General features: G+C 73.0%; 56 protein-coding genes (1 of these 56 only partly in view). 38 read left to right on the top strand and 18 right to left on the bottom strand.

Annotation, left to right across the window (positions count from 1 at the left end):
• The 3 genes from GA0070214_RS31120 to tkt all read right to left on the bottom strand — a co-directional run.
• Window positions 1–217 carry the 5' portion of a glucose-6-phosphate isomerase gene (locus GA0070214_RS31120; RefSeq protein WP_091270099.1) on the bottom strand. Its footprint begins 1424 nt before the window's first position, so only the first 217 of its 1641 coding nucleotides appear in the window; its start codon is at window positions 215–217; its stop codon lies off the left edge, out of view.
• 69 nt (window positions 218–286) lie between these two features.
• Window positions 287–1465 carry a transaldolase gene (tal, locus tag GA0070214_RS31115; protein ID WP_091270119.1) on the bottom strand — a complete coding sequence of 393 codons (1179 nt, stop codon included), beginning with the start codon at window positions 1463–1465 and terminating at the stop codon, window positions 287–289.
• A 16-nt stretch (window positions 1466–1481) separates the two neighbouring features.
• A complete protein-coding gene (gene tkt / locus GA0070214_RS31110) occupies window positions 1482–3620 on the bottom strand; it encodes a transketolase (protein WP_091270098.1) in 2139 nt (712 codons plus the stop codon).
• Between the two features lie 265 nt (window positions 3621–3885).
• Here tkt and GA0070214_RS31105 point away from each other — a divergent pair, with 265 nt between their 5' ends.
• The 3 genes from GA0070214_RS31105 (at window position 3886) to GA0070214_RS31095 (ending at window position 6353) form a co-directional block, all read left to right on the top strand.
• Window positions 3886–4842 carry a heme o synthase gene (locus GA0070214_RS31105; RefSeq protein WP_091270097.1) on the top strand — a complete coding sequence of 319 codons (957 nt, stop codon included), beginning with the start codon at window positions 3886–3888 and terminating at the stop codon, window positions 4840–4842.
• Window positions 4843–5093: 251 nt separating this feature from the next.
• Entirely contained in the window at window positions 5094–5426 is a 333-nt protein-coding gene (locus GA0070214_RS31100; RefSeq protein ID WP_091270096.1) for a hypothetical protein, read from the top strand.
• 6 nt (window positions 5427–5432) lie between these two features.
• Window positions 5433–6353, top strand: coding sequence for an ATP-grasp domain-containing protein (locus tag GA0070214_RS31095; RefSeq protein ID WP_091270095.1), 921 nt, complete (start codon window positions 5433–5435; stop codon window positions 6351–6353).
• Window positions 6354–6392: 39 nt separating this feature from the next.
• Here GA0070214_RS31095 and GA0070214_RS31090 read toward each other — a convergent pair whose 3' ends face one another.
• Window positions 6393–8060 (bottom strand): right-handed parallel beta-helix repeat-containing protein, encoded by a 1668-nt coding sequence (locus tag GA0070214_RS31090; RefSeq protein ID WP_091270094.1) that lies wholly within the window; start codon window positions 8058–8060, stop codon window positions 6393–6395.
• 151 nt (window positions 8061–8211) lie between these two features.
• Window positions 8212–9174, bottom strand: a complete 963-nt coding sequence (locus GA0070214_RS31085; protein ID WP_208602969.1) for a COX15/CtaA family protein — start codon at window positions 9172–9174, stop codon at window positions 8212–8214.
• A gap of 98 nt (window positions 9175–9272) precedes the next feature.
• Here GA0070214_RS31085 and GA0070214_RS31080 point away from each other — a divergent pair, with 98 nt between their 5' ends.
• The 12 genes from GA0070214_RS31080 (at window position 9273) to GA0070214_RS31025 (ending at window position 22859) form a co-directional block, all read left to right on the top strand.
• Window positions 9273–10025: a helix-turn-helix transcriptional regulator gene (locus tag GA0070214_RS31080; RefSeq protein WP_091270092.1), complete on the top strand. Its 753-nt coding sequence runs from the start codon at window positions 9273–9275 to the stop codon at window positions 10023–10025.
• A complete protein-coding gene (gene sufB, locus GA0070214_RS31075; protein WP_091270091.1) occupies window positions 10022–11452 on the top strand; it encodes a Fe-S cluster assembly protein SufB in 1431 nt (476 codons plus the stop codon). The genes GA0070214_RS31080 and sufB overlap by 4 nt, the downstream gene beginning before the upstream one ends.
• Window positions 11453–11537: 85 nt before the next feature.
• A complete protein-coding gene (gene sufD, locus GA0070214_RS31070) occupies window positions 11538–12680 on the top strand; it encodes a Fe-S cluster assembly protein SufD (protein ID WP_091270090.1) in 1143 nt (380 codons plus the stop codon).
• Entirely contained in the window at window positions 12680–13006 is a 327-nt protein-coding gene (locus GA0070214_RS31065; protein ID WP_091270089.1) for a non-heme iron oxygenase ferredoxin subunit, read from the top strand. The genes sufD and GA0070214_RS31065 overlap by 1 nt, the downstream gene beginning before the upstream one ends.
• On the top strand, window positions 13006–13779 hold the full coding sequence (gene sufC, locus GA0070214_RS31060) for a Fe-S cluster assembly ATPase SufC (RefSeq protein WP_091270088.1): 774 nt from the start codon (window positions 13006–13008) through the stop codon (window positions 13777–13779). Before GA0070214_RS31065 ends, sufC begins: the two co-directional genes overlap by 1 nt.
• A gap of 11 nt (window positions 13780–13790) precedes the next feature.
• Window positions 13791–15095: a cysteine desulfurase gene (locus GA0070214_RS31055; RefSeq protein WP_091270087.1), complete on the top strand. Its 1305-nt coding sequence runs from the start codon at window positions 13791–13793 to the stop codon at window positions 15093–15095.
• Complete coding sequence (gene sufU, locus GA0070214_RS31050) at window positions 15095–15568, top strand: Fe-S cluster assembly sulfur transfer protein SufU (RefSeq protein ID WP_091270086.1); 474 nt, start codon at window positions 15095–15097, stop codon at window positions 15566–15568. Before GA0070214_RS31055 ends, sufU begins: the two co-directional genes overlap by 1 nt.
• Window positions 15565–15963 carry a metal-sulfur cluster assembly factor gene (locus tag GA0070214_RS31045; protein ID WP_091270085.1) on the top strand — a complete coding sequence of 133 codons (399 nt, stop codon included), beginning with the start codon at window positions 15565–15567 and terminating at the stop codon, window positions 15961–15963. Before sufU ends, GA0070214_RS31045 begins: the two co-directional genes overlap by 4 nt.
• Before the next feature lie 278 nt (window positions 15964–16241).
• A complete protein-coding gene (locus GA0070214_RS31040; protein WP_091270084.1) occupies window positions 16242–16868 on the top strand; it encodes a LysE family transporter in 627 nt (208 codons plus the stop codon).
• Window positions 16869–17136: 268 nt separating this feature from the next.
• Complete coding sequence (locus GA0070214_RS31035; protein ID WP_244167930.1) at window positions 17137–20766, top strand: reprolysin-like metallopeptidase; 3630 nt, start codon at window positions 17137–17139, stop codon at window positions 20764–20766.
• Window positions 20767–20839: 73 nt separating this feature from the next.
• The gene (locus GA0070214_RS31030) at window positions 20840–21478 is read left to right on the top strand and encodes an acVLRF1 family peptidyl-tRNA hydrolase (protein WP_091270083.1); all 639 of its coding nucleotides are present in this window, start codon (window positions 20840–20842) and stop codon (window positions 21476–21478) included.
• Between the two features lie 166 nt (window positions 21479–21644).
• On the top strand, window positions 21645–22859 hold the full coding sequence (locus GA0070214_RS31025; RefSeq protein ID WP_091270082.1) for an RCC1 domain-containing protein: 1215 nt from the start codon (window positions 21645–21647) through the stop codon (window positions 22857–22859).
• A gap of 90 nt (window positions 22860–22949) precedes the next feature.
• On the opposite strand, the gene ypfJ is transcribed toward GA0070214_RS31025, so the two are convergent.
• The gene (gene ypfJ / locus GA0070214_RS31020; RefSeq protein WP_091270117.1) at window positions 22950–23861 is read right to left on the bottom strand and encodes a KPN_02809 family neutral zinc metallopeptidase; all 912 of its coding nucleotides are present in this window, start codon (window positions 23859–23861) and stop codon (window positions 22950–22952) included.
• Between the two features lie 249 nt (window positions 23862–24110).
• Here ypfJ and GA0070214_RS31015 point away from each other — a divergent pair, with 249 nt between their 5' ends.
• The 7 genes from GA0070214_RS31015 to GA0070214_RS30980 all read left to right on the top strand — a co-directional run bounded on the left by GA0070214_RS31015 (window position 24111) and on the right by GA0070214_RS30980 (window position 31863).
• Window positions 24111–25718: an ABC-F family ATP-binding cassette domain-containing protein gene (locus GA0070214_RS31015; RefSeq protein WP_091270081.1), complete on the top strand. Its 1608-nt coding sequence runs from the start codon at window positions 24111–24113 to the stop codon at window positions 25716–25718.
• A gap of 498 nt (window positions 25719–26216) precedes the next feature.
• On the top strand, window positions 26217–26444 hold the full coding sequence (locus GA0070214_RS31005; protein WP_007462679.1) for a helix-turn-helix domain-containing protein: 228 nt from the start codon (window positions 26217–26219) through the stop codon (window positions 26442–26444).
• A 46-nt stretch (window positions 26445–26490) separates the two neighbouring features.
• Entirely contained in the window at window positions 26491–27258 is a 768-nt protein-coding gene (locus GA0070214_RS31000; protein ID WP_091270080.1) for an enoyl-CoA hydratase/isomerase family protein, read from the top strand.
• 114 nt (window positions 27259–27372) lie between these two features.
• Window positions 27373–29364, top strand: a complete 1992-nt coding sequence (locus GA0070214_RS30995) for an ABC transporter ATP-binding protein (RefSeq protein WP_091270116.1) — start codon at window positions 27373–27375, stop codon at window positions 29362–29364.
• Between the two features lie 126 nt (window positions 29365–29490).
• On the top strand, window positions 29491–30288 hold the full coding sequence (locus GA0070214_RS30990; RefSeq protein ID WP_091270079.1) for an ABC transporter ATP-binding protein: 798 nt from the start codon (window positions 29491–29493) through the stop codon (window positions 30286–30288).
• Window positions 30285–31046, top strand: a complete 762-nt coding sequence (locus GA0070214_RS30985; RefSeq protein WP_091270078.1) for an ABC transporter permease — start codon at window positions 30285–30287, stop codon at window positions 31044–31046. The genes GA0070214_RS30990 and GA0070214_RS30985 overlap by 4 nt, the downstream gene beginning before the upstream one ends.
• A gap of 34 nt (window positions 31047–31080) precedes the next feature.
• Window positions 31081–31863, top strand: a complete 783-nt coding sequence (locus GA0070214_RS30980) for a MerR family transcriptional regulator (protein ID WP_091270077.1) — start codon at window positions 31081–31083, stop codon at window positions 31861–31863.
• A 50-nt stretch (window positions 31864–31913) separates the two neighbouring features.
• Here GA0070214_RS30980 and GA0070214_RS30975 read toward each other — a convergent pair whose 3' ends face one another.
• A complete protein-coding gene (locus GA0070214_RS30975) occupies window positions 31914–32216 on the bottom strand; it encodes a helix-turn-helix transcriptional regulator (protein WP_091270076.1) in 303 nt (100 codons plus the stop codon).
• Window positions 32217–32282: 66 nt separating this feature from the next.
• Between GA0070214_RS30975 and map the strand changes: the two genes are divergently transcribed.
• A complete protein-coding gene (map, locus tag GA0070214_RS30970) occupies window positions 32283–33065 on the top strand; it encodes a type I methionyl aminopeptidase (protein ID WP_091270075.1) in 783 nt (260 codons plus the stop codon).
• Window position 33066: 1 nt separating this feature from the next.
• Here the strand turns inward: map and mug are convergent, their stop codons facing one another.
• The 6 genes from mug to GA0070214_RS30940 form a co-directional block, all read right to left on the bottom strand.
• On the bottom strand, window positions 33067–33684 hold the full coding sequence (gene mug, locus GA0070214_RS30965; RefSeq protein WP_091270074.1) for a G/U mismatch-specific DNA glycosylase: 618 nt from the start codon (window positions 33682–33684) through the stop codon (window positions 33067–33069).
• Complete coding sequence (locus tag GA0070214_RS30960; protein ID WP_091270073.1) at window positions 33681–34442, bottom strand: SDR family oxidoreductase; 762 nt, start codon at window positions 34440–34442, stop codon at window positions 33681–33683. The genes mug and GA0070214_RS30960 overlap by 4 nt, the downstream gene beginning before the upstream one ends.
• A gap of 43 nt (window positions 34443–34485) precedes the next feature.
• The gene (locus GA0070214_RS30955) at window positions 34486–34935 is read right to left on the bottom strand and encodes an SCO6045 C-terminal-like domain-containing protein (protein WP_091270115.1); all 450 of its coding nucleotides are present in this window, start codon (window positions 34933–34935) and stop codon (window positions 34486–34488) included.
• A gap of 56 nt (window positions 34936–34991) precedes the next feature.
• Window positions 34992–35810, bottom strand: coding sequence for an MbnB/TglH/ChrH family RiPP precursor modification enzyme (locus GA0070214_RS30950; protein WP_091270114.1), 819 nt, complete (start codon window positions 35808–35810; stop codon window positions 34992–34994).
• A complete protein-coding gene (locus GA0070214_RS30945) occupies window positions 35807–36709 on the bottom strand; it encodes a TIGR04222 domain-containing membrane protein (protein ID WP_091270072.1) in 903 nt (300 codons plus the stop codon). Before GA0070214_RS30945 ends, GA0070214_RS30950 begins: the two co-directional genes overlap by 4 nt.
• Before the next feature lie 101 nt (window positions 36710–36810).
• Window positions 36811–37383, bottom strand: a complete 573-nt coding sequence (locus tag GA0070214_RS30940) for a TetR/AcrR family transcriptional regulator (protein ID WP_091270071.1) — start codon at window positions 37381–37383, stop codon at window positions 36811–36813.
• Between the two features lie 105 nt (window positions 37384–37488).
• Between GA0070214_RS30940 and GA0070214_RS30935 the strand changes: the two genes are divergently transcribed.
• From GA0070214_RS30935 to GA0070214_RS30925, 3 genes are all read left to right on the top strand, one after another.
• A complete protein-coding gene (locus GA0070214_RS30935) occupies window positions 37489–38343 on the top strand; it encodes a carbon-nitrogen hydrolase family protein (protein WP_244167929.1) in 855 nt (284 codons plus the stop codon).
• Window positions 38344–38398: 55 nt separating this feature from the next.
• Complete coding sequence (locus tag GA0070214_RS30930) at window positions 38399–39043, top strand: HAD family hydrolase (protein ID WP_091270070.1); 645 nt, start codon at window positions 38399–38401, stop codon at window positions 39041–39043.
• A gap of 161 nt (window positions 39044–39204) precedes the next feature.
• Entirely contained in the window at window positions 39205–40134 is a 930-nt protein-coding gene (locus GA0070214_RS30925) for an RIO1 family regulatory kinase/ATPase domain-containing protein (protein WP_091270069.1), read from the top strand.
• Between the two features lie 135 nt (window positions 40135–40269).
• Here the strand turns inward: GA0070214_RS30925 and GA0070214_RS30920 are convergent, their stop codons facing one another.
• On the bottom strand, window positions 40270–40518 hold the full coding sequence (locus tag GA0070214_RS30920; RefSeq protein WP_091270068.1) for a DUF2630 family protein: 249 nt from the start codon (window positions 40516–40518) through the stop codon (window positions 40270–40272).
• A gap of 315 nt (window positions 40519–40833) precedes the next feature.
• Between GA0070214_RS30920 and GA0070214_RS30915 the strand changes: the two genes are divergently transcribed.
• The 10 genes from GA0070214_RS30915 to GA0070214_RS30870 all read left to right on the top strand — a co-directional run bounded on the left by GA0070214_RS30915 (window position 40834) and on the right by GA0070214_RS30870 (window position 50571).
• Complete coding sequence (locus tag GA0070214_RS30915) at window positions 40834–42267, top strand: cytochrome P450 (RefSeq protein WP_377463661.1); 1434 nt, start codon at window positions 40834–40836, stop codon at window positions 42265–42267.
• Window positions 42264–43139, top strand: a complete 876-nt coding sequence (locus GA0070214_RS30910; protein WP_091270066.1) for a terpene synthase family protein — start codon at window positions 42264–42266, stop codon at window positions 43137–43139. The genes GA0070214_RS30915 and GA0070214_RS30910 overlap by 4 nt, the downstream gene beginning before the upstream one ends.
• Window positions 43136–44686 (top strand): prenyltransferase/squalene oxidase repeat-containing protein, encoded by a 1551-nt coding sequence (locus GA0070214_RS30905; RefSeq protein WP_244167928.1) that lies wholly within the window; start codon window positions 43136–43138, stop codon window positions 44684–44686. Before GA0070214_RS30910 ends, GA0070214_RS30905 begins: the two co-directional genes overlap by 4 nt.
• A gap of 94 nt (window positions 44687–44780) precedes the next feature.
• Window positions 44781–47264: a sensor histidine kinase gene (locus GA0070214_RS30900; protein WP_091270065.1), complete on the top strand. Its 2484-nt coding sequence runs from the start codon at window positions 44781–44783 to the stop codon at window positions 47262–47264.
• A 64-nt stretch (window positions 47265–47328) separates the two neighbouring features.
• Window positions 47329–47754, top strand: coding sequence for a roadblock/LC7 domain-containing protein (locus GA0070214_RS30895; RefSeq protein ID WP_091270064.1), 426 nt, complete (start codon window positions 47329–47331; stop codon window positions 47752–47754).
• Entirely contained in the window at window positions 47751–48140 is a 390-nt protein-coding gene (locus GA0070214_RS30890) for a DUF742 domain-containing protein (protein ID WP_091270063.1), read from the top strand. The genes GA0070214_RS30895 and GA0070214_RS30890 overlap by 4 nt, the downstream gene beginning before the upstream one ends.
• Window positions 48121–48729, top strand: a complete 609-nt coding sequence (locus GA0070214_RS30885) for a GTP-binding protein (RefSeq protein WP_091270062.1) — start codon at window positions 48121–48123, stop codon at window positions 48727–48729. Before GA0070214_RS30890 ends, GA0070214_RS30885 begins: the two co-directional genes overlap by 20 nt.
• Window positions 48730–48754: 25 nt before the next feature.
• Window positions 48755–49159, top strand: a complete 405-nt coding sequence (locus GA0070214_RS30880; protein WP_091270061.1) for an SRPBCC family protein — start codon at window positions 48755–48757, stop codon at window positions 49157–49159.
• 60 nt (window positions 49160–49219) lie between these two features.
• Window positions 49220–49642, top strand: coding sequence for a DUF6086 family protein (locus GA0070214_RS30875; RefSeq protein ID WP_091270060.1), 423 nt, complete (start codon window positions 49220–49222; stop codon window positions 49640–49642).
• A gap of 68 nt (window positions 49643–49710) precedes the next feature.
• Entirely contained in the window at window positions 49711–50571 is an 861-nt protein-coding gene (locus tag GA0070214_RS30870; protein WP_091270059.1) for a fructosamine kinase family protein, read from the top strand.
• 158 nt (window positions 50572–50729) lie between these two features.
• Here GA0070214_RS30870 and GA0070214_RS30865 read toward each other — a convergent pair whose 3' ends face one another.
• Window positions 50730–50918, bottom strand: a complete 189-nt coding sequence (locus GA0070214_RS30865) for a DUF397 domain-containing protein (protein WP_091270058.1) — start codon at window positions 50916–50918, stop codon at window positions 50730–50732.
• A complete protein-coding gene (locus tag GA0070214_RS30860; protein WP_091270057.1) occupies window positions 50909–51676 on the bottom strand; it encodes a DUF5753 domain-containing protein in 768 nt (255 codons plus the stop codon). The genes GA0070214_RS30865 and GA0070214_RS30860 overlap by 10 nt, the downstream gene beginning before the upstream one ends.
• Before the next feature lie 115 nt (window positions 51677–51791).
• On the opposite strand from GA0070214_RS30860, the gene GA0070214_RS30855 reads away from it, so the two are divergent.
• Window positions 51792–52223, top strand: coding sequence for a hypothetical protein (locus GA0070214_RS30855; RefSeq protein ID WP_244167927.1), 432 nt, complete (start codon window positions 51792–51794; stop codon window positions 52221–52223).
• A 159-nt stretch (window positions 52224–52382) separates the two neighbouring features.
• Here GA0070214_RS30855 and GA0070214_RS30850 read toward each other — a convergent pair whose 3' ends face one another.
• Window positions 52383–55238 carry an aconitate hydratase gene (locus GA0070214_RS30850; RefSeq protein ID WP_091270056.1) on the bottom strand — a complete coding sequence of 952 codons (2856 nt, stop codon included), beginning with the start codon at window positions 55236–55238 and terminating at the stop codon, window positions 52383–52385.
• 265 nt (window positions 55239–55503) lie between these two features.
• On the opposite strand from GA0070214_RS30850, the gene GA0070214_RS30845 reads away from it, so the two are divergent.
• Window positions 55504–56160, top strand: coding sequence for a DedA family protein (locus tag GA0070214_RS30845; protein ID WP_091270055.1), 657 nt, complete (start codon window positions 55504–55506; stop codon window positions 56158–56160).
• 66 nt (window positions 56161–56226) lie between these two features.
• Here the strand turns inward: GA0070214_RS30845 and GA0070214_RS30840 are convergent.
• A partial coding sequence (locus GA0070214_RS30840; RefSeq protein ID WP_208602958.1) for a C39 family peptidase occupies window positions 56227–56511 on the bottom strand: 285 nt, incomplete at its 5' end.

The following is a 56511-nucleotide window of genomic DNA, read 5'->3' as shown; positions in this document are numbered from 1 at the left end:
CGCGCACGTGGGTGTCCAGCCAGCCCAGCCGGGTGCGGGCCGTCGTCTCGGCGGCCGGCCCCCAGAGGGTCGGGTCCTTGGCGGCGAGGCGGGCGGGGAGGTCGGCGGCGACCAGCGCGGCCCGCACGGACGCGGGCGCGGACCCGTCGACCGCGTCCGCGCCGTGCACGGCCAGCCCGGCGGCGATGTCCGCCCGGCCGGCCAGCAGGTCGCTCACCTCACCACTCCGTCCTCGTGGCGTGGCGCGTCCCGAGGCGGTGCCCCGGGACGCGTCCGGCGCCGTCCGTCACTCGTCGCCCCCGGCCTTCTCGGCGGCGCGCGCGTTGCCCTTGGCGGCCCGGCCCGGCTGGCCGATGCCCTTGGCCGCCTCGGCGAGGGACTTCTTGACCCCGTCGAGCAGTTCCAGCCAGCTCGTCTCGAACTTCTCCACGCCCTCCCGCTCCAGGGTGGCGATCACGTCGGCCATGTCCACGCCGACCGCCTCGAGGTCGGTGAAGACCTTGCGGGCCGCGTCGTACGCGCCGGTGATGGTGTCGCTGCGGGTCTCGCCGTGGTCGGCGTACGCGTGGATGACAGCTTCCGGCATGGTGTTGACCGTGCCGGGGGCGATCAGCTCCTCGACGTAGATGACGTCCCGGTAGTCGGGGTTCTTGGTCGAGGTGGAGGCCCACAGCGGGCGCTGCGGGTGGGCGCCGGCGTCGGCCAGCTTCTTCCACCGGTCGGAGCCGAAGACCTCGCCGTAGCGCTCGTACGCCAGCTGGGCGTTGGCGATGGCGGCCTTGCCGCGCAGCGCCTTGGCCTCGTCGGAGCCGATCTTCTCCAGCCGCTTGTCCACCTCGGTGTCGACCCGGGAGACGAAGAACGAGGCGACGGACCCGATCTTCGACAGGTCGTGGCCGTTGGCCTTCGCCTGCTCCAGACCGGCCAGGAACGCCTCCATGACCTGCGAGTACCGGTCGAGGCCGAAGATCAGCGTGACGTTCACGCTGATCCCCTCGGCCAGGGTCGCGGTGATCGCCGGCAGGCCCGCCTCGGTGGCCGGGATCTTGATGAAGAGGTTCGGCCGGTCGACCAGCCACCAGAGCGCCTTGGCCTCGGCGACGGTCCGGTCGGACTCGTGGGCCAGCCGCGGGTCGACCTCGATCGACACCCGGCCGTCCACCCCGGCGCTCTTGTCGTAGGAGGGGCGCATCACGTCGCAGGCCCACCGCACGTCGTACGTGGTGAGCATGCGGACCGCCTCCTCGACCTCGATGCCGCGGGTGGCGAGGTCGCGCAACTGCCAGTTGTACTCGTCGGCGTCACTGAGCGCCTTGGCGAAGATCGTCGGGTTGGTGGTCACCCCGGCCACGTGCGACTCGCGGCGGAGCTTGTCCAGCCCGCCGGAGCTCAGTCGCACCCGGGAAAGATCGTCGAGCCAGATCGCCACACCGGCGGCCTGGAGCTCGCTCAGCCTGTCCGTCATGCTGTCCACGCTCCCCTCAGTTGCCGGTCGTGAAACCGGTGATGTCGCCCACCCGGGTCAGCGCCGCGTGCGCGGCGGCCACGATCCGGTCGGGGGTGAACCCGAACTGCTCGAAGAGCACGGTGTGCGGCGCGCTCGCCCCGTAGTGCTCGAGGCTCACGCACTCGCCGCTGTCCCCGACGATCGCCCGCCAGGACATGGCGATGCCCGCTTCCACGCTCACCCGTGCCTTTACCCCGCGCGGCAGCACCGACTCCCGGTAGGCCTCGTCCTGCTCGAAGAACCACTCCTGGCAGGGCATCGAGACGACCCGGGTGGGGGTGCCGTCGGCCTCCAGCCGCTCCCGGGCGGTGAGGCAGAGCTGCACCTCGGAGCCGGTGCCGATGATGATCACCTGCGGCCTGCCGCCGGACGCCTCGGCCAGCACGTAGCCGCCCTTCGCGACGCCCTCGGCGCCGGCCAGGTCGGTGCGGTCGACGGTCGGCAGCGCCTGCCGGCTGAGCGCCAGCGCGGTCGGACGGTCGGTGTGCTCCAGGGCCTGCCGCCACGCCCACACGGTCTCGTTGGCGTCGGCCGGGCGGACCACGTCGAGGCCGGGGATGGCGCGCAGCGCGGTCAGGTGCTCCACCGGCTGGTGGGTCGGGCCGTCCTCGCCGAGGCCGATCGAGTCGTGCGTCCAGACGTAGGTGACCGGCAGCTTCATGAGCGCGGCGAGCCGCACCGACGGGCGCATGTAGTCGCTGAACACGAGGAACGTGCCGCCGTAGGGGCGGGTGCCGCCGTGCAGGGCGATGCCGTTGAGGATCGCGCCCATGGCGTGCTCGCGGATGCCGAAGTGCAGCGTGCGGCCGTACTCGTCGCCCGGGAAGTCCTTGGTCGCGTGCTCCGACGGGACGAAGGACGGCTCGCCCTTCATGGTGGTGTTGTTGCTCTCCGCCAGGTCGGCGGAGCCGCCCCACAGCTCGGGCAGCACCGGGGCGAGGGCCTCCAGGACCTTGCCGGAGGCGGCCCGGGTGGCGATGCCCTTGGCGTCGGCCGGGAAGGTGGGTAGCGCGTCGGTCCAGCCCTGCGGGAGCGTACGGGTGGACATCCGCTCCCACAGCGCCTTGCGCTCCGGGTTGGCCTTCGCCCACGCGTCGAACGTGGTGGTCCACGCCGCCTGCGCCTCGGCGCCCCGCTCCAGCACCTGGCGGGCGTGCTTGAGCACCTCGTCGTCGACCTCGAAGGTGCGCTCCGGGTCGAAGCCGAGGATCCGCTTGGTGGCCTTCACCTCGTCGGCGCCGAGCGCCGAGCCGTGGATCTTGCCGGTGTTCTGCTTGTTGGGCGCGGGCCAGCCGATGATGGTGCGCAGCGCGATGAAGGAGGGGCGGCCGGTCTCCGCCCGGGCGGCCAGCAGCGCCTCGTAGAGCGCCTCGACGTCCTCGTGGTAGTCGCCCTGGTCGGCGTCGCCGCGGCGCCAGTCGACCGTCTGGACGTGCCAGCCGTACGCCTCGTAGCGGGCCGCCACGTCCTCGCTCTTGGCGATCCGGGTGTCGTCCTCGATCGAGATCTCGTTGTCGTCGTAGATCAGGCAGAGGTTGCCGAGCTGCTGGTGGCCGGCGAGCGCGCTGGCCTCGTGGCTGATGCCCTCCTCGATGTCGCCGTCGGAGGCGATGCACCAGACGTCGTGGCGGAACGGGGAGTCGGCCCGGTCCGGCTCGGGGTCGAACAGGCCGCGCTCGCGGCGGGCCGCCATGGCCATGCCGACCGCGTTGCCGATGCCCTGGCCGAGCGGGCCCGTCGTGGTCTCCACGCCCGGGGTGTGGCCGTGCTCCGGGTGGCCCGGGGTGAGCGAGCCCCACTGCCGCAGCGCCTTCAGGTCGTCGAGGGCCAGCGGGTAGCCGGAGAGGAAGAGCTGGATGTAGAGGGTGAGGCTGGAGTGCCCGGCGGACAGCACGAAGCGGTCCCGGCCGGGCCAGTTCGGGTCGGCCGGGTTGTGCCGCATGACCCGGTTGAAGAGCAGGTACGCCGCCGGGGCGAGGCTCATGGCCGTGCCCGGGTGGCCGTTGCCGGATTTCTCCACGGCGTCCATGGCCAGCACGCGGACCGTGTCGACGGCCCTGCGGTCGAGGTCGGACCAGTTGAGAGCGGGAAGCTCGGGTCGGTTGGCAGCCACGATGGTTGTGCTCCTCGGCAGATGGGCGGAACCCTCACTGATGACCCTATCGAGCGGTGCTAAACGTCCGCCCGGGGATCTCTGCATGCTGGTCTGTACGTCTCCGACCGGATCAGCCGTTCAACCCGGGATGTGACGGCCCGCACCGTTGCCGGGTCTCCGGGGCAGCCAAAACGACGCCGCGTAGTGTGTGGGGCGGTGTGTGGGCCCGGAGGGGTCCGAGCCGACCCCGACCTCCCCCGCCGAAGCCGGAAGGTGGCAATCCGTGAGCATGATCACCGAGCGCCCCGTCAGCGACTCTGCCGGGCACCCGCCGGTGCGCGTGGCGGAGGCCCGGGCGACCGGCCGGCGGGACGTACGGGCCGTGGTGGCCGCGTACGTGGCGCTCACCAAGCCGCGGATCGTGGAGCTGCTGCTGGTCACCACCGTGCCGGCCATGATGCTGGCCGACGGTGGCATGCCGGCCCTCTGGCTGGTGGCCGTGGTGCTGGTCGGCGGCTCGCTCGCCGCGGGCGCGGCCAGCGTGCTCAACTGCTACATCGACCGCGACATCGATCAGCTGATGCGGCGCACCAAGCGCCGGCCGCTGCCCGCGCACACCGTGTCGCCGCGCAGCGCGCTGACCTTCGGCCTGGTGCTCGCCGTGGTCTCGGTGGCGCTGATGGCCGCCACCACAAACTGGCTGGCCGCCGGGCTGACCCTCGCCGCGATTGCCTACTACGACCTGGTCTACACGCTCTGGCTGAAGCGCACCACGGCCGCCAACACCTTCTGGGGCGGCGCCTGTGGGGCCGCGCCGGTGCTCATCGGCTGGGCGGCGGTCACCGGCTCGCTGGCCCCGGCCGCGTGGGGCCTGTTCGCGGTGGTCTTCTTCTGGCAGATGCCGCACTTCTACGCGCTGGCGATCAAGTACAAGGCCGACTACGCGCGGGCGGGCATCCCCATGCTGCCGGTGGTGGCCTCGGTCCGCCGGGTCAACGCGGAGATCATCCTCTTCTCCTGGCTGACCCTGCTCTCCTCGCTGGCCGTCTGGCCGCTCGGGATGAGCCCGATCTACGGCGTCACCGCGCTGGTGGTCGGCGGGATCTTCGTCGTCGAGGCGCACAAGCTGTGCCGGCGCGCGGCGCGCGGCGAGGCGGTCAAGCCGATGCGGCTCTTCCACTGGTCCACCACCTACCTCACCATCCTGTTCGCGGCCGTCGCGCTCGACGCCCTGATCTAGATCCGTTTCCGGCGCTGACCGGGGTGGATGAGTTCCCTCTGTCGCGGATTTCATCAGAATTTTTTTCGGCCTGAGCTGGACGGGCTCAACCCGGACAGACTGTGACGATCTTCCCCGCCCGATTTGGTCAGACATAGGCGACATGTACGGGCGAATTACCTGTGGTCTTCCTTAAACCAGTAGGTAATTGGCATCACATTCAGTTCATCGTTCTCGCACATCCGGGTGGATGTCTGCTTAGGCTTCGCGTCATGGCAGATGGTTCCGATACGACGCTGACGGCTGACAAGACCGCCGAGCAGGCCCCCAACGGCCTGGTCGCGGGCATCAAGTCGTTCGCCGCCGGACACGGCGGAGCGAAGGCGGTCATCGAGTACGTCGGCAAGCGCGGCGCACGGATCGTCCTCGTGGGTGAGGACGGGGCGTGGGCCGACCAGTTCGCCGACGGCACCGACGTCGCGCGGCAGGCCTGCGCCAAGGCAGGGGTCGCCGTCGAGAACGCCTGGGAGCGTGAGCTGATGGACCAGATGCGCCCGAGCAACGACCTCTGGCGGTCGATGGCCCGGCGCACGATGGCCCGTTGACATAAATTGACCAACCACCACCAGCCGACCCGGGGGGAACCCCGGGTCGCTCTCGTCACCTGCACCGCACTACCCGACCTCGACCCGGACGACCGGCTCGTGCTCGCCCCGCTTTTCGCCCGCGGCGTCACCGCCGAAACGGTCGTCTGGGACGACCCGGCCGTCGACTGGTCCCGCTACGACCTGGTCGTGCTCCGCTCGCCCTGGGACTACGCGCTCCGCCGCGACGAGTTCGTCGCCTGGGCGCGCACCGTGCCCGCCCTGGTCAACCCGGCCGACGTGGTCGCCTGGAACACCGACAAGCGGTACCTGGCCGAGCTGTCCGCGGCCGGGGTGCCCACCGTGCCGACCGCCTGGGTCGAGCCCGGAGACGACTGGACCCCGCCCGCCGGCACCGGGGAGTACGTGATCAAGCCGGCGGTCAGCGCCGGCAGCCAGGACACCGGCCGGTACGACCTGGCCGACCCGGAGCACCGGGAGCTGGCGGTGGCCCACGTGCGGCGGCTCTCCGCGGCCGGCCGGGTCACCATGGTCCAGCCGTACCTCTCGGCCGTCGACACCGCCGGGGAGACCGCGCTGCTCTTCCTGGCCGGCCCGGACGGGCTGGCGTTCAGCCACGCCATCCGCAAGGGGCCGATGCTGACCGGCCCCGACCGGGGCGTGGCCGAGCTGTACAGGGAGGAGCGGATCGACGCCCGGACGGCCAGCCCGGAGCAGCTCGACACCGCGGAGAAGACCCTGGCCGTGGTGCCGGGCGGCACCGACCGGCTGCTCTACGCCCGGGTGGACCTGATTCCCGGCCCGGACGGGGCACCCGTCCTCGTCGAGCTGGAGCTGACCGAGCCGAGCCTGTTCGTCGGCCACGCCGACGGTGCACCGGACCGGCTCGCCGCGGCGATCGCCACCCACCTGGCCCGGCGGTCCTGACCCGCGCCCCGGCCCGCGCCGGGCGGGCCGGAGCCGGCGTCACTCCCCGTCGCAGTGGTTGCGCTCCCAGCGGCCGCCGATCGGCGGGGTGTCCAGCCGGACCGCGCTCTCGTTCCCGGCGAGGTCGTTGTCCTGCACCCGGCAGGACAGGCAACTGCCCGCCCCGGTGATCCAGAGCCCGTAGGTCTGGGTGTGCTCGTCCCGGTGCCAGATCCGGTTGCCCCGCACGGTGGCCGAGTCGAACGGCGCGTTGACGGCGATCCCGGCGCGCTCCGGCGGGCCGGCGGGCAGCTCGTACGGCGTGCCGGGCGCTGGGACGGCCTCGTTCCAGCCGGTGGCCCCGTCGGGCCGCACCTCGGCCAGGGACAGCTCGTCGCCGGTGTTGTCGGCCACCACCGCGGTCCGCGAGTCGACCCGCAGGATCTTGCCGCGGTGCCCGCCGGGCGGCCAGTCCGCCGACCCGTCGGTGACCCGGCGCGGGGCGTACCGGACCGTCGGGCCGGAGCCGCGGCAGGCCGGCGCGGACCGCCGCCCGTTGTCCCGGATCCGGTTGTCCACCACCGCGGCGTCGCGCATCGGCCGGTCGATCCGGATCCCGTCGAGCGCGTTGTCCCAGATGTCGTTCCCCTGGATCACCACGTCCGTCGCCGCGCCTCGGTACCCGTGGCCCAGGTCGTGCTCGTGGTAGCCGTAGCCGCCGTTGCGGCTGATCCGGTTGCCCCGGACCACGTACGGGCCGGGGGTGTTGCCCATGCTGATCCCGTCGCCGACGTTGCGGTCGATCACACAGTCGACCAGCAGTCCACCGCGCCCGGCGATCCCGGCCGTGCCGTTGGCCGAGACGTCGAACCCGGCCTCGAGGTTGTTCGTGAGCGTGCAGGCCGAGACGATCAGCCCGTCGGCGCCCCAGTCGGAGATGCCGAACCGGTTGGCCTGGCTGTGGCACCCGACGATGCGGAAGCCGCGCGGCGGCGGCCAGTAGTCCTTCTGCAGCTCCAGGAAGATCCCGTTGGTCCCGTTGCCGACGGTGGTGCAGTTGGCGATCGTGAGCCGCTCCACGTCGCCCCAGCCGCCGATGCCGACGCCGATGCCGGCGCCGCCCATCTGCTCGCCGTTGTCCAGCCGGCCGCAGCCCACCACGACCACGCCGTCGATCAGGCTGTCCTGGAGGAAGTCGCAGCCCAGGCCCGTCGCCCCGGTGTGGTGGATGTAGAGGTTGCGGAAGACGCCGCGCACCACGTACTGGAGGCCGAGGCCCTTGGCCAGGTAGTTGTACTGGGCCATGCCGACGCCGGAGCCGTCGATCTCGAAGTCGGCGAAGGTGCAGTCGGCGATGTGCCGGTCCCGGTCCGCGCCGTGCTGCACGGTGGTCCAGAACGCCAGCGGGACGGGGTCGTCCCGGTTGCCCTCGTTGCTGAGCAGGAACCGGGTCGCCGCGGGTCCCGCGCCGATCAGCGACACACCGCTGCGCCAGACGGTGCCGGCGTCCCGGATCGAGTAGATGCCCGGCGGGCAGTAGATGACCCGGGCCCGGCCGTCGGCGTCGTACCCCTCGCCCAGCCGGTCCACCAGGGCGGCCAGGGCCGGCTGGTCGTTGGTCACGCCGTCGCCGGTGATCCCGAAGTCGTGGGCGTCGCACCACAGGGGCGCGCCGGCCACCGGCGTCAGCCGCTGCGGGACGGTCGTGGACAGGCCCTTGCGCGACACCGGCGGCTCCCCTCGGACGGTCCGTGGCGCGGACCGCATTCCCGCTGCCGTCGGGGGGTAACGCCACGCGCGCCCCGGGCGGCGGCCCCGGGCGGCGGGTGACCGGCTGGCCGGGCGCTTCAGCCGGCCGGTGACCGGCCGGCGGGGGGCCTCAGACGGCGGCGGTGACCGGCTGGGCGGCGGGGGTGGCCGGCGCCGGCGGGGCGGCCGGGCGCCGCTCCCGGGTGGCCCAGAGCACGCCGAGGGTCGCCAGCAGCACCAGGCAGGAGCCGAGCATGTGCGCGGCGACCAGCACGGCGGGCAGGTGGGTGAAGTACTGCACGAAGCCGATCAGGCCCTGCCCCAGCTCGACCGCGACCAGCACCCCGGCCGCCCGGGCGGCCCGGGTGGCCCCCACCGCGCGGAACGCGAAGAGCAGCGCCACCGAGAGGCCGATCAGCAGGAACACCCCGTCGGCGTGCACCTGGGAGATCGCCTCCGGGTCCAGGCCGTTGCGGGCCGCGCCCTGGTCGCCCGCGTGCGGCCCGCTGCCGGTCACCCAGGTGCCGACGACCAGCACGGCCGCGCTCACCACGGTGGTGAGCCCGGCGAGGGTACGCAGCGGCGCCGGCACGGTCGGCGTCACCGGACCGTCCGGCTCCGTGGTCCGCTTCCAGCACGCGTACGCGGCGGCGATCACCGCCATCGAGGCGAGGAAGTGCAGCCCGACCACCCACGGGTTGAGGTTGGTGAGCACGGTGATGCCGCCGACGACGGCCTGGGCGGGGATGCCGAACAGCACGCCGATTGACAGCGGCAGCAGCCCCCGCGGGCGGGTCCGCTGGGCCAGCACGGCGAGCACCACGGCCAGCGCGATGACGCCCACGGCGAAGGTGAGCAGCCGGTTGCCGAACTCGATCGCCCCGTTGATGCCCATCTCCGGCGTGGCGATGTACGACTCGTCGGTGCACCGGGGCCAGGTCGGGCAGCCGAGCCCGGAGCGGGTGAGCCGGACACCCCCGCCGGTGACCACGATCGCCACGTTCGCGATGATCGAGGTGTACGCGAGGCGGCGCAGCAGCGTGGGGGAGACCGGGAACCGGACGGAAGCCTTCACGGAGCGAATCCTACGCACCGTAGTTGATCCCGATCGGGTGACTCCGCGACACCGGTGGTCGGGATCACCGGACCCCGGGTTTGCGGGCCTCTGGCGAATTACGTAACGTTGGCGTTGTGAAAAACGCGGCGGCGCCTTTCGGGCAGCAGCAGGCGACCGTTCCGGTCGTCAGCCCAGCCGCGTCCGCGGATCTCTCCACCCGTGACCGCGTCACCCAGCTGCTGCTGGAGCGGGGCGCGACCACCGCCGGCCAGCTCGGCTCGGCCCTCGGGCTCAGCCCGGCCGCGATCCGCCGGCACCTCGACGCGATGCTCGCCGACGGCGACGTGGAGGCGCGCGAGCAGGTCGTGCGGGGCAGCCGGGGCCGCGGCCGGCCGGCCCGGGTCTTCGTGCTGACCGAGGCGGCCCGGGTGCGCTGCGGCACCCACCACTACGACAACATCGCCACCGCCGCCCTGCGCTGGATCGCCCGCACCGGCGGCTCGCGGGCCGTCGAGGCGTTCGCCGCCGAGCAGGTGACCGCGCTGGAGGAGCGCTGCCGCGCCGCCATGGAGGACGCCGGCACCGATCCGCTCGCCCGGGCGGAGGCGCTCGCGGGGGCGCTGACCGCCGAGGGCTACGCTGCCAACGCGTCCACGATCGCCTCCGGCGGCCAGCTGTGCCAGCACCACTGCCCGGTGGCGCACGTGGCCGCCGAGTTCCCCCAGCTGTGCGAGGCCGAGACCGCGGTGATCTCCCGTCTGGTCGGCACCCACGTGCAGCGCCTGGCCACCATCGCGCACGGCGACGGGGTGTGCACCACGCACATCCCCACCCAGCCGCGTGCCCAGTCCGGTAACACCGTCACCACTGTGAGGACAGATAGATGACCGAGCAGATCGTCCAGCCCCTGACCCAGGAGGAGCAGCTCGCCGCTCTGGGTCGCTACGAGTACGGCTGGGCCGACCCCGACGTCGCGGGGGCGTCCGCCCAGCGCGGCCTCAACGAGGCGGTGGTGCGGGACATCTCGGCCAAGAAGAACGAGCCGGCCTGGATGCTCGACCTGCGCCTGAAGGGCCTGCGGCTGTTCGACCGCAAGCCGATGCCGGCCTGGGGCGCGGACCTCACCGGGATCGACTTCGACAACATCAAGTACTTCGTGCGGTCCACCGAGAAGCAGGCCACCAGCTGGGAGGACCTGCCCGAGGACATCAAGAACACCTACGACCGGCTGGGCATCCCGGAGGCGGAGAAGCAGCGGCTGGTCGCCGGCGTCGCGGCGCAGTACGAGTCCGAGGTCGTCTACCACAAGATCCGTGAGGACCTCGAGGAGCAGGGTGTCATCTTCCTGGACACCGACACCGCGCTGCGCGAGCACGAGGACATCTTCAAGGAGTACTTCGGCACGGTGATCCCGGTCGGCGACAACAAGTTCGCCGCCCTGAACACCTCTGTCTGGTCCGGTGGCTCGTTCATCTACGTGCCGAAGGGCGTGCACGTGGAGATCCCGCTGCAGGCCTACTTCCGGATCAACACGGAGAACATGGGCCAGTTCGAGCGGACGCTGATCATCGTCGACGAGGGTGCGTACGTGCACTACGTCGAGGGCTGCACCGCGCCGCTCTACTCCTCGGACTCGCTGCACAGCGCGGTCGTCGAGATCATCGTCAAGAAGAACGCCCGGTGCCGCTACACGACCATCCAGAACTGGTCGAACAACGTCTACAACCTGGTGACCAAGCGCGCCGTCTGCCACGAGGGCGCGACCATGGAGTGGGTCGACGGCAACATCGGCTCCAAGGTCACCATGAAGTACCCGGCGGTCTACATGACCGGCGAGCACGCCAAGGGCGAGGTGCTCTCGGTGGCCATGGCCGGCGAGGGCCAGCACCAGGACGCGGGCGCCAAGATGGTGCACGCCGCGCCGCACACCTCCTCGACCATCGTGTCGAAGTCGATCGCCCGGGGCGGCGGCCGCACCTCCTACCGGGGCCTGGTGCAGGTGCTGGAGGGCTCGCACAGCAGCCGCAGCACGGTCAAGTGCGACGCGCTGCTGGTCGACACCATCTCCCGCTCCGACACCTACCCCTACGTCGACATCCGCGAGGACGACGTGTCGATGGGGCACGAGGCGACCGTCTCCAAGATCAGCGACGACCAGCTCTTCTACCTGATGAGCCGGGGCCTGAGCGAGGACGAGGCGATGGCCATGATCGTGCGCGGCTTCATCGAGCCGATCGCCAAGGAGCTCCCGATGGAGTACGCCCTGGAGCTCAACCGCCTGATCGAGCTCCAGATGGAGGGCGCGGTCGGCTGACCGCCGCGCGGCCCGGACCCGTTACGCCGCGTCGCGACCAGCGCGACCGACCCTCCGATCAATCGCTGAACAGACCAAGGAAGAGATGACTACCCAGGCTTCCGCGCCGCCCGCGACCAAGTCGCAGGCGCTCCGCTCGTACGACGTCGCCGACTTCCCGGCCCTCACCGGCCTGGAGGAGGAGTGGCGCTTCACCCCGCTCAAGCGCCTGCGCGGGCTGGCCGGCGGGGCGCAGGCCGCGACCGGCACGGTCCGCCACGAGCACGGTGACCTGCCCGAGGGCGTCACCGTGGGCCGGATCGGCAAGGACGACCCGCGGGTGGGCAGCGTGCTCACCCCGTTCGACCGGATCAGCGCACTGGCGTACGGCGGGGTGGACGAGGCGCTGCTGGTGCAGGTCGCCCGGGACGCCGTGGTCGAGGCGCCGGCGAGCCTGCGGGTGGTCGGCGGGGGCGCCGACGCGCTCGCCCTGGGCCACACCTTCGTCGAGGTGGGCCGGTTCGCCGAGGTGACCCTTGTGCTGGAGCACGTCGGGTCGGCCACCTTGGCCGACAACGTCGAGGTGGCGGTGGGCGACGGCGCGAAGCTGACCCTGGTGACCGTCGCCGACTGGGCCGACGACGCGGTGCAGGCGCAGCACCTCAAGGTCAAGCTGGGCCGCGACGCCAAGGTGATCCACGTGCAGGTCAGCCTCGGTGGCGACCTGGTCCGGCAGTACACCTCGGTGGAGTACACGCAGCGCGGCGGCGAGGCCGAGCTGTACGGCGTCTACTTCGCCGACTCCGGCCAGCACCTGGAGCACCGGCAGCTGGTCGACCACACGGTGCCGGACTGCCGCAGCTACGTGGGCTACCGGGGCGCCCTGCAGGGCGACAGCGCGCACACCGTCTGGGTCGGTGACGTGCTGATCCGGGCCGAGGCGACCGGCACCGACACGTACGAGATCAACCGGAACCTGCTGCTCACCGACGGCGCCCGCGCGGACTCGGTCCCCAACCTGGAGATCGAGACCGGCGAGATCGCCGGCGCCGGGCACGCCAGCGCGACCGGCCGCTTCGACGACGAGCAGCTCTTCTACCTCATGGCCCGGGGCATCCCGGAGGCCGAGGCCCGCCGCCTGGTGGTCCGCGGCTTCTTCGCCGAGCTGATCAACAAGATCCCGGTCGACGAGCTGCGCGAGCGGCTCGGCGACGCGATCGAGGCCCGCCTCGCGAAGGCCGGCGCCTGATGATCAAGATCTGCTCCACCGAGGACGTGCCGAAGGGCACCGCGATCAGCGCCGACGTCGACGGCACGCAGATCGCGATCGTGCACGGCGAGGACGACGCGTTCTACGCCGTGTACGACGAGTGCTCGCACGCCGCGGTGGCCCTCTCCGAGGGCGAGGTCGACGGGTGCACGCTGGAATGCTGGCTGCACGGATCCCGTTTCGACCTACGGACCGGCGAGCCCACCGGGCTGCCCGCCACCGAACCCGTTCCCGTCTATCCCGTCGAAGTCCGCGACGGCGACATCTACGTCAGCCTGACGCCGAGCAATGGAGTGACCCGCTGATGAGCACCCTGGAGATCCGCGACCTGAAGGTGTCGGTCAAGCTGCCCGAGGGTGAGCTCAAGCCGATCCTGGCCGGCGTGGACCTGACCGTGAAGTCGGGCGAGACCCACGCGATCATGGGCCCGAACGGCTCCGGCAAGTCGACCCTCGCGTACTCGATCGCCGGCCACCCCAAGTACGAGATCACCGGCGGCTCGGTGACCCTCGACGGCGAGGACGTGCTGGCCATGTCCGTCGACGAGCGGGCCCGCGCCGGCCTCTTCCTGGCCATGCAGTACCCGGTCGAGGTCCCCGGCGTGTCGGTGGCCAACTTCCTGCGCACCGCCAAGACCGCCATCGACGGCGAGGCGCCGAAGCTGCGCACCTGGGCCGGCGAGCTGCGCGGCGCCATGGAGAAGCTCCAGATGGACCCGGCGTTCGCCCAGCGCAACGTCAACGAGGGCTTCTCCGGCGGCGAGAAGAAGCGGCACGAGATCGTGCAGCTGGAGCTGCTCAAGCCGAAGATGGCCATCCTCGACGAGACCGACTCGGGCCTCGACGTGGACGCGCTGCGCGTGGTCAGCGAGGGCGTCAACCGGGTGCGCGACACCGGCGACACCGGCCTGCTGCTGATCACCCACTACACGCGGATCCTGCGCTACATCAAGCCCGACTTCGTGCACGTCTTCGTGGCCGGCCGGATCGTCGAGCAGGGCGGCCCGGAGCTGGCCGACAAGCTCGAGGAAGAGGGCTACGAGCGGTACGTCGCCGGAGCCGGCTCGGCGCGGGCCTGAGCGAGGACCCGATGACCTCGATCGCGATCCCGTCGGGCATGCCGCAGTACGACGACGTGCCCCGCTTCGACGTGGCCCGGGTGCGCGCCGACTTCCCGATCCTCGACCGGGAGGTCAACGGGCACCCGCTGGTCTACCTCGACAGCGCGAACACGTCGCACAAGCCGCGGCAGGTGCTCGACGTGCTCGCCGAGCACTACGCGCGGCACAACGCCAACGTGTCGCGCTCGGTGCACACGCTGGGCACCGAGGCGACCGAGGCCTACGAGGGCGCCCGGGCGAAGATCGCCGCGTTCATCAACGCGCCCAGCGCGGACGAGGTGGTCTTCACCAAGAACTCCACCGAGGCGATCAACCTGGTGGCGTACGCGTTCTCCAACGCCTCGCTGCGCGCGGACGCCGACCCCCGGTTCCGGATCGGTCCCGGTGACGAGATCGTGATCTCCGAGATGGAGCACCACTCGAACATCGTTCCGTGGCAGCTCCTCGCGGAGCGGACCGGCGCGACCCTGCGCTGGTTCCCGGTCACCGACCACGGCCGGCTCGACGAGTCCGGCCTGGACGACCTGGTGACCGAGCGAACGAAGATCGTCTCGCTGGTGCACATGTCCAACATCCTCGGCACGGTCAACGCCACCGCGCGGATCACCAAGCGGGTCCGCGAGGTGGGCGCCCTGCTGCTGCTCGACTGCTCGCAGTCGGTGCCGCACCTGCCCATGGACGTGGTCGACTACGACGCGGACTTCATCGTCTTCACCGGCCACAAGATGTGCGGCCCGACCGGCATCGGCGTGCTCTGGGGCCGGGGCGAGCTGCTCGCCGCGATGCCCCCGGTGTTCGGCGGCGGCTCGATGATCGAGACCGTGACGATGGCGCGCTCGACGTTCGCGGCGCCGCCGGCCCGGTTCGAGGCGGGCACCCCGCCGATCGCCGAGGCGATCGCGCTCGGCGCGGCGGTGGACTACCTCACCGGCATCGGGATGCGGGCCATCCAGTGGCACGAGAAGGAGCTGACGGCGTACGCGCTGGACGCCCTCGCCACCGTGCCCGGGCTGCGCGTCTTCGGCCCGAACGTGCCGGTCGGCCGGGGCGGGACGATCTCCTTCGCGCTCGGCGACGTGCACCCGCACGACGTCGGGCAGGTGCTCGACTCGCTCGGCGTGCAGGTCCGGGTGGGGCACCACTGCGCCAAGCCGGTGTGCACCCGGTTCGGCGTGCCGGCCACCACCCGGGCGTCGTTCTACCTGTACACCACGACCGAGGAGATCGACGCGCTGGTGGCCGGTCTCGAGCAGGTGCGGAAGGTGTTCGACTGATGCAGCTCGACCAGCTCTACCAGGAGATCATCCTGGACCACTACAAGCACCCGCACGGCCGCGGCCTGCGGGACGCGACGGACCCGGCCGGCCGGGTCGGCGAGGCGCACCACGTCAACCCGACCTGCGGCGACGAGATCACCGTGCGGGTGGCCACCGACGGCAAGGTGTTCACCGACATCTCGTACGACGGGATGGGCTGCTCGATCAGCCAGGCATCGGCCAGCGTGCTGCACGAGCTGCTGCGCGGCCGGGCCGCCGACGACGCCGCCACGGTGCACGAGGCGTTCGTCGAGTTGATGTCCGGGCGTGGCCAGGTCACGCCGGACGAGGACGTGCTCGGAGACGGGGTGGCGTTCGCGGGTGTCGCGCGCTACCCGGCACGGGTGAAGTGCGCGCTGCTGTCGTGGATGGCGTTCAAGGACGCCGCGGCACGCGCCGGGGTGGGCGTGAGCCCGGAGGTGAAGGCATGAGCAGCGAAGAGACCGCCCCGACGCCGGAGCCCGGCGCCGTGGCGACCGACGGCGCGACGGCCGGCGGCGGCAAGGCCGCGATCGACGACATCGAGGAGGCGATGAAGGACGTCGTCGACCCCGAGCTGGGCATCAACGTGGTCGACCTCGGCCTGGTGTACGGCATCCACGTCGACGACCAGAACGTCGCCACCCTGGACATGACGCTGACCTCGGCGGCCTGCCCGCTCACCGATGTGATCGAGGACCAGGCCCGGCAGGCGCTGACCACCGGCCCGGGCGGCGGCCTTGTCGACGACATCCGGATCAACTGGGTCTGGCTGCCGCCGTGGGGGCCCGACAAGATCACCGACGAGGGTCGCGACCAGCTCCGCTCCCTCGGCTTCAACGTCTGACCGGTTCCCCGGTCCCCGTCGAGCGCGACACCCCTGCGGGTGCCGCGCTCGACGCGTCTCCAGCAGATCTTGGTAGCAAACGGCCCTCACCGGGGCCGTTTCCGTTCCAAGATCTCCGCGAGGTGCCGCTGCGGAAAACAAGTGGCGGGGTGGGGGAGGGGGCGGCAGGATGGGCGCGTGATCGAGGCGTACCCGAAGCAGGTTTCTGTCCGTGCGGCCACTGCCGCGCGTCGACAGCGCGCCCTGCCGCCGGCCGCCTCGACCCGCCGCCCGCCGTCGTGACCGGGGCGTTCCTCGCCGGTCTGGTGGCCGGCTACGGCGTCGCCGTGCCGGTCGGCGCGATCGCGATCCTCATTCTGGGGCTGAGTGCCCGTACCTCGTTCCGGGTCGGCGCGGCCGCCGCGCTCGGGGTCGCCACCGCCGACGGCCTCTACGCCGCCGTGGCGGCGCTCGGCGGCGCGGCGGTGGCCGGCCGGCTCACGCCGATCGCCGGGCCGTTGCGCTGGGTCGCCGCCGGCGTGCTGCTCGCTCTTGCCGCGCACGGAGCCTGGCGGGCGCTGCGCCCACCCGCGCCGGCCGGCCCGTCGCCGGCGCGCGGCGGCCTGGACACCCCGGCCCGGGCGTTCGGCGCGATCCTCGCCCTGACCCTGCTCAACCCGGCCACCGTGATCTACTTCGCGGCCCTCGTCCTGGGCCGGGGCGACGCGGCCGGCGCCGGTCCGCGGGCGGCGGCGCTGTTCACCCTCGGAGCCTTCCTCGCCTCGGCCAGTTGGCAGTTGGTGATCGCCGGTGGCGGCACGCTGATCGGCCGGGCTCTCACCGGCCGGCGCGGCCGCCGGGCCACCGCCCTGCTGTCCAGCGCCATCATCGCGGCGCTCGCCGTCACCACCCTCCTGGGCGGCTGACCGGCCGCCACCCACCACCCTCCATGCCGGACGGTGGTGGGCGCCGGCCGGTGTCCTGTCAGGAGGACCTCGACCGTCCGGCCGATGTCCCGGACCCGTCGTCCGCCTAGGGTCCTGACCATCTGTGGATCACTCACGCACGCCCCGCTACCGCCGGGCGTCGGGCGTCCGCAGCACTCGGGAACCGAGCAGGGGAGACGATGTGAGGACAATCCTGGTACGCCCACCGGACCGCCGTTCACGAGATGGCCGGGCGCGGCGTGGCCGGTTGGCTGCTGTTCTGGTCGCCGCGCTGGCCGCGGCGGTGCTGCCGGCGCTGGCGGCCCCGGCCCCGGCCGCCGCGGCCCCGCCCGCCGGGGGACCGTGGCACAAGGTGGACGGCAAGCCCGCGCCGACCAAGGCCGGCCGCAAGGCGGCGGTGCACGCGGAACGGCTGACCACGTACACCCTGGACCGGCAGAGCATGAAGGGTGTGCTCGACAAGGCGCCGCCGGAGCGGAACCGCTCGCTCCGCGCGTCGGCCCAGGTCGTGACGCTGCCCGCGCCGAACGGGACCTTCCAGCGCTTCGAGCTGGTGGACTCGCCCGTCATGGAGGCCGGCCTGGCCGCGGCGCACCCCGAGATCACCACGTACGCCGGTCGGGGCCTGGACGACCCGACCGCGAGCGTACGCGCGGACCTGACGCCGCTCGGCTTCCACGCCTCGGTCCGCTCGGCGGCCGGGAACTGGTACGTCGACCCGTACTACCACCTGGACCAGAGCCTCTACGCGAGCTACTTCGTCCGGGACCTGGCGAACCCGCACGGCGACCTCGTCGAGCGGGAGGACGTCATGGCGGCCGCCCAGGCGCTCGAGGGCGAGGTGGGCGTGGCGCCCACCGAGGTACCCACCGGACCGAAGGTGTTGCTGCGCACCTACCGGGTGGCGCTGGTGACCGACCCCTCCTACGCCACCTTCTTCGGCGCGGAGAACGTCACCGCGGCCAAGGTCACCCTGATGAACCGGGTCACCCAGATCTACGAGGACGAGACCGCGATCCGGCTCGTGCTGATCAACGACACCGAGAAGACCAACCTCAACACCCCGGCGCTCGCCACCGAGCCCAACGGCCCGTGCGGTGCGGCGGCCTGCTTCACCCCGGCCCAGCTCAGCTCCTGCGGCAGCGGCACGCTCAGCCGCAACCGCATCGTGCTCGGCCAGCTCGTCGGCGCCGGCAACTACGACGTGGGCCACGTCGGCCTCGGCGTCAACGGCGGTGGTGTGGCGAGCCTCGGCGTCATCGGCGGCAACGGCAAGGCCCAGGGCTGCACCGGTCTGCCGACACCGGTCGGTGACTTCTACGCGGTGGACTACGTGGCGCACGAGATGGGCCACCAGTTCGCCGGGAACCACACCTTCAACGGCAACCAGTGGAACTGCTCGGGTGGCAACCGGAGCGCGGCCAACTCGTACGAGCCGGGCAGCGGATCGTCCATCATGGCCTACGCCGGGATCTGCCAGCAGGACAACCTCCAGCCGCACAGCGACCCGTACTGGTCGCACCGCAGCTACACCGAGATCACCAACTACGTCACCTCGACCCGCCCGGCCATCAACGAGGTGCAGACGGTGTCGCTGCGCGACTTCGACACGGACGGCGACTCGTTCACGGTGTCCTGGAACGGCGTCGAGTCCGCGCCCATCGTGCGGGGAGTCAACTACAGCACGGCCGGCATCAAGGCGGCCGTCGAGGCGATCGCCGGCTGGCCGGCCGGTGCGACGGTCACCGTGGCCGCCTTCGGCGGCACCGGCGTGCTCGCCGACACCGGCTTCCAGGTCACCTTCGGTGGCACGCTGGCCGCCACCAACGTCGCCCCGCTCGCCCTGGCGGGCCTCTCCGGCGCGTCCGGGTTCGTGGGCGAGACCGCCAAGGGTGGCGCCATCGACAACGGCGGCTTCGTGGTCGAGGAGACCGCCAACCACGCGCCGGTGGTCACCGTGCCGGCCACCGTTGCGATTCCGGTGCGTACCCCGTTCGCCCTGTCCGGCAGCGCCACCGACTCGGACGGCGACACCCTCACCTACCTGTGGGAGCAGAACGACCGGGGCGGTGCCGCCGGCACCGCTCTGGTGAACAACACCAAGGTCAACGGCCCGCTGTTCCGGGTCTTCGGCACGGCCGCCGTCGTCTCGCCGAGCGACACCCTGAAGTACCACTCGCCCGGCCTGAACGCGGTGTCCGCCGATCCGACCCGGGTGTTCCCGGATCTGACTCAGATCCTCGCGGGGAACACGAACGCCAGGACCGGCGCCTGCCCGCCCGCGCCGGCGCCGCCGGCCAGCGGCGGTGCCACCAACGTGCCGGCGGACGTCATCGACTGCTACTCGGAGTTCCTGCCCACCCGGGACTGGGTCGGGTTCACCAACGACCGCACCATGCACTTCAAGCTCACCGCCCGGGACGGGCGGCCGGGTGGTGGCGGCGTCGGCAGCGCCGACGTCGCGGTGGTGCTGGCACCGGACGCCGGGCCGTTCCTGGTCACCTCGCAGGGTGCCGCCGCCGTGCTGGACGGTGGCTCCACGCAGGCGGTCACCTGGGACGTGGCCGGGACCGACGCGGCGCCGGTGAACGCCGCGCAGGTGAAGATCACGCTCTCCGCCGACGGCGGGAAGACCTTCCCGTACGTGCTGGCCGAGAGCACCCCCAACACCGGCAGCGCGACCGTGACCCTGCCGAACGTGGCGACGAAGCAGGCGCGGATCCGGATCGAGGCGGTCGGGAACGTCTTCTTCGACCTCAACGACGCCGACCTCACCATCCGGGCCGTGCCCGTGGTGTCGAACGACGCCCCGGCGGGCGGGGCCGTCGTCCAGTACAGCGACGGGCTCGCGCCGACGGTCACGGTCACCGCGACCGACGCGGACACGGTCGGGGCGGAGCTGACCCCGACCGCAGCCGGCCTGCCCGAGGGCCTGTCCCTGGCCGTGTCGGCCACCTCCGGTGCCGGCACGCCGGGTACGCGGAGCTGGGCGGTGACCGGGACCACCGGCGCGGCGCCGGGCGACTACCCGGTGACCGTGACGGTCACCGACGGCACCGGCCTGGCGGCCGGCACCTCGTTCACGATCCGGGTCGCCGCGGAGGACGCGGCGGCGAGCTGGGCCGGTGACACCCTGGTGACCACCGGCGGCGCCGGGAAGGCCCTGCTGCGGGCCGTCGTCCGGGACAGCGCCGTGCTGCCCGGTGCGACGGACACCACCGCGGGGGACATCCGCACCGCCACGGTGACCTTCGCCGAGGGCGGCGTGCCGCTCTGCACCGGCGTGCTGGAGCTGCTCGGCGAGGCCAGCACCAGCGCGTCCGCATCCTGCGAGGCCACCCTGCCCGCGGGCAGCCACACCGTCACCGCGACGGTCGGCGGCCACTACACGGGCGGCACCAGCGCCCAGGTGACCGTGGCGGCCTCCGACGGCTCGTTCCTCACCGGGGAGGGCGCGCTGGCCGCGGGCCGGTCCGCCGGCCGGTACCCGGCGACCGCCGGATCGCCGGTGACCGTCGACCTGGTCGCGAAGGCGGGCCAGCCCGGTAAGAGCCCGACCGGTTCCGCCACCGTCGGCTTCCGGTCCGGTGGCCGGAACTACGAGATCCGGGGCAGCGTCGTCGAGGGCGTCGGCCTGGACGGCAGCGGCGGGGCGGCGCAGGTGCGTTACCGGGCCACCCTTGTCGACCGCACCGGCGCGGTGGTGGCCGGTGGGCTGACCCTGGCCGTGACGGCGACCGACAGGGGTGCCCCCGGCCGGAACGACAGCGTCGGGATCACCCTGTGGCAGGGGGGTGCGCTGCTGTTCTCGTCCGACTGGACGGGCGCCGGCACCGCCGAGGTGAAGCTGACCAGCGGAAACCTCAGCATCCACTGACGTCGGGAGGCGCGGGAGGGCACCGGACCGGTGTCCTCCCGCGTTCGGTTTTCCGGTGCCGTACCGTCGTGGCATGAGCAGCCGACCCGCGGCCGGGGGCGGCCGGTGGGTCGAGGTCGACCCGGGCCGCGTCGCCCGCTGGGTCGAGGGCTTCGCCGACCGGCACGGCCCGCACACCACGACCGTCGAGGAGTACGGGCTGCTGCTCACGGCCCCGGACGGCGCGACCGCCGAGCTGCACACCCCGCCCGGCGCCCCGGCGACCGCCGACGTGCCCGGGTTCGTGACCGCGGCCGGCGCGCCCCGCCGGCTCGGCCTGCTGCTGGCCCGCAAGGGCGCGGTGGCGGTCGGCGTCGCCGAGGGCGCCGAGCTGGTCGTCTCCAAGGTGGACACCCGCTACGTGCAGGGGCGCACCGCCGCCGGCGGCTGGTCCCAGCAGCGCTTCGCCCGGCGCCGCGACAACCAGGCGAAGGCGGCGCTGGGCGACGCGGCCGAGCTGGCCGTACGCCTGCTGCTGCCGGAGGCGCCGACCCTGACGGCCCTGGTGTGCGGCGGGGACCGGCGGGCGGTGGACACGGTGCTGGCCGATCGCCGGCTGGCCGCGCTCACGGCGCTGCGCGCCGGCCGCCTCCTCGACGTGCCCGAGCCCCGGCGGGCGGTGCTGGTCGCTGCCGTCTCGGCGGCCCGGGCGGTCCACATCCTGGTCCGCTGAATGGGAAAGATCCCATCAAGACGGCTCAATCCGGTTCGGCGTTGATGCATTGAAGCAGGGCGATGCATAGGGTCGGTGCCACGAAGTGGTGGGTCTCCGGGCGACCCACCGGGGCAGCTTCGTCTCCGCTATCCAGGCACCGACATCGTTGGGAGAGAACAACTCCATGAGCGGACATCAGGACGGACGGCCGCGGGCCCGGTGGCGCCGTGCGACAAGGTTTCTCGCCGCTGCGGCGGCGTTGTCCATCGGTAGCGCCGTGCTCACCGCCGCGTTGACGACGGGCACGGCGGCCGCGAGCCCCGCACCCCAGCGTGGCGTGCTCGCCGCCCCGGCGGTCACCGGCGTCACCGCGGGCGCCGCGCACACGTGCGCCCTCCGTACCGACGGGGGACTGCTGTGCTGGGGCTCGAACTACAGCGGCCAGCTCGGTGACGGGACCACCACGAACCGGAGCACGCCGGCGCGGGTCGGCACGGCCACCTGGACCGGCGTCGACGCCGGCTCAGGGCACACCTGCGCGGTCCGGGCGGACGGGACGCTGTGGTGCTGGGGGTCGAACTTCCGGGGCCAGCTCGGTGACGGGACCACCACCAGCCGCCGCACCCCGGTGCAGGTGGGCACCGCCAACTCCTGGGCCAGGGTCGACGCCGGCCCCGCGCACACCTGCGCCGTGCGGACCGACGGCACCCTGTGGTGCTGGGGTTTCAACCGGACCTCGCAGCTGGGCGTCGGCAGCTCCCCGTACGTCGCGACGACCCCGGTGCAGGTCGGTACGGCGACCAACTGGGCGAGCGTCTCGACCGGCTTCGCGCACACCTGTGGCGTCCGCACCGACGGCACGCTGTGGTGCTGGGGCTACAGCTCGGACGGGCAGCTCGGTCTCGGCACCCTGGGCTCGCAGACGACGCCCGCACAGGTCGGCACCGCGACCACGTGGACCGGCGTCACGGCCGGCTACGCCCACACCTGCGGGGTCCGGGGCGGCACCCTCTGGTGCTGGGGTGAGAACGGGTACGGGCAACTGGGCGCGAGCGGCAGCTTCCAGACCGCGCCGGTCCAGGTCGGCACGGCCACCACGTGGAGCCGGGTCGGCGCGAGCGGCGACACCTCGTGCGCGTCCCGCACCGACGGCAGCCTCTGGTGCTGGGGCAAGAACACGACGGGGCAGGTGGGCGACGGCACCACCACCCACCGGACCGCGCCGACCCGCGTCGGTGACGCCACCACCTGGACGGGCGGCCCCGCCGTCGCCGACCACAGCTGCGCGATCCGTACCGACGGCGGCCTGTGGTGCTGGGGCGACAACAGTGGGGGGCAGCTGGGCGACGGCACCACCACCCCACGGCCCACCCCGGGCCAGGTGACCCTGCCGGCCTGACCCGGGGTCACGACATCGGGCCGCCGGCCTGCCTGCCGGGACATCCGGCGGGGCAGGACGGCGGCCCGAGGGCGGAACCGTTCCGGCTTACTACGCGGCGCCGAAGGTGTCGCACGCCTTCGGGTCGCCGGTGGAGAAGCCCTTGGTGAACCACTGCTTGCGCTGCTCGGAGGTGCCGTGGGTGAACTCGTCCGGGTTCACCGGCCGGCCCGAGCGCTGCTGGATCGCGTCGTCACCGATCTTCTCGGCCGTGTCGATCGCCTGCTGGATGTCCTGGTCGGTGATGCTCTTGAAGATCTTCTGGCCCTGCTCGTCGGAGGTGCCGGTGGCGTTCTTCGCCCAGGCGCCGGCGTAGCAGTCGGCCTGCAGCTCCAGCTTCACCGAGAGGGCGTTGGCGTTCTGCGGGTCGCGCTGCTGCTGGCGGCGCATCTGCGCCTCGGTGCCGAGCAGGTCCTGCACGTGGTGCCCGTACTCGTGGGCCAGCACGTACGGCTGCGCGAACTCGCCCTCGGCGCCGAGCTGGTCGGCGAGCAGGCGGTAGAAGGTGAGGTCGATGTAGACCAGGTCGTCGGCCGGGCAGTAGAACGGGCCGACGCCGGAGTCGGCCGCGCCGCAGCCGGTGCTCACGTTCTGGCTGAAGAACACGGTCTTCGACGGCTTGTACTGGTCGCCGAAGACCTCGGGCATGGCGGTCCGCCAGTACGCCTGGATCGAGTTGACGTAGAGCGTGTTGCGGCAGTCGAGCTGTTCCAGCGCGTCCTGCGCCGAGCACTTCTGCTCCAGCGAGGTGTTGTCGCCCTGCTCGGAGCCGCCGCCGTTGGTGGCCGCGTTCAGCCCGAAGCCGCCGCCCACCAGGGCGACCAGGACGGCGATGATGAGGCCCACGATCCCGCCCCGGCCGCCGCCGATCGGGATCGGGATGCCCATCCCGCCGCCTCCGCCGGACCCTCGCCGATCCTCCACCTGGCTGGTGTCGACCCGCGCGTTCTCGTTCAGCTCCATGTTGACCCCGATCACCGATTAGTCCGTGTGTGGTGGTTGCGGTACCGGACCGGGTCCGGACGGGGTTTTCGGTACCCGATGATCTTGCGCGGTAATCCGGCGGGCCCGCCGCGGGCCGCCCGGTACAATTGCCTCGTGCTGCGCTGCGAAGGCTGAACGGCCCCGCGCCGACGGGAACTGATGACCCGCCGGCGCTTTCGCGTGCCCTGAGTCAGCCCTTCGCCGAACCCCGAGAGCGAGTACCCCGACATGATCAACGCCACCGGCCTGGAACTGCGCGCCGGTTCCCGGATCCTGCTGTCCGACACCACGCTGCGGGTGCAGCCGGGTGACCGGATCGGCCTGGTCGGCCGCAACGGCGCCGGCAAGACCACCACCCTCAAGGTGCTGGCGGGGGAGGGGCAGCCGTACGCCGGGCAGATCGACCGGCGCAGCGCGATCGGCTACCTGCCGCAGGACCCGCGCACCGGCGACCTGGACGTCACCGGGCGGGACCGGGTGCTCTCGGCCCGCGGGCTGGACGTGCTCATGGCGCAGATGAAGGAGCTGGAGGCGAAGCTCGCCGAGGGCGCCGACGACGACAAGCTGGTCCGCCGCTACGGCGCGCTGGAGGACCAGTTCGCCTCCCTGGGCGGCTACGCGGCCGAGGCCGAGGCGGCCCGGATCTGCGCCAACCTCGGCCTGCCCGACCGGGCCCTGGCGCAGACCATCGGCACCCTGTCCGGCGGTCAGCGCCGCCGCATCGAGCTGGCCCGGATCCTCTTCCGCGACGCCGGCGAGAACGGCGGCGGCATCCTGCTGCTCGACGAGCCGACCAACCACCTCGACGCCGACTCGATCACCTGGCTGCGCGGCTTCCTCGCCAACCACAAGGGCGGCCTCATCGTGATCTCCCACGACGCGTCGCTGCTGGAGGCGGTGGTCAACAAGGTCTGGTTCCTGGACGCCACCCGCTCGGTGGTCGACGTCTACAACCTGGGCTGGAAGGCGTACCTGGAGGCGCGGGAGACCGACGAGCGGCGCCGCCGCCGGGAGCGGGCCAACGCCGAGAAGAAGGCCGGCGCGCTCATGGCGCAGGCGGACAAGATGCGGGCCAAGGCCACCAAGACCGTCGCCGCGCAGAACATGGCCCGGCGGGCCGAGAAGCTGCTGTCCGGCCTGGAGGACGTCCGGGTCGCCGACAAGGTGGCGAAGGTGCGCTTCCCCACCCCGGCCCCGTGCGGCAAGACCCCGCTCACGGCCTCCGCCCTGTCCAAGTCGTACGGGTCGCTGGAGATCTTCACCGACGTCAACGTGGCGGTGGACCGGGGCTCCCGGGTCGCCATCCTGGGTCTCAACGGCGCCGGCAAGACCACCCTGCTGCGGATGCTCGGCGGCCTGCTCGAACCGGACACCGGCGAGGTGCGCCCGGGGCACGGCCTGCGGCTCGGCTACTACGCGCAGGAGCACGAGACGCTGGACGTCGAGCGGACCATCCTGGAGCACATGCGCAGCGCCGCGCCCGAGCAGACCGACACGGACCTGCGCCGGATCCTCGGCGCGTTCCTCTTCTCCGGCGAGGACGTCGACAAGCCGGCCGGGGTGCTCTCCGGCGGCGAGAAGACCCGGCTGGCCCTGGCCACGCTGGTGTGCTCCGGCGCCAACGTGCTGCTGCTCGACGAGCCGACGAACAACCTCGACCCGGTCAGCCGCGAGCAGGTGCTCGACGCGATCGCCCGCTACCCGGGCGCCATCGTCCTGGTCACCCACGACCCGGGCGCGGTGCTGGCGCTGAAGCCCGACCGCGCCATCCTGCTCCCCGACGGCGACGAGGACGCCTGGTCCGACGACCTCCTGGAACTGGTCGAACTGGCCTGACCCCGTCAGGGAAGCAGGCGGGGGAGGACGCCGGAGGTGGTCAGGATGACCACGCCGAGGGCGACGAAGACGGCCGGGACCAGCCAGTGGCCGGCCCGGGTCGAGCGAGCGGGACACCGGCACGTGGACGGCGATGTTGTCGGCGCCGTTGGCCACCGTCACCCCGGCCACGCCGAGCAGGCTGCCCACCACGGCGGGCGGCTCGTCGTCGTCGCGCCGGCGGGTCAGCAGGGCGCGGACGCCCAGCGCGATCGGCGGCGGCCGCCGCGGCCGGCAGGTCGATCACCCCGGAAGCGTACGGGTCGGCCGGCCGGGCGGCTTCTCATGATCCGGCCGGACGGCGCCGGCTGACCGGTCAGAAGGATCACTCTATCGGGAAGCTGACATTGCATAGCGTGTCGGTTGGCGAATAGTTGATATCTGGCGCATGATCGTTCGAGGCGGTCTAATAGGTGGGACCGTATCCGAACCGCACAGTCTGGGACGTGAGGAATCAGCATGGCAGCCACCGGCACAGCCACCAGCACTGAGAAGGGTCGCCGGATCGTCGGGGCCGAGCGCCAGACGCTCGCCAAGGACCTGGTAAAGCGGTACACCTCGGGTGAGAGCATCCGTGCGCTCGCGGCCTCGACCGGCCGCTCCTACGGGTTCATCCACCGGGTGCTCACCGAGTCCGGGGTGCAGCTGCGGCAGCGTGGCGGCGCCCGGCGCCGCAAGAAGGCGTGACCCGCCCCCCAGCGTCGTCCATCAGCGCTGTGCTCCGGGCGGTCCGGTGACCGCCGAGACGACCGGAGTACGACTCGACTGCGACGGGCCGGTCGCGACGGTGACGTTGTGCCGGCCCGACGTGCTCAACGCCCAGACCCCGGCCATGTGGCGCGCGATGAGCGACTTCTCCCGGGAGCTGCCCGGCGACGTGCGCGTCGTCGTGGTGCGTGGCGAGGGGCGGGCCTTCTCCGCCGGCCTCGACCTGTCGGTCGCCGGCTCCTCCGGCCCGGGCTCCTTCGCCGAGCTGTCCACCCTGCCCGAGCAGGAGTGCGCCGACCGGATCGCGGAGTACCAGGGCGGTTTCACCTGGCTGCACCGGCCGGACGTGATCTCGATCGCCGCGGTGCAGGGCCACGCCATCGGCGCCGGGTTCCAGCTCGCCCTCGCCTGCGACCTGCGGGTGCTCGCCGAGGACGCGAAGCTCTCCATGGCCGAGGTGACCCTCGGTCTGGTCCCCGACCTGGCCGGCACCAAGCGCCTGGCCGAGCTGGTCGGCTATTCCCGTGCGCTGGAGATCTGCGCCACCGGCCGCCGGATGGACGCCGCCGAGGCGGACCGGATCGGCCTGGCCACCCTCGTCGTGACGGCCGCGGAGCTCGACGGCGCGGTGCGCGACCTGACGGCGGGCCTGCTGGCCAACAACCGGGACGCGATCGTGGAGATCAAGGCGCTGCTCGCGGGTGCGGGTGGGCGCAGTCACGCCGAGCAGCAGCGGGCCGAGCGGGAGGCACAGACCCGGCGGATCCGTGACCTGGCCGGGCGGGGCGAATAGTAAGGACCGTTCGGGAAGATCCGGGTTACTCGCAAGGTTGTCGTAGTCGTCGGGAGAATTGACCCCGACGGTCCACGGCTGCCGACGACCCGGAGGTGACGAGTGTCCAACCCGATGGCCGGTGGCGGCATGGGCGGCTGGAGCATGCTCCGGTCGATGCGCAACCGCGACGAGATCTCCACCCACCAGCTCAAGCGCGGCACCGCCAAGCGCATCGTCGCGTTCGCCCGGCCCTACCGGCGCGACATCGTCGTCTTCCTCGTCACCGTGGTGATCGCCGCGGTGATCGGGGTGGCCACCCCGCTGCTCGCCGGTGACGTCATCGACGCGATCGCCGGCGGTGGCGACGACGCGGGCGCCACCGTGGTCCGGCTCGCGCTGATCATCGCGGTGCTGGCCGTGGCCGACGCGCTCTTCTCGCTCGCCCAGCGGTGGTATTCGGCGCGGATCGGCGAGGGCATCATCCTCGACCTGCGCACTCGGGTCTACGACCACGTCCAGCGGATGCCGCTGCAGTTCTTCACCCGCACCCAGACCGGTGCGCTGGTCAGCCGGCTCAACAACGACGTCCTGGGCGCCCAGCGGGCGTTCACCTCGACGCTGTCCGGCGTGGTCAGCAACGTCATCCAGCTGGTGCTCACCGCCGGGGCGATGCTCGTGCTGTCCTGGCAGATCACCGTGCTGGCGCTCGTGCTGCTGCCCATCTTCATCATCCCGGCCCGCCGGGTCGGGCGGCGGCTGGCCGAGATCACCCGCGAGTCGTACAACCTCGACGCCAAGATGAACGCGACCATGACCGAGCGGTTCAACGTCTCGGGCGCCCTGCTGGTCAAGCTGTTCGGCTCGCCCGATGTCGAGGCGGCGCGGTTCGCCGGCCGGGCCGAGCGGGTCCGCGACATCGGCATCCAGTCGGCCATGTACTCGCGCACCTTCTTCGTGGCCATGCTGCTGGTCGCCTCCCTGGCCCAGGCACTCACCTACGGGCTCGGCGGCTGGCTCGCCGTCACCGGCGCGGTCAGCGCCGGCACCGTGGTCAAGCTGGCGCTGCTGCTCACCCGCCTCTACGGCCCGCTCACGGCGCTGTCCAACGTCCGCGTCGACGTGATGAGCGCGCTGGTCTCCTTCGACCGGGTCTTCGAGGTGCTCGACCTGCGCCCGGGCATCGACGAGAAGCCCGACGCCGTGCCGGTGCCGCGGGGCAACGGCCGGGTCGAGTTCCGCGACGTGCGCTTCCGCTACCCGAGCGCCGCCGAGGTCTCGCTGGCCTCCCTGGAGGAGGTCGCCGCGCTCGACCGCACGGTCAACGAGCCGGTGCTCAAGGGCGTCTCGTTCGCCGTCGAGCCCGGGCAGATGGTGGCCCTCGTCGGCCCCTCGGGCGCGGGCAAGTCCACGCTCTCCATGCTCATCTCCCGGATCTACGACGTGAGCGACGGCCAGGTGCTGGTCGGCGGGGTCGACGTCCGGGACGCGACGCTCGCCTCGCTCCGCGACGAGATCGGCGTGGTCACGCAGGACTCGCACCTGTTCCACGAGACCATCCGCGAGAACCTGCGCTACGCCAAGCCGGACGCGACCGACGACGAGATCTGGGCCGCGCTGGCCGGCGCGCAGGTCGCCGACCTGGTCCGGGCCCTGCCCGACGGGCTGGACACCACGGTGGGCGAGCGCGGCTACCGCTTCTCCGGCGGCGAGAAGCAGCGCATCGCCATCGCTCGGCTGCTGCTCAAGGCCCCGTCGATCGTGATCCTCGACGAGGCCACGGCCCACCTCGACTCGGAGAGCGAGGCGGCGGTGCAGCGGGCGCTGTCGGTGGCGCTGACCGGGCGTACCGCGCTGGTGATCGCGCACCGGCTGTCGACCGTCCGCGAGGCCGACCAGATCCTCGTCCTCGACGAGGGGCGGATCGTCGAGCGCGGCCGGCACGACGAGCTGGTGGCCGTCGGCGGCCTCTACGCCGAGCTCTACCGCACGCAGTTCGCGGTCACCGACTCGCCGGCGCCCTACGCCGAGCCGGAGCGGCCGGAGCAGCCGGAGCCGGTGGTCACCACCGTCCCGGTCGGCACCTACGTGGCCCAGGAGGCCCTGCCCCCGGCCGCCGCCAACTAGCCCCCGGCGGCCGCCGACCTGCCCACCGCCAACGGGCACTTGGTCGGCGGCCGCCGACCAACGTCGCCTGACAATTCGTCCCGAGGGCTTGACCCTGACGCTGCGTCAACCCCCCATGCTGCTCCCATGAGCATTCCCCCAACGGAGCATCAGGTCGAGCAGCCCGCGATACGCGTGCGCGGCCTGGAGAAGTCGTTCAAGCAGGTCACGGTGCTGCGCGGCGTGGACGTCGACGTGGCGCGGGGCAGCATCTTCGCCTTGCTCGGCTCGAACGGGGCCGGCAAGACCACGATGGTGAAGATCCTCTCCACGCTGCTCAAGGCCGACGCCGGGACCGCCCGGGTCAACGGCTTCGACGTCGCGACGCAGGCGGCCGACGTGCGCGAGTCCATCAGCCTCACCGGGCAGTTCGCGGCGGTCGACCAGATCCTCAGCGGCCGGGAGAACCTCGTCCTGGTGGCCAGGCTGAGGCACCTCAAGGACCCGGGTGCCATCGCCGACGACCTGCTGCGGCGCTTCTCGCTGACCGAGGCGGGCAACCGGCGGGTGGCGACGTATTCCGGGGGCATGCGCCGCCGGCTCGACATCGCGATGAGCCTCATCGGGAACCCGCCGGTCATCTTCCTCGACGAGCCGACGACCGGGCTGGACCCGGAGGCGCGCATCGAGGTGTGGCAGGCCGTCCGGGACCTCGCCCGGGGCGGCACGACGGTGCTGCTCACCACCCAGTACCTCGACGAGGCGGAGCAGCTCGCCGACCGCATCGCGATCCTCCACGAGGGCCGGATCCTCGTGAACGGCACCCTCGACGAGCTCAAGCGGCTCCTGCCACCGGCCGAGGTCGAGTACGTCGAGAAGCAACCGACCCTCGAAGACGTCTTTCTCACCCTCGTCGGCGCCGGAACGGACAGGGAACAGCGATGAACAAGCACTTCCTCGGCGACACCGCCGTGCTCCTGGGGCGTTCGCTGCGGCACATCGCCCGCAGCCCGGACACCATCATCACGACGGCGATCATGCCGATCGCCTTCCTGCTGCTGTTCGTCTACGTCTTCGGCGGCGCCATCGAGACCGGGTCCGACTCGTACGTCAACTACCTGCTGCCCGGCATCCTGCTCATCACGATCGCCTCGGGCATCTCCTACACCGCCTACCGGCTCTTCCTGGACCTGCAGGGCGGCATCTTCGAACGGTTCCAGTCCATGCCGATCGCCCGGTCCGCCGTGCTGTGGGCGCACGTCCTGACCTCGCTGGTCGCCAACCTGATCTCGCTCGTGGTGGTGATCGGAGTCGCCCTCCTCATCGGCTTCCGCACCGGGGCCGGGGTCCTGGGGTGGCTCGCGGTCGCCGGCATCCTGGTCCTGTTCACCCTGGCGCTGACCTGGATCGCCGTGATCCCCGGACTCACGGCGAAGTCGGTGGACGGCGCGAGCGCATTCTCCTACCCGCTCGTCTTCCTGCCGTTCATCAGCTCGGCCTTCGTGCCCACCGGGTCCATGCCCGGCCCGGTGCGCGCGTTCGCCGAGCACCAGCCGGTCACCTCCATCGTCAACGCGATCCGGGACCTGTACACCGAGCAGAGGGTCGGCACCGACATCTGGATCGCCCTCGCCTGGTGCATCGGCATTCTCGTCGCGGCCTACGTGTTCGCCGGCGTCACCTACCGTCGCAGGATCTCCTGAGCTGGCGTTGGGCGGTGAGGGGCAGGATCGGAGCATGCTGACGATCGGTCAACTGGCGGCGTACGCCGGCGTCACGGTGCGGGCGGTGCGGCACTACCACCAGATCGGGCTGCTGCCCGAGCCGGAGCGCGACGCGGCAGGTTACCGGCGGTATCGCGCGGCCGCGGTCGTGTCCCTCATCAAGATCCGCACGCTGGCCGACGCCGGCGTGCCGTTGTCCCGGATCGGTCAGATGCTCGACGCCGACCCGGCTGCTTTCGCCGAGGCGGTGCGGCGGATCGACAGCCACCTGAGGGATGAGATCCAACGGCTGGAGACCAGCCGCGAGCAGATCGCGCAGCTCGCCGCTGGGGACGCCCTGGCGCTCCCGTCGGAGGTGATCGCCTATCTCGATCGGCTCCGGGAGCTCGGGGTTTCGGAGCGGATGGTGGAAGGTGAGCGGGACGGGTGGATCCTGCTGGCGGCCCGCTGGTCCGATCGCGTCCGCGAGTTCATGCCGGGGAAGCTCGCGCAGCTCGACGATCCGCGTGTCGTTCGGCTCTACCGGGTCCTGTCGGAGATCTTCGACGACGACGACGCGGGCGACGACTCGCGTCTGGAGGAAGCCGCCGACCTCATGGCCTGCCTGGCCGAGCAGGCGCACGCCTCGGGCGAGATCAACCTCGGGGAGGAGGCGTACGACGATCTGCCGCACGACCTGCTGGATTCGCTGGCCGTCGAGGCCGATCCGCGGGTGGAGCGGCTCGTGGAGCTGTTGCGCGAGCGTGGGTGGAGTGGTTGGAACCGCATGGAGCGGCTGGCGGAGCGGCCCGGCTGACCTGGCCGTCACCCCGACCACCGCCACCCGGCGCCGGCCAGCCGCCGGTCCTACGAGGCCAACCGCTGCCCTGCGTGGCGACCCGGCCTCGCGGGACCGGCGGCGCCGTCCGCCTGGTTGATCTCCGCCCACACGGCATCGAGGGAGAGGCCGAGCACGTCGGCGATCGCCGCGATGGTCGGGAAGGCGGGGGTGGCCACCCGGCCGGACTCGATCTTCCGAAGGGTCTCCGGCGAGACGCCCGCGTCCAGCGCGGTGACAAGCATCGAACGCTCCCCCCGGGCCTGGCGCAGGAGCGCGCCGAGGCGCTGCCCGCGCTCGACCTCTGCGGGAGTGAGCGGCAACCTGACCATGACGCCGATTGTAGTACCGGGATAGTATGGCCGGGATATTTATTGGCCGGACGAGTAAGGCGTCGCATGATCGAGATCCTGAGCCCCACCGAGCTGCCACGAGCCAGGGAGGCTGGTGCCCTGGTCGCTGACATCCTGCAGACGCTGCGGGGTCGTTGCGAGGTCGGCACGAACCTCCTGGACATCGACCGCTGGGCCCAGTCCATGATCACCGAGGCCGGCGGGAAGTCCTGCTACGTCGACTACGAGCCGTCCTTCGGGCGCGGGCCGTTCGGCCACTACATCTGCACGTCGGTCAACGACGCCGTGCTCCACGGGCTGCCCCACGACTACGCGCTCGCCGGCGGTGACCTGCTGACGCTCGACCTCGCCGTCGCCCTCGGCGGAGTCGTCGCCGACTCCGCCGTCAGCTTCGTCGTGGGCGACTCGAGACCCCCGGAGAGCGTCGCGCTGATCGGCGCGACCGAGCGCGCGTTGCGGGCGGGGATCGCCGCGGCCGGGCCGGGAGCGCGCATCGGTGACATCTCCCATGCCATCGGTTCGGTCCTCCGCGAGGCGGGCTACCCGGTCAACACCGAGTTCGGCGGTCATGGCGTCGGGTCGACGATGCACCAGGACCCGCACGTCCCGAACACGGGGCGGCCCGGCCGCGGATACCGGCTGCGCCCCGGGCTGTTGCTGGCCCTGGAGCCGTGGGTCATGGCGGACACCGCCGAGCTCCGCACCGATGCCGACGGCTGGACGCTGCGCAGCGCGACCGGCTGCCGGACCGCGCACAGCGAGCACACGATCGCCATCACCGACGACGGGGCCGAGGTGCTCACCCTGCCGAAGCAGCCGCAACCATGAGCTAGCCGCCGGCGGTCACCGCGGCGCGCAGCTCACCGAAGGCGGCCCCGAGCGTCTCCGGGGTGAAGTGCGCGTTCAACCCGCTCGGGTTGGGCAGCACCCAGAGCCGGGCCGCCGCGAGGGGTTCCGGCTGCGGCCCGAAGCCCGCCTTCGGCCGGGCGAACCCGATCCGGTACGCGGTCACCCCGACCACCGCCACCCAGCGCGGCCGGTACCGCGCCACCTTGGCGGTCAGCTCCCGCGCCCCCTCGACCAGCTCCTCGGCGGTCAGCTCGTCGGCGCGGGCGCTGGCCCGGGCCACCATGTTGGTGATGCCCAGCCCGAGACCGGGCAGCTCGTCCTGCTCGCTCGGGTGCAACTGGCGCGGGGTGAAGCCGCCCCGGTGCAGGGCCGGCCAGAACCGGTTGCCCGGGCGGGCGAAGTGCCAGCCGGTGGCCGCCGACCACAGGCCCGGGTTGATGCCGACGAAGAGCACGTCCAGCCCGGGCGCGATGACGTCCGGGAGGAGCCGGTCGGCGGCCGCCGCGAGCTGTTCCTTGCTGGGGCGGGGATAGCGCCGGGCCGGCGACCCCGGTGCGGGGTCCGGCCGGCCGCCGGCGGGACGGCGTCGGTCGCTCACAGGCCGCGCAGCGCGCCGCCGTCGACCGGCACGGTGACCCCGGTGACGTAGCCGGCGGCGGGGGAGAGCAGGAAGGCGGCCACCCGGCCGAACTCGGCGGGGTCGCCGATCCGGCCCAGCGGGATCGACGCCTCCGCCTCGGCGCGGGCCCGCTCCGCGTCGCCGCTGGCCGCCAGGAGTTCCCGGTTACGGTCGGTCATGATCCGCCCCGGCAGGAGGCTGACCACCCGTACGCCGCGGGGGCCGTGCTCGTCGGCCAGGTCCTTGGCGACGCCGGCCAGGCCGGGGCGCAGGCCGTTGGAGATGCCGAGGCCGGGCAGCGGGCTGCGGACCGAGGTGGACAGCACCAGCCCGATGGCACCCCCGTCGGCGAGCGCGGCGGCCACCGTGCGCGCGGTGCGGACGCTGCCCAGGAAGACCGTCTCGAAGGACTCCCGCCACTGCTCGTCGGTGACCTGGGCGGCGGTGCCCCGGGGCGGGCCGCCCACCGAGATGAGCGCCCCGTCGAGCCGGCCGAACTGCTCGCGCGCCGCCGCGACGAGCCGCTCCGGGGTGCCCGCGTCGGTGAGGTCGGCGGTCAGCCCGATGACCCGCTCCGGCCCGCCGAGCGCCTCGACGGCGGCGGCCACCCGCTCCGGGACGCGGGACGAGATCACCACGCGCGCGCCGTCGGCGACGAGCTGCTCGGCGGTGGCGAAGCCGAGGCCGCCCGAGGCGCCGGTCAGCACGTACACCCGGTCGGCGAGTCCGAGATCCATGGGGCCGATCCTGCCGTACCGCGGAGGGGCCTGCCACCCGCTCTCAGCGCGGGGCGGGCCGGAGCAGGCGTACCCGGCCGGCCAGCTGGGCCGCGACGGCGCCGCCGGCCCGGGCGACGGCCGGCAGCCGGCGGGGCCGGGGCGCGGTGCGGCCGTCGTAGCGGGTCGCCGCCTCGCGGGCGGCCAGTTCCTCGGCCCCCAGCGGCGGCAGCGTGCCCCGGTCGCGCAGCTCCCGGGCCAGGTCCCAGCCGTCGCGCAGGGAGCCGTTGGTGGGGCGGCCGGCGGCCCAGCCGGCGAAGGTGGCCGGCCAGGCGTCCCCGACACCGGCCGCCAGCAGCGGCCAGTGCCGGGCCACGTCGCCGGCCCGCTTGCGCAGCAGCGCCCGCCGGGCCGCCTCCACGGGCGCGGCGGCGAACCCGGGCGGCAGCGGCCCGCCGGCCACCAGCGCCGCCACCAGCTGCGCCTGGCGCGCGGCCAGGTTGCCGCCACTCACCTCGCCGCCGGGCGCCGGGACGCGGCGGCGGCCCGGCGTTGCCGGGTTGCCGCCGCTCACGTGACCACCGGGTGTCCCGAGGCGGCGGCCAGGGCGTCCAGCTCGCCGCGCAGCTCGGCGGCGGGCGGGTAGTGGCCGTCGCGTTCCAGCAGCAGCGCCGGGGGAGGGCGCCGGTCGCACAGCTCCCGGACCAGGTCGAGCACCTCGGCGGGGACCGGGTCGGTGTGCGTGTCGTGGTAGAAACCGCCGTGCTCGGCGCCGCCGGCCACGTGCACGTAGGCGATCCGGTCCAGCGGCAGCCGGTCCAGCAGGGCGGTCGGGTCGCCGCCCCGGTTGCAGGCGTTGGCGTGCACGTTGGCGACGTCGAGCAGCAGCAGCGCGCCGGTGGCGTCGAGGATCTCGGTGAGGAAGTCGGCCTCGTCCAGCTCGTCGTCGGGCCAGTCGAAGAGCGCGGCGATCGGCTCCAGGGCCAGTGGCACCGGCAGCTCCGCCTGCGTCCGCCGCACGTTGGCCACCACCGCGGCCACCGCCTCCCGGCTGCGGGGCAGCGGGAGCAGGTGACCGGCCTCCACGCCGCCGGCCCGCACGAACGCGATGTGCTCGCTGACCAGCGGCGCGTCCAGCGCCGCGGCCACACCGGCCAGGTGCGCCACCCGGGCCGGGTCGACCGGTTCCGCGCCGCCGAGGGAGAGCTTCACCCCGTGGGGTACGACGGTGACGCCCCGGCCGCGCAGCTCGGCCAGGCCGTCCGGGAGCGGCCCGGCCGGGGCGACCGACTCGGCGACCACCTCGACGAACCGCAGCCCGGGCAGGCCGGCCACGAAGCCGGCGATCTCCGGCCGCCAGCCGATGCCCACGCCGGACGGGCCGGTCATCCGCCGCACCCGCCACCGCCGCCGCAGCCGCCACCGCCCCCGCAGGAGCTGCCACCGCCGCACGAGCTGCCGCCCCCGCAGGAGCCGCCCGAGCTGCCGCTCGACCCCATCGCCTGGCGCTGGATCTCGGCCTGCTCGGAGAAGCCCGGGTCCATGCTCCAGAGGGTGGCGGTGCCGAACAGCGCGACGCCCATCGCGGCGTCGGACGGGCCGTAGGTGGCGTAGGCCGGCGCGGCGGAGGGACGCAGCCAGGTGTGCTCCCGGCGCAGCTCGCGCAGCGCCCGGGTGGCCGCCCGGGTGCGCCACGGCACCCGGTTGAGCAGGAGGAACGCGATGAACAGCGGCACCAGGGTGAGCATCAGCCAGCCGACGGGCCGGCTGTTGGACATGCCGGCGAAGGCCCGGACGAAGCCGAGCGCCAGCAGGGCCCCGACGAGCAGGGCGCCGCGGCGCAGCGTCGCGCGCCGCTCCTTGTCCAGTGCCAGGCCGCGACGCACGAGACCGTCGCGCAGCTCGTCGAGGGCGCGCCGGACCCACTCGTCCTGGCCCAGCTCCCGGGAGCGCAGGCCCCGGTTGGCCGCGTGGTGGATGGCCTGGTCCAGCGGGGTGACGCCGGCCGGCAGCGGGCCGCCGGTGGTGAGCCGCCGGTCGGGGCGTACGCCGACCGCGCCGGCCCGGCGCAGCCCGCCGAGCGCGGTCCAGACGGCGAGCTGGTCGCCCCCGTTGAGGTAGGCGACCTGCTGCGGCCCGAGCGGCCCACCGTCGTGGACCGGGGTGCCGGCCAGCGCGCGCCACCGGTACACCAGGGCACCGGCGACCAGCACGACGGCCGCCACGACGTACCAGCGGAGGAAGACGGGGCCGGGGATGCCCCAGGTGTCGCCCGCGAGGACTGTCATGCTCTGCTCCTGTCGCGAGGGGTCGCGGCTCATTGTGGAGCAGGTCCGCCAGCGTCGATCTCCCCGGCGGGTCGAGTTACCGGACCGAGACCCGCGGCCGGTCAGTGCCGGCGCACGGCCTCCTCGACCAGGTCGAGCACCCGGCCCAGGTCACCGGCGGGACGCCCCATCGCCAGGTGCAGCACCAGCCCGTCGTACGCCAGCTCCAGGAACTGGGCCAGCACGTCGATCGGCACGTCGTCGCGAAGCACCCCGGCCTCGCGCTGGCGGAGCAGGCGCTCCCGGGTGGCCTCGGCGATCGCCGCCGAGCGTTCCGCCCAGCGCCGGGCGAACGCGGGGTCGGTGCGCAGCCGCCGGGACACCTCGAGCTGGCTGCCGAGCCAGCCGGTGGTGTCCGGGGAGACCGCCCGGGCCAGCAGGTCACGCATCACCTGGACCAGGCCGTTGCGGGCCACGGTCTCCACCATGACCGCCGCGTCGTCCTCGGCCACGGCGAGGAAGAGCGAGTCCTTGTCCCGGAAGTGGTGGAAGATCGCGCCCCGGGAGAGCCCGGTCGCCTCCTCCAGCCGGCGGACCGTGGCACCCTCGTAGCCGTGTCGGGCGAAACACGCCCGCGCGGCGCCGAGGATCTCCTGGCGGCGCGCGTCGAGCTGGTCCTGGCTTACTCTGGGCACGGAACGATCGTTCCAGGTGCACCGGGCCGATGCAAACCGTACGTACGGCTTGAGATGTGGTTTTCGCATGATCGTCCGGCCGGCCGAGCCGGTTAGGATCCTCCGGTGACCCAGGCCGTGCCCCTCCCCACCCACCCGCTGACCGTGGCCACCGTGCAGGCCGAGCCCGTGCCCGGTGACGTCGCCGGCAACGCCGCCACCGCCGCCCGCCTCGTCGGCCGGGCCGCCGGCGCCCGGGTCGTGGTGCTGCCCGAGCTGTTCCTGCCCGCGTACCACCCGCCGACCCTGGGCGCCGACCCGACCGGCACCGACGTGGCGGCCGACCCCGAGGGCCGGGTCGACGACGGGCGGCTGGACCCGCTGCGCGCGGCGGCCCGCGACGGCGGGACGTGCGTGGTGATCGGCGCGGCCGTCCGGCATCCCGACGGGCGGCGCACCATCTCCTCACTGGTGGTCGACCCGGCCGGCGCGGTCACCGCCGCGTACGACAAGCAGCAGCTCTGGGGCGGCGAGCGCGAGCTGTTCGACGCCGGCCGGCGGGGCGCCTCGCTGCGGGTCGACGGCTGGCTGTTCGGCCTCGGTATCTGCTACGACGGCTGCTTCCCGGAGCACGGCCGGGCCGCCGCGCTCGACGGCGCCCACGGCTACCTCTGCCCGAGCGGCTACCTGGCCGGCTCCGAGCACCGCCGCGACCTCTACTACGCCGCGCGCGCCCTGGACAACACCATGTATGTCGTCTTCGCCAACTCCGTCGACGGCGCGGACCCGTGGCGGTTCAACGGCGGCGCCGCCGTCTACGAGCCGGAGGGCCGGCCGCTGGTCCGGGGCGCGGACACCGGCGAGGACGTGCTGGTGGCGACGCTCGACCCGGCCGCCCTCGGCGCCACCCGTGCCGCACACACCATGCTCACCGACCGCCTGCCCCACCAGGGCCTCGCCCGAACGACGCTCGTCGGCTGACGGCATGGTGCCCTCGGGCCTGTCGGTGGCGCACGCGGTCCCGTAGGGTTCCCGAGTGCCGTTGCTCCTGCTCGATCTGGACAACACGCTGCTCGACCGTGACGGGCCGTTCCGCGCCTGGGGTGAGCGGTTCCTGGACAGCATCGGCGCGCCGCCCACCGACATCGACTGGTTGCTCTCGGTGGACGCCGACGGCCTGACCGACCGCTGGGACGTCGCCGACGCCATCCGCGACCGGTACGGGCTGCGTATCCCCTCCATCGACCTGGTCGAGGAGCTGCACGACGGCGTGGTGGGATTCACGCGGCTGGATCCCCTGGTGGCCTGCGCGCTGCGGATCGCCGACGACGCCGGCTGGGTGCCCGTGGTGGTCACGAACGGCACGTCCCGCCAGCAGGACGCCAAGATCCGCCGGACCGGCCTGGACCGCTACGTCGCCGACTGGGTGATCTCCGAGGAGGCCGGGGTCAGCAAGCCCAACCCGCGGATCTTCGCGCTGGCCGCCCAGCGGGCGCGGATGCCGCTGCGCGGCGCCTGGGTGATCGGCGACAGCCCCGAGGCGGACATCGGCGGCGCGACAGCGGTCGGTCTGCCCAGCGTCTGGCTGCACCGCGGGCGCCGCTGGTCGGACACCCGGTTCGCGCCCACCCGCACGGTGGACGGGCTGATCGCCGCGGTGGCCGCCGTCCTGGCCGGCTGAGCGGTAATTCGGTTGACCCGTCCGGGGCCGCCGGTGACCATGGTGCGGCGCGAGGGCGCAACCGGGCGGTGCCCGGTCGAGGAGAGGAGGTCGGTCATGGCCGTCTTTGCAGGGTCCAACCACCTGCCTCCACCAGCCTCGATCGAAGGACCGATCCACCCGTGCGCGATCACGACTTCCCGGCGCCGCAGCGCCGTGGCCGCGGCAAGAGCCGCTTCGACGACGACGAACCCACCTTTCTGAAGCGGGGCCGGCACGCCGAGCCGGTCCTCGCCGACCCCGACGCCGAGCCGGACGGGGAGGACCGCTGGTCCTCCTGGGACCAGGCCGTGCACGGGCCCGAACCCCACCCGGACTGGCTGGTCACCGAGCTGGCCGCGAAGGACACCGAGCTGGGGGTGCTGAAGACCGGCAAGGAGGCGGACGTCCACCTGGTCCGCCGGGCCGTGCCGGAGACCGGCCGTGGCTGCCTGCTGGCCGCCAAGCGGTACCGGGATCCCCAGCACCGCCTCTTCCACCGGGACGCCGGCTACCTGGAGGGGCGCCGGGTGCGCCGTTCCCGGGAGATGCGGGCCATGGCCGGACGGACGTCGTTCGGCCGGCAGATGATCGCCGGGCAGTGGGCGGCGGCCGAGTTCGCCGCGCTCGCCCGGCTCTGGGAGATCGGCGCCGCCTCCGGGCGGATCGCCGTGCCCTACCCGGTGCAGCTGCTGGGCACCGAGCTGATGCTGGAGTTCGTGGGCGACGCCGAGGCGGGCGAGGCCGCGCCCCGGCTGGCCCAGCTCCGGCCCGAGGGCGCCGACCTGCGCGACCTGTGGGAGCAACTGGTCGACGCCCTGGTCGTGCTGGCCCGCGCCGGGTACGCCCACGGCGACCTGTCCCCGTACAACCTGCTGGTGCACGCGGGGCGGCTGGTCATGATCGACCTGCCGCAGGTGGTCGACGTGGTGGCCAACCCGCAGGGCGCGGAATTCCTGGGCCGGGACGTCCGCGTGGTCGGCACCTGGTTCACCGCGCGTGGCCTGCCCGCCGCGGACACCGATCCGGAGGCGCTGACCGAGGTGCTGCTGCGGGAGGCGGGCCTGCGCTGAGCGCGCCGCGTCGGCGGCCCAGCCGCGCACTGGCCTCGGCGCTTTCGGGCGGCCGGCCGGGCACCGGCCCCGGCGTTCCCGGGCGGGCACGGCCCGCCCGGGACGTCGGCACGGCGGCCGGCCGCCGGCTCCCGCTCACTGGAGGTAGCGCTCGACCTCGGTCACCGGGCGCTGGCCCTGGGCGTCGGGGTCGCCGTGCGCCTGGCGCGCCGCCCGGCGGCGGCGGAGCAGGTCCCAGCACTGGTCGAGGGACTCCTCCAGCGCCCTCAGCCGCTCCTTGGCCTCGTCGTCGGTGCCGGCCTCGTGCTCCTGCGCGGCCGAGCGCAGCCGGTGCTCCTCGTCGACGAGTTCGGAGATCCGGCTCAGGATGGTCTTGTCGTCCATGCCCGAAGCTTGGCACAGGGGGCGGGCACGCGCCCGCGTTCTCCCCAGTCGGCCGGTGGGAGTTGATCGCGCCGGCCGGCCCCGGTGACGGCCGGCGCGGGCCGGCGGCGGCCGGCGGGGCGCCGGGCGGACCTGCGCCGGAAGCCGGCCGGAAGGTCCATCGTGGAGGGATGTGCGCGCCGGAAGCCTTCCGGCGTGACGCAAATCCCACCGGCTCCATTGTCGACACCGGGATTGTTGTGGAGTGAGATATTTTCCTGTCTGTCTTTTGATCCGTCGTTCAGGATGGCATGCTCGCGGGCAACGTCACGGGTCATGACGGTGTCGCGACCCTGGGTAGAACTGAGGGGGGCCATTCACGTGGACGAGTCGGCGGACGAGCCCCGGCCCACCGGGCGGCCCCACGCCGTTCCGCTGCGGCACATCCTTCCCGGCCTGCTCCGCGACCCGGCCCGCGCGCTGATCGACGTGGGCAACCGGACGGGCGGGGCGCTCGTCCGGCTGAACCTGGGCTCGTTCCGCCCGTACCTGGTCACCCACCCCCGGCACGTCCAGCATGTGCTGCGCGACCGGGCGGAAAACTACGAACGGGCCGGTGACGGGCTGTTCTGGCGCCCGGTCAAGCGGTTGTTCGGCGAGGGCATCCTCGGCGAGGGGCAGATCTGGTCGGCCAGCCGCCGGATGCTCCAGCCGATGTTCACCGCCAAGCGGGTGGAGGCGCTGATCGACGGCATGGCCGACGCCATCCGGGACGCCGTCGACGAGCTGGACGAGCCGTGCCGGGCGGGGCGCCCCGTCGACATCGGCGCCGAGCAGGCCCGGATCGTCAGCCGCGCGATCATGCGGGTGCTCTTCGCCGACAAGATCTCCGTGCCGGACGCGCTGCGGGTGATCGACGCCCAGGACGTCATCGCCACCGCGGTGATCCCCCGGATCGTCGTGCCGTTCGCCCCGCTGTCCCTGCCGATGCCCGGGGACCGCCCGTTCCGCCGCGCGGTCCGCATCGTCGACGACGTGCTGGTGCCGATCGTCCGGGAGACCCGGGCCGTGGCCGACCAGGGCGACGACATCATCTCCACGCTCTGGCGGGCCCGCACCGACGACGGGCGGCAGCTCGACGAGCGGCAGGTCCGCAACGACACCGTGGCCATGTTCGCGGCCACCACCGAGACCACCATCAACGTGCTCACCTGGGCCTGGCCCCACCTGGAGCAGCGGCCCGACGTCGCCGACCGGCTCTACGCCGAGATCGACCGCGTGGTGGGCGACGAACCGGTACGCCGCGAGCACCTCGCCGATCTCACCTACACCCGCATGGTCCTGGACGAGCTGCTCCGGCTCTACCCGATCGGCTGGATCATCCCGCGCCGGGCGGTGGCCGCCGACGTCATCGACGGCGTGCCGATCGAGGCCGGCGCCACCATGGTGGCCAGCCCGCTGATCACCCAGCGCATGCGGCAGTTCTGGGACCGGCCGGACGAGTTCGACCCGGAACGGTTCCGGCCCGAGCGGGTGCGCGCCCGCCACCGGTACGCCCACTTCCCGTTCGGCGGCGGCCCGCACCAGTGCCTCGGCATGTACCTGTTCTACCTGGAGGCGCAGCTCATCCTCGCCACCATGCTGAGCCGCTACCGCTTCCGGTTGCGCCGCCCCGGCGTACCCGGGTTGCGGCTGGCCGCGGCACTGCGGCCGCGCGAGCGGGTCGAGCTGACCCTGTTGGCCGCCAGCCGGCGGGCGGAGCCGGCATGACTGCCGGGGAGGTACCGGATCCGATCGCCGCCGCGGCGGAGCAGGGGCGGATCTGCGCGCTCGCGGCGAAGGGCCAGCGCGACCTGGCGCGGTGCGCCGCCGGGCACGCCGAGCTGTTCCCCGGCCGGCCGTTCGACGCCACGCTGTTCAGCAGCATCGCCCTCGCCATGACGTTCAGCGCGCCGTGGTGCAGCGCCGAGGAGCTGGCGCTCACCAACCGGGCCGTGCTCTGGGGCTTCGCGGTCGATTGGCAGGTCGACCACGAGGCGGACTGCCGGTCGGAGGTCGACCGCATCGTCAAATCCTGCCTCGCCGTCGTCGACGGCGCGGCCCCGGACGACCCGCTGGGCCGGTTCCTGGCCGAGCTGCGCGACGACCTGGCCGCCACCCCGTCCTGGGCCGAGCTGCGCGGGGCGTGGCGGGACACCATGGCCCGCACCCTCGACGCCATGGCCCGGGAGTGGGACTGGAAGCAGGCCGGCCACCCCACCCTCGACGACTACCTGGCGAACGCCGACAACCTCGCCGCCACCGTGGTGAACGTGGCCCACTGGATCCACACCGGCGACGCCGGCACGCACCGCGCGCTGCCCCGGCTGATCGAGGTGAGCGACGAGGTCCAGCGGGCGCTGCGGCTGGTCAACGACCTCGGCACCCACCGGCGTGACCGGGAGTGGGGCGACCTCAACGCGCTCCTGCTGGTGGACGACCCGGCGGAGATCGAGCGGCGCCTGGCGGAGCAGGTCGAGCACTGCCGGCGGCTGCTGGCCGACCTCGCCCCCGCCTGCCCCCGGCAGGCCGACTTCCTGGCCCGGCAGCTCGGCTTCACCAGCGGGTTCTACCGGCTCACCGACTTCTGGGGCGCCCAGTGAGCCTCACCGCGGGTCGCGCGCCGGTCACCCACCCCGGCGTCCGCGCCGAGCAGGCCCGGGACCTGGTCACGGCCATGGTGGACAACCCGTCGGGGCAGACCTCCGCGTCGGTCTACGAGACCGGCCGGCTGGTCGGCCTGGCGCCCTGGCTGCCCGGCCACGACGTCCGCGTCTCCTGGCTGCTCGACCGGCAGCGCGCCGACGGCGGGTGGGGCGGCCCCGACGGGTACGCCCTGGTGCCCACCCTGAGCGCCACGGAGGCCCTGCTGACCGTGCTGCGCCGGGGCGAGCACGGTCCGGCCGGCCCGCTCGCCGGCGCCGCGCGCCGGGGCCTGGCCTTCCTGGCCGGCGCCCTCGGTGCCGGCGCCCCGCCCGACCTGCCCGCCACCGACCTCATCGTGCCGGCGCTGCGCGAGGGCGTCGAGCGGCACCTCGCCCGGCCGCCGGCCGGGCTGGCCGACTGGGCCGGCGCCCGCCTGCCGCTGCCGGCCGGTCTCGACCCGGGCCGGCTGACCCGGGTACGCGGCCTGCTGGCCACCGGACGGCCCGTCCCGGAGAAGCTGGCGCACGCGCTGGAGGTGGCCGGCGACGGGGCCTGCCGGGCGGCCGGGGTACGGCCCGCCGGGGCGGGCGCGGTCGGCGCCTCGCCCGCCGCGACGGCCGCCTGGCTCGGCCGCCCCGAGCCCGGCCCCGCGCTGGACTACCTGCGGGCGGTGAGCGGGCGCGGCCCGGTGCCCTGCGCCAGCCCGATCACCGTCTTCGAGCGTGCCTGGGTGCTCGGCATCCTGGCCCGGGCCGGCGTGCCGCCGGCCGTGCCCGGGTCGCTCGTGGCCGACCTGCGGGCGGCCGTCGGCGCGTCCGGCGCGGCCACCGGACCCGGCCTGCCCGCCGACGCCGACACCACCTCGGTCACCCTCTACGCGCTCGCCCGGCTGGGCCGGCCGCTGGAGGTGTCCCGGCTCGACGCGTACGACACGGGCCGGCACTTCTGCACCTGGCCGGGGGAGGACGGGGCGTCGGTGACCACCAACGCGCACGTGCTCGACGCCCTCGGGCAGCACCCCGGCCACCCCGGCGTGGCGGCCACCGTGGACCGGGTCGCCGGGTGGCTGGTCGAGCGGCAGGAGCCGGACGGACGGTGGGCCGACCGCTGGCACGCGTCGGCGTACTACGCGACGTACTGCGTGCTGCTCGCCCTCGCCGACCACGCCCGCGGCGCCGCGGCACGGGACGCCGTGCGGCGGGGCGTCGGCTGGCTGCTCGACACCCAGCGGGCGGACGGCTCGTGGGGGCGCTGGGGCGGCACCGCCGAGGAGACCGCGTACGCGGTGCTCGCGCTGGCCGGCGCCGGGCGACCGGGAGATACGCGCGTCGATGCGGCGCTGGGGCGGGGACGGCATCGACTGTCCGAGTGGGACGGAGACGCCGACGGGCCGGCCCTGTGGCACGACAAGGATCTCTACCGTCCGACGCTGATCGTGCGTGCCGCGGTGCTGGCCGCGTCGTGGTCCACCAGTGCAACTTCCACCGCGACGGCACAACCATGATCAGGATCGCTTGAATGGAGTTCACGACGGCTGCTAGCGTGCGCCGGAGTCGATCGGATTTCCGACTGATCGGATACCGGGCCAGGACGGTGTGATGCGTTCCCGCAGTACGAATCTCCGTACGAAGATCATCGCCCTTCTGGCGTCCCTGATCGCGCTCTGGGCCTTCGCGGCCTGGGTGACCGTCCGGGACGGGTTCAACCTGCTCGGCGTGCAGGCGCTCAACGCGCGGGTCTTCGAGCCGGCCGACCCGCTGCTGCTCGCACTCCAGAACGAGCGGCGGCTGTCCCTGCTGTATCTCGGGCAGTCCGACCCGGACCAGCTCCAGGAACTGGCCGCGCAGCGGCAGCGCACCGACGACAGCGCCGCGGCGCTGTGGCGCTCCGCCCAGGACTGGCGCACCGAGATCCCGGCCAGCGACGAGCTGGAGCAGCGGATCACCGACCTGAAGACCCAGGTCGAGCAGCTCGGCGCCGTCCGCGCCGAGGTCGGCCGCAAGACCATCGACCGCACCGCGACGCTGGCCGCGTACAACGAGGCGGTCGACGCCATCTTCGGGGTCTTCGACGCGCTGGGCGGCCTGGACGACGACGAGATCGCCCGGGACACTGCCGCGCTCATCAACCTGAACCGGGCCCGGGAGCTGCTGTCCCAGCAGGACGCGCTGCTGACCGGCGCGGTGGCGGCCAACCGGATGACCGTGGCGGAGCAGACCGCCTTCGCCCGGCTGGTCGGCGCCCAGTGGTTCCTCGCCGACCGCACCGCCCGCGACCTCGCCCCGACCGACCGGGCCCGCTACCAGCAGATGACCGAGGGGGAGGCGTTCCGGCAGCTGCGTGCCCTCCAGGACCGGGTGCTCGCCGCCAAGGGCAGCGACGTCCGCCCGCCGGTCACCGCCACGGCCTGGCAGGCCGCCTCCAGCCGGTCCATGGAGGACCTGCGCCGCGTGATCCTCGCCGGCGGCGACGACATCGTGTCCCGGGCCACCCCGGTCGCCGTCGGCGTCATTCTGCGGCTGGTGCTCGCCGCCGGCCTCGGCCTCATCGCGGTCGTCGCGTCCGTCGTCGTCTCCATCACCACGGCCCGGGCGCTGGTCCGGCAGCTCGAACGGCTGCGCGAGGCGGCGTTCCGGCTGGCCAACGAGCGCCTGCCCAGCGTCGTCGAGCGGCTGGGCCACGGCGAGGAGGTCGACGTCGCCCGCGAGGCACCGCCCTTGCAGACCGGCGACGACGAGATCGGGCAGGTCGGCAAGGCGTTCAACGCCGTGCAGGAGACCGCCATCCGCACCGCCGTCGAGCAGGCCGAACTGCGGCGCAACGTCCGCGAGGTCTTCCTCAGCCTGGCGCGGCGCACGCAGGCGCTGGTGCACCGCCAGCTCACCCTGCTCGACGCCATGGAACGCCGCGAGCACGACGCCGAGGAGCTGGAGGACCTGTTCCGCGTCGACCACCTGGCCACCCGGATGCGGCGCAACGCGGAGAACCTGATCGTGCTCTCCGGCTCGACGCCGGGCCGCGCGTGGCGGCGCAACGTGCCGATGGTCGACGTGGTGCGCGGCGCGGTCGCCGAGGTCGAGGACTACACCCGGGTGACCGTGCGGCCGCTCGGCCCCGTGTCGCTGACCGGCCGGGCCGTCGGTGACGTCATCCACCTGCTGGCCGAGCTGATCGAGAACGGCCTCTCCTTCTCGCCGCCGCACACCACCGTCGAGGTACGCGGCCAGCTGGTCTCCAACGGCTTCGCCATCGAGATCGAGGACCGCGGCCTCGGCATGGGCGCGGAGGAACTGGCCGCCGCGAACATGCGCATCGTGGACCGGTCCGAGCTGAACCTGGCCAACGCCGCCCGGCTCGGCCTCTTCGTGGTCAGCCGGCTCACCGAGCGGCACGGGGTGAAGGTGCAGCTCAAGGAATCGGCGTACGGCGGGACGACGGCCGTGGTGCTGATCCCGCTGGAGCTGGTCACCCACGACGGGCCGGACCCGAGCACCTCCGGCGGCTTCCCGGCCGGCGCCGGGCAGCCCGCCCCGGCCACCCCCGCCCCCGCGAACGCGGAGCGCGCGCCGGCCGAGCCCGCCGCCGACCGGCCGGCCGCCCCCGTGGCGGTGGTCGAGAGCACCGCCCCGGCGGAACCGGCCGCGGAGGACACCGAGGAACCCGTCCCGGCGCGGGAGGCCGATGTGGACGAGCCCCGACTCACCCCGTCCGGGCTGCCGGCGCGTACCCGGAAACGGCAGCCCGCCCTGGCGGAGCCCACCGTTCCGCTGACCCCGGTGGACGCCCGGACCACCGACCAGCGGCCGGCGGACGACGCCGCGGAGACGCCCGCCCGGACCGACGGCGGCCTGCCCGTCCGGGTCCGGCAGGCCAACCTGGCGCCGGAGCTGCGGCACGACCAGGCCGCCGTGGAAGACGACGGCGACGACGATGACGACGCGGTGCGCCCACCGGAGCAGGTGCGCCGAATGATGAGCTCCTACCAGAGCGGCACCCGACGCGGCCGGACCGACGCGGCCCGGCTGCTCGGCGGGGCGCACGAGGCCGGTGCGCCGGACACCGGCGACGGTCAGGCGATCTAGGGACCGCCGATCCGGCGATCCCGGACGAGCACGGCACACCAGCCGGGGGAGAAGAGGACGACGAGTGGCGCAGAAGACGGCTTCGAGCGCGGACCTGACGTGGTTGCTGGACGACCTGGTCGGCCGGGTCAAGCAGGCGGAACACGCCGTGGCGCTCTCCACCGACGGACTGCTGATGGCCGCGTCGCGCGGGTTGAGCCGGGACGACGGCGAGCACCTGGCGGCCATGGCGGCGGGCATCCAGAGCCTGGCCCGGGGCGCGGGGAAGCGGTTCGGCGGCGGGCAGGTGCAACAGACGATCATCGAGATGCAGTCGTCGTTCCTGTTCGTCACCGCGGCCGGCCGCAACGCGTGCCTGGCCGTGCTGGCGTCCGAGGACGCCGACGTGGGCCTGATCGCGTACGAGATGGCCATGCTGGTCACCCGGGTCGGCCGGTTCGTCGCCTCACCCACCCGGGAACAGCCCCTCGGCGAGAATCCGGCGCGATGACCGGCCAGGGGGAGCTCGCGGAGCACGAGTGGGTGGACGACCACGCGGGCCCGGTGGTGCGCCCGTACGCGGTGACCGGTGGCCGGGCCCGCCCGGTGACCGGCACGTTCGACCTGATCTCCCTGGTCACGGCGACCCGGGCGGAGGTGGGGTCGGAATCCGGGCTCGGCCCGGAACATGTGGCGATCGTCGGTCTCTGCCAGCGGATCCAGTCCGTGGCGGAGATCGCCGCCCACCTCGACCTGCCGGTGGGCACCGTCCGGGTCCTCCTGGGTGACCTGGCGGCCCGCAGCCTGGTGCAGGTCCGTGAGCCGCGCGCGACCCCCGCCGGCCTTCCCGACGACAGTGTTTTCGAGGCGGTAATCAATGGACTACGGGCGCTCTGAGCGGCCGGCGGGTGCAGCGCCGCTGCCCACCGCGATCAAGATCCTGATCGCCGGCGGTTTCGGCGTCGGCAAGACCACCCTGGTCGGCGCGGTCAGCGAGACCCGGCCGCTGCGGACGGAGGAGGTGCTGACCGAGACCGGGGTCGGCATCGACGACCTGTCCGGGGTGGAGGAGAAGACCACCACCACCGTGGCCATGGACTTCGGCCGGATCACCCTCAGCGACGACCTCGTGCTCTACCTGTTCGGCACCCCCGGGCAGGACCGGTTCTGGTTCGTCTGGGACGAGCTGGCGCTGGGCGCGATCGGTGCGGTCGTGCTCGCCGACACCCGACGGCTGGCCGACTGCTTCCCGTCGATCGACTACTTCGAGGGACGGGGCACGCCGTTCGTCGTGGCGGTCAACTGCTTCGAGGGCGCCAAGCAGTACCGGCTCGACGAGGTGCAGGGCGCGCTCGACCTGGACCCCGACGTGCCCGTGGTGCTCTGCGACGCGCGGGAGCGGGAGTCGGTCAAGGAGGTGCTCATCACGCTGCTGGAGTACGCCATGAAGCTGCGCGAGGAGCGCCGCCGCGCCGCCGCCGACTGACCCCGGCGACTGCGATGATGGGGCGATGTCCACGAGATCCCGACACCTGAGCGTGCACATCGACCGGCCCGTCGCCGAGGTCTACGCCTTCGCCTCCGACCCTGCCAACCTGCCCCGCTGGGCGCCCGGCCTGGGTGGCTCCGTGGTGCGCGAGGGGGGCCGCTGGATCGTCGAGACGCCCGAGGGACGGGCGCAGCTGACGTTCGCCCCGCGCAACGAGTACGGCGTGCTCGACCACGAGGTGGTGACGCCCTCCGGCGAGACGGTGTACGTGCCGCTGCGGGCCATCGCGGACGGCGACGGCGCCGAGGTGGTCTTCACGCTGCGCCGCTCGCCGGGGATGAGCGACGCGGACTTCGAGCGGGACGCCGGGCTCGTCAGCGCGGACCTCGCCCTGCTCAAGAAGGTGCTCGAAACCACGTCGGCCTGAGGAGGCGTCGGGCCTTGCTGCGGGTCAGCGGTCCGAACTCGGTTGAACCATAATTCGCGGGTGAGCCAGTACTTCCAGGTCGGCAGGACGGTGCTGTGGAACCCCTCGAACGGGGTCGCGCAACTGTTCGCCCGCAACGTCGAGGCGGTCGCCGGCGCCGTCGAGGTGCCCACCGGAATCGCTCCGGAGGTCAACGACGAGTACGAGATCGACCTCGTCGCGTTCACCGCGTTCGTGGACGCGCTGGTGCGCCGCTACCGCTCCTCGACGCACCGGATCCTCCGGGCGCTGATCGAGGACGTCGCCGCACTGGGCATCGTCATGGTCGAGCGCGGTGGCGGCACGGTCGCCGCCCTGGCCGAGCCCGCGTCCGCCTTCGACCCCAGGGACGTCGCCGTCCTCACCACCGGGTTCGGCGCCACCGGCGACCCCCGGCGGTTGCGTGAGCTGGCCGACGAGTTGACCCGGCACATGGCGTGCTGAGCGTGCCATCCTCAGGTGCGCCGGAGCACGAGAGAGAGCCCGCCGTGTTGCGGTCAACGACGCTGCTGATGGAAGGTCTGCTCCGGGCCGGGATGCGCGATGTCGTCTCGGTGGAGCCGGCGACGGGCGGGCTTGCGGCGCTCGCGGGCATTGCCGCCCGCCGGAACGCACCGCCGGTGTTCGTCAAGGCCCTCGCCGACGCGCCGCCCGACGGCGTCTTCGTCGCGGAGGCCGAAGGGCTGGCCGCCCTGCGCGATCTCGGCGGTCTGGCGACACCCGAGGTGATCCTGGCGGACCGCGAACTGCTGGTGTTGTCGATGCTGCGACCGAGGCCGCGCAGCGAGACCTTCTGGGAGCAGTTCGCGCACGCGCTCGCCCGCCTGCACCTGGGCACCACCCACGCTCGCTTCGGCTGGCACCGGGACAACTGGCTGGGCCGTCGCCGGCAGATCAACACCTGGATGGAGGACGGCTTCGCGTTCTTCGCGCAGCACCGGTTGTTGCGGTGGCTGGGGGAGCCCCGGGTCGAGGCGGCACTCGACGCCGGGGATCGGGCGGCGCTGGAGCGGCTGTGCGACCGGCTGCCCGAGCTGCTGCCGGACCGGCCGGCCTGCCTGACGCACGGCGACCTGTGGGCGCAGAACATCCTGGCCACCCCGGACGGCCGGCCCGCGGTGATCGACCCAGCCGTCTCCTACATGTGGGCCGAGGTCGACCTCGCCCATGTCTGGTCCACCGCACCGCCGCCCGAGGCGCACCGGTTCTTCGCGCTCTACCGCGAGCTGACCGCCCTCGACGGCGACTGGCGGTCCCGCATGCCGATCGTCCAACTGCGACAGCACCTCGCCGTGCTGGCCCAGTTCGACGACGACTGGGGCGCGGCCGACCAGGTCCGCGCCACCCTCGCCCCGTTCCGGACGCGAACCTGACCGGCGGCCGGACGGTTGACCGCCCCCGGCCGACCGACCCGGACTTCCCGACCGACGGCATGCGCTCGTCGGCAGGAGCGGCAGGGGCGAGGTGTCGGTGCCCGAAAGACGCCGAAGGCCCCCGGCGCATCGCCGAAGGCCTTCGGGGTAGGTGGCGGTCAGCCGCGCTTGGCCATCGTCACGAAGCGCGTCCAGGCGGCCGGGTCGAAGGTGAGGACCGGGCCGGTCGGGTCCTTGGAGTCCCGAACGCCGACGACGCCCGCGAGATTGTCCGCGACCTCGACGCAGTCACCGCCGTTGTTTCCGCTCTTCGTGCTCTTGCGCCACCGCGCACCGGTCAGGTCCATGATGCCGCCGCTTCTCTGATGAGTTCCAGGGACTGCGCACGCGACAGGGCGACGCCGCGAATGCGTTCCCATCGCCGATCCAGGGTAGCAACGTCGGCGGCCCGGTCGATGATCTGTGCCTGGGCCTGACCGTCGACATGGCCGACGCGCGCGCCCTCCGGCATCTCGGCGATAGTGAACGGTCCGCCCAGGCCCGAATACATGCCCACGCCAGCCGGCACGACGAAGAGGGAGACATTCGGTAGCGCGGCCTGCTCGGCAAGCCGTTCGCACTGTTCGCGCATCAGGTTCCGATCGCCGTCGAGGGTGCGCCGCAGGACACCCTCGTCAAGTACCGCGACGAGCAGCGGTGGGCGTTCCCGACTCAGGATGGACTGGCGGCTGAGTCGCGCCTCCGCGAGGCTGTCGGCCTCGGCCGACGTCAGAGCCTCGCCGACCAGCGTCGCCAGCGCATATGCCTTGGTCTGCAGGAGGCCGGGTACCCACGCGAGTTGAAACGACCGCAGCGACAACGCCTCGCGCTCGATGTCCGCCCACGGCCGGAACCACGCCGGCTCCCGGCGCTTGAGCGCGTCGGGCCACAGCTCCTCAACGTTCCGGCCGAGTAGCTGAGCGACTCGGGAGCGATGGCGAGTCTGCGGAATCCGTCCCTTGCTTGCCCACTTCGCTGCCGTTTTCGGATCCACCCCCACCTGAGCTGCGAGACTGTCCGCCGTGTGGCCGCTCTCCGCCATCGCCGCCTGTACAGCTCGGTTCATCTCGAAGCCCTCCCAGAACGTTCCAGACGTCAGAGGGAAATACTTCTACGCGGTGTGATCGCTCCACAACCCTCGGCAGGGTGCTTTGTAGACAGCGTCGAGGAGGGAGCGCACGATGCCCGAGGACAAGCCGAAGCCGGCTCCGAAGCCGAAGAGCGATCCGCCGCCGCCCCGCCCCGTCGTGCCGGGCCCGATCGGGCCGCTCGTGCCTCCGTACCGTGGCCCCGGCCGGGTGACCAACGTCGTCCCCGCATCGCGCTGGCGGACCCGCGGCGGCCCGCCCGTCGCGCACACCGCGACCGGCCCGTCCTGGCGGTGCGACGCCTGCGGCCGGGACTGGCCCTGCCCGACGCTGCGCGCGATCCCGACGGACGCCGCGCGGCGCGCCACCCTGATCCCCGAGTTCTCCCGGATCACCCGGCGCGCGATCCGTGACCTCCGCGGCCGGCCCGGCGGCCCCGACCCGGTCGCCATCGTGCGCCGCTTCCTGTGGTTCCTGCCCCTCACCGACGAGGAGGCGCGGGCGATCGCGCTGCGGCTGCGCTGAAGATCGACTCCAGTCCGGCGAGGTGGCGCTGTCCGGCTGGCCGGGATGCCGCCACCTCGCCGACCTGGAGTCGATCAGGGGCGGGCGGGCGCGCGCCGGAGACGCCGAAGGGCCGCTTCCCACGAGTGCGGGGAAGCGGCCCTTCTCAGCCGTCAGACGTCAGCTGGCGATCATACGGCGCAGCACGTACTGCAGGATGCCGCCGTGCCGGTAGTAGTCGGCCTCACCGGGGGTGTCGATGCGGACCACGGCGTCGAACTCCACGCCGGTGTCGGTGGTGACCTTCACGGTGCGCGGGGTGTCGCCGTCGTTGAGGGCGGTGACGCCGCTGATCGAGAAGGTCTCCGTGCCGGTCAGGCCCAGCGACTCGGCGGTGGTGTCGACCGGGAACTGCAGCGGCAGGACGCCCATGCCGATGAGGTTCGAGCGGTGGATCCGCTCGTACGACTCGGCGATGACGGCCTTGACCCCGAGGAGCATGGTGCCCTTGGCCGCCCAGTCGCGGGACGAGCCGGAGCCGTACTCCTTGCCCGCCAGGATGACCAGCGGGACGCCCGCCTCCTGGTACGCCATCGAGGCGTCGTAGATCGAGGTCTGCTCGCCGGTCAGGTGGTTGACCGTGAAGCCACCCTCGACGCCCGGCACGAGCTGGTTGCGCAGCCGGATGTTGGCGAAGGTGCCCCGGATCATCACCTCGTGGTTGCCCCGGCGGGAGCCGTACGAGTTGAACTCGTGCCGCGCCACGCCGTGCTCGGCCAGGTACTTGCCGGCGGGGGAGTCCGCCTTGATCGAGCCGGCCGGGGAGATGTGGTCGGTGGTCACCGAGTCGCCCAGCTTGGCGAGCACCCGGGCGCCGGCGATGTCGACCACCGGCTTCGGGTCGCGCTCCATGCCCTCGAAGTACGGGGGCTTGCGCACGTAGGTCGACTCGCCGTCCCAGGCGAAGGTGTCGCCGGTCGGGGTCGGCAGCGACTGCCAGCGCTCGTCACCGGCGAACACGTCCGCGTACGCGGAGCTGAAGCCGGCGGCGCCGATCGCCGAGGCGATGACGTCCTGGATCTCGGCGCTGTTCGGCCAGATCTCCCGCAGGAACACCGGGTTGCCCTGGGCGTCCTCGCCGATGGGCTCGTTCGCCAGGTCGATGTCCATGGTGCCGGCGAGCGCGTACGCGACCACCAGCGGCGGAGACGCCAGGTAGTTCATCTTGACGTCCGGGTTGATCCGGCCCTCGAAGTTGCGGTTGCCGGACAGCACGGAGACGACGGCCAGGTCGCCCTCGTTGACCCCCGCGGAGACCTCCTCCGGCAGCGGGCCGGAGTTGCCGATGCAGGTGGTGCAGCCGTAGCCGACCAGGTTGAAGCCGAGCTTCTCCAGGTAGGGCGTGAGGCCCGCGCGGTCGTAGTAGTCCATGACGACCTTGGAGCCCGGGGCCAGGGTGGTCTTCACCCACGGCTTGCGGGCCAGGCCCTTCTCCACGGCGTTCCGGGCCAGCAGCGCGGCGCCGATCATGACCTGCGGGTTCGAGGTGTTGGTGCAGGAGGTGATCGCGGCGATAACCACGGCGCCGTGGTCCAGCTCGTACTCGACGCCGTCCGCGCCGGTCACCCGGACCGGGTTGGTGGCGCGCCCACCGGCGCCGACCGCGGCGGTCTCCAGGTCCCGCGGGGCGTCGGCCGGGTCGTTGACGCCGTTGGCGGGGGAGTCGCTGGCCGGGAAGGACTCGGCGCTGGCCTCGTCGGCCGGGCCGTCGGTGCCGAACGGCTTCTCCAGCTGCGGCACGCCCGGCTTGCGGCTCGGGTCGCCCCCGGTCTCGTCGGCGGCCACGTAGTCGGCGAGCGCCGAGCGGAACAGGGTCTTGGCGGAGCCCAGCGGCACCCGGTCCTGCGGGCGCTTCGGGCCGGCCAGGGACGGCTCGATGGTGCCGAGGTCCAGCTCCAGCCGCTCCGAGTACTCCGGCTCGCGCTCCGGGTCGTGCCAGAGGCCCTGCTCCTTGGCGTACGCCTCGACGAGCGCGACCTGCTGCGGGTCGCGGCCGGTCAGCTCCAGGTAGCGGACGGTCTCGGCGTCGATCGGGAAGATCGCGACGGTGGAGCCGTACTCCGGGGACATGTTGCCGATGGTGGCCCGGTTGGCCAGCGGCACCGCGCTCACGCCGGGGCCGTAGAACTCGACGAACTTGCCCACCACGCCGTGCTTGCGCAGCATCTCGGTGATGGTGAGCACCAGGTCGGTGGCGGTGGTGCCGGCCGGCATCTCGCCGGAGAGCTTGAAGCCGACGACCCGCGGGATCAGCATGCTGACCGGCTGGCCGAGCATCGCGGCCTCGGCCTCGATGCCGCCGACGCCCCAGCCCAGCACGCCCAGGCCGTTGACCATCGTGGTGTGCGAGTCGGTGCCGACCACGGTGTCCGGGTACGCCTGGCCGTTGCGCTCCATGATCGTGCGGGCCAGGTACTCGATGTTGACCTGGTGCACGATGCCGGTGCCCGGCGGGACGACCTTGAACTCGTTGAACGCGGTCTGGCCCCAGCGCAGGAACTGGTAGCGCTCCTTGTTGCGCTCGTACTCCAGCTCGACGTTGCGCTGGAAGGCGTCCTCGCGACCGAACAGGTCGGCGATGACCGAGTGGTCGATGACCAGCTCGGCCGGGGCGAGCGGGTTCACCTTGGTGGCGTCGCCGCCGAGCTCGCGGACGGCCTCGCGCATGGTGGCCAGGTCGACGACGCAGGGCACGCCCGTGAAGTCCTGCATCAGCACCCGGGCCGGGGTGAACTGGATCTCCACGCTCGGGTCGGCGGTGGGGTCCCAGCCGCCGAGCTGCCGGATGTGGTCGGCGGTGATGTTCGCGCCGTCCTCGGTCCGCAGCAGGTTCTCCAGCAGGATCTTCAAGCTGTAGGGCAGCCGGTCGTGGCCCTCCACCTTGTCGATCCTGAAAATCTCGTAGCTCGCGTCTCCGACGCGTAGCTGGGTCTTCGCACCGAAGGTGTCGAGGCTCGCCACGTCGTACTCCTTCACACCAGCGACCGTGAGTAGTCCTGAGCAGTTTGTCGCACCGGCCGGGGTGCCGCCGTGGTTAGGCGACACTTACCTGCGTCGGTCTCAACAAAACCGTACGTCCGTCTTGCTATTCGCGCAACCTCGTGCCAGCGTTCGGGACGAGGAGGGGCCACCATGATCCATCACGTCCTGCTCGCCTGCCCCGCCCCGACCTGGACCGGCTCGCCGCCCGGCTGGAGTTCCTCGCCCCCGCCCGGTGAGCCGCCGCGGGTAGGGTTCGGGGGTGGTCGACGTGCAGCACTGGCTCTCCGCGCTGCCCCCGGGCGTGATCTATCTGATCGTCGCCGGGGTCATCGGCGTGGAGAGCATGGGCATCCCGCTCCCCGGCGAGATCGTGCTGGTCAGCTCCGCGCTGCTCGCCGCCGCGGGGGCCGTCGAGCCGGAGTGGGTGGCCACGGCCGCCGCGGCCGGCGCCATCGTGGGCGACTCCATCGGGTACGCCGTGGGCCGCCGCGGCGGGCGGCCGCTGCTCGAACGGCTGGGCCGGCGCTTCCCCAAGCACCTCGGCCCGGCACAGCTCGCCCGCGCCGAGCAGAGCTTCGCCCGGCACGGTGTCTGGGCGGTCTTCTTCGGGCGGTTCGTCGCCCTGCTCCGCATCCTCGCCGGCCCGCTGGCCGGGGCGCTGCACGTGCCGTACCGGCGGTTCCTGGTGGCCAACGCGGCCGGCGGCCTGGTCTGGGCGTTCGGCACGACGTACCTGCTGTTCTCGGTGGGCCGGGCGGCCGAGCACTGGCTCAAGGACATCTCCTGGGCCGGGCTGGTCATCGCCGTGCTCGCCGGTGTGGCCAGCACCTGGTGGCTGCGCCGCCGCGCCCGCCGGCTGGAGCAGGTCCAGGTGCCCGACCAGGCCGACGAGCCGGTGCACGCGGGCGATCGCTGACAAGACGACGAAAGGGCCCGACCCCTTGGTGGGGTCGGGCCCTTCCGTGTTGCGTGGTGCGGTGGATCAGGACGCCGAGTAGCCGCGGGTGGCGATCCAGTCGGCGAGGTTGTCCACGCTGATGCGGTAGGAGGCCATGTTCGGGTCGGCCGAGTCGGCGATCGTCACGGTCTTGCCGTTGTCGCGGTAGCCGACGACGCTGATGTAGTGGCCGCCTTCGAAGGAGTGGGTGTTGCCGTCGGTGTCGGTGGTGGTGCCGGCGATGTTGGCGACCACGGCGCGGCCGTCGTCGACGGTGCGCACGATGTCAGCGCGCAGGGTGTCGGTCTGCTTGTCGTCGGCCTTGCCGTC

This window comes from Micromonospora chaiyaphumensis (genome assembly GCF_900091435.1).
GTDB classification, from domain to species: Bacteria; Actinomycetota; Actinomycetes; order Mycobacteriales; family Micromonosporaceae; genus Micromonospora; species Micromonospora chaiyaphumensis.
The sequence above is the reverse complement of the archived record's forward strand: the minus strand, read 5'-3'. Positions and strand labels throughout refer to the sequence as shown.

Excerpts from the sequence above, each read along its gene's own strand:
- tal (WP_091270119.1), bottom strand. The coding sequence starts at position 1,465 with ATGACGGACAGGCTGAGCGAGCTCCAGGCCGCCGGTGTGGCGATCTGG.
- GA0070214_RS31100 (WP_091270096.1), top strand. The coding sequence starts at position 5,094 with ATGGCAGATGGTTCCGATACGACGCTGACGGCTGACAAGACCGCCGAG.
- sufB (WP_091270091.1), top strand. The coding sequence starts at position 10,022 with ATGACCGAGCAGATCGTCCAGCCCCTGACCCAGGAGGAGCAGCTCGCC.
- sufD (WP_091270090.1), top strand. The coding sequence starts at position 11,538 with ATGACTACCCAGGCTTCCGCGCCGCCCGCGACCAAGTCGCAGGCGCTC.
- GA0070214_RS31065 (WP_091270089.1), top strand. The coding sequence starts at position 12,680 with ATGATCAAGATCTGCTCCACCGAGGACGTGCCGAAGGGCACCGCGATC.
- sufC (WP_091270088.1), top strand. The coding sequence starts at position 13,006 with ATGAGCACCCTGGAGATCCGCGACCTGAAGGTGTCGGTCAAGCTGCCC.
- GA0070214_RS31055 (WP_091270087.1), top strand. The coding sequence starts at position 13,791 with ATGACCTCGATCGCGATCCCGTCGGGCATGCCGCAGTACGACGACGTG.
- sufU (WP_091270086.1), top strand. The coding sequence starts at position 15,095 with ATGCAGCTCGACCAGCTCTACCAGGAGATCATCCTGGACCACTACAAG.
- GA0070214_RS31045 (WP_091270085.1), top strand. The coding sequence starts at position 15,565 with ATGAGCAGCGAAGAGACCGCCCCGACGCCGGAGCCCGGCGCCGTGGCG.
- GA0070214_RS31030 (WP_091270083.1), top strand. The coding sequence starts at position 20,840 with ATGAGCAGCCGACCCGCGGCCGGGGGCGGCCGGTGGGTCGAGGTCGAC.
- GA0070214_RS31025 (WP_091270082.1), top strand. The coding sequence starts at position 21,645 with ATGAGCGGACATCAGGACGGACGGCCGCGGGCCCGGTGGCGCCGTGCG.
- ypfJ (WP_091270117.1), bottom strand. The coding sequence starts at position 23,861 with ATGGAGCTGAACGAGAACGCGCGGGTCGACACCAGCCAGGTGGAGGAT.
- GA0070214_RS31015 (WP_091270081.1), top strand. The coding sequence starts at position 24,111 with ATGATCAACGCCACCGGCCTGGAACTGCGCGCCGGTTCCCGGATCCTG.
- GA0070214_RS31005 (WP_007462679.1), top strand. The coding sequence starts at position 26,217 with ATGGCAGCCACCGGCACAGCCACCAGCACTGAGAAGGGTCGCCGGATC.
- GA0070214_RS30995 (WP_091270116.1), top strand. The coding sequence starts at position 27,373 with ATGGCCGGTGGCGGCATGGGCGGCTGGAGCATGCTCCGGTCGATGCGC.
- GA0070214_RS30990 (WP_091270079.1), top strand. The coding sequence starts at position 29,491 with ATGAGCATTCCCCCAACGGAGCATCAGGTCGAGCAGCCCGCGATACGC.
- GA0070214_RS30985 (WP_091270078.1), top strand. The coding sequence starts at position 30,285 with ATGAACAAGCACTTCCTCGGCGACACCGCCGTGCTCCTGGGGCGTTCG.
- GA0070214_RS30980 (WP_091270077.1), top strand. The coding sequence starts at position 31,081 with ATGCTGACGATCGGTCAACTGGCGGCGTACGCCGGCGTCACGGTGCGG.
- GA0070214_RS30975 (WP_091270076.1), bottom strand. The coding sequence starts at position 32,216 with ATGGTCAGGTTGCCGCTCACTCCCGCAGAGGTCGAGCGCGGGCAGCGC.
- map (WP_091270075.1), top strand. The coding sequence starts at position 32,283 with ATGATCGAGATCCTGAGCCCCACCGAGCTGCCACGAGCCAGGGAGGCT.
- GA0070214_RS30960 (WP_091270073.1), bottom strand. The coding sequence starts at position 34,442 with ATGGATCTCGGACTCGCCGACCGGGTGTACGTGCTGACCGGCGCCTCG.
- GA0070214_RS30950 (WP_091270114.1), bottom strand. The coding sequence starts at position 35,810 with ATGACCGGCCCGTCCGGCGTGGGCATCGGCTGGCGGCCGGAGATCGCC.
- GA0070214_RS30945 (WP_091270072.1), bottom strand. The coding sequence starts at position 36,709 with ATGACAGTCCTCGCGGGCGACACCTGGGGCATCCCCGGCCCCGTCTTC.
- GA0070214_RS30920 (WP_091270068.1), bottom strand. The coding sequence starts at position 40,518 with ATGGACGACAAGACCATCCTGAGCCGGATCTCCGAACTCGTCGACGAG.
- GA0070214_RS30915 (WP_377463661.1), top strand. The coding sequence starts at position 40,834 with ATGACGGTGTCGCGACCCTGGGTAGAACTGAGGGGGGCCATTCACGTG.
- GA0070214_RS30910 (WP_091270066.1), top strand. The coding sequence starts at position 42,264 with ATGACTGCCGGGGAGGTACCGGATCCGATCGCCGCCGCGGCGGAGCAG.
- GA0070214_RS30900 (WP_091270065.1), top strand. The coding sequence starts at position 44,781 with ATGCGTTCCCGCAGTACGAATCTCCGTACGAAGATCATCGCCCTTCTG.
- GA0070214_RS30890 (WP_091270063.1), top strand. The coding sequence starts at position 47,751 with ATGACCGGCCAGGGGGAGCTCGCGGAGCACGAGTGGGTGGACGACCAC.
- GA0070214_RS30885 (WP_091270062.1), top strand. The coding sequence starts at position 48,121 with ATGGACTACGGGCGCTCTGAGCGGCCGGCGGGTGCAGCGCCGCTGCCC.
- GA0070214_RS30880 (WP_091270061.1), top strand. The coding sequence starts at position 48,755 with ATGTCCACGAGATCCCGACACCTGAGCGTGCACATCGACCGGCCCGTC.
- GA0070214_RS30870 (WP_091270059.1), top strand. The coding sequence starts at position 49,711 with ATGGAAGGTCTGCTCCGGGCCGGGATGCGCGATGTCGTCTCGGTGGAG.
- GA0070214_RS30865 (WP_091270058.1), bottom strand. The coding sequence starts at position 50,918 with ATGGACCTGACCGGTGCGCGGTGGCGCAAGAGCACGAAGAGCGGAAAC.
- GA0070214_RS30860 (WP_091270057.1), bottom strand. The coding sequence starts at position 51,676 with ATGAACCGAGCTGTACAGGCGGCGATGGCGGAGAGCGGCCACACGGCG.
- GA0070214_RS30855 (WP_244167927.1), top strand. The coding sequence starts at position 51,792 with ATGCCCGAGGACAAGCCGAAGCCGGCTCCGAAGCCGAAGAGCGATCCG.